Genomic DNA, 56,995 nt, shown 5'->3' with positions numbered 1-56,995 from the left:
CAGTTCCCCGAAGTCGTGCACCCGGACCAGGCGCTCCGAGTCGGCCCGGCGCAGCACCTGCGCCTCCTGCTCGAAGCGGGCCCGGACATCCGGGTGATGCGCCCAGTTGTCGGCCAGCACCTTGATCGCCACCCGGGACTCCAGGACGTCGTCCTCGGCGAGCCACACCGTGGCGAAAGCGCCGGAGCCCAGCCGTTCGACGACCTGGTACCGACCAATCTTGGGAAGCGTTGACACGCCCGTATTATGAGCCCGGATTCATGGGGGTGATCATGCGGGATGAGCAGCAGGAAGAGCTTGCCCGACGGGCTGCCGGCGGTGATCGGCACGCGCTGGAGGACCTGCTGGCGGCGATCCGTCCGCAAGTGCTCCGTCGGTGCGCCCGCTTCCTACCGTGCTATCAGGACGCTGAAGAGGCCTGTCAGGACGTCCTGATGCAGGTGGCCCGGAACATCGGCGGCTTCGAGGGCCGTGCGAAATTCAGCACCTGGCTGCACGTCGTGATCGCCAACAGCGCGCGGCAGACGTACCGAACTCTCAAGCGGCGTGCGGCGGAGCAGGCGCACGAGACGCCGCCGGTCGACGTGGCCGACCCGCGAACCACCAGCGTGATCGCCGGATCCCGGCTCGACCTGCTCGACGCTCTGGAACGGCTCGAGGCCCGCAAGGCGGAACTGGTCGCGCCGATGGTGCTGCGTGACATCTGCCAGCTGGACTATCGGGAGATCGCCGAGCAACTCGGCATCCCGGAGGGAACCGTGAAGTCACGGATCCATCAGGCGCGCGGTCAGGTGCGCGAATATCTGCTGGCGGGGATGAGTTAGAAGGTTTTCGCGGTCGCGGGCTCCTCGTGCCAGTGCACTCCGGCCGGGCATGCGCCGCAGGTGAGCTGCTCACCGCAGGTGGGGCACCAGTCGTTGGTGCGCCGCAAATACCACCCCAGGGCCACGCCGGAGAAGAGGCTCAGGAGGCCCACCACTGCTGAGATCGTGACTGCCCCGGTCATACCAGCGGACTCCGTCGGACCAGATGGAGGCCGCGCTGGTCGAGCGCGGGGTCGCTGTCGGCGCGAGAAGTCACATATGGCGCAGTGAAGGTGTCGACGCCGGTGCCGGGGTGGCTGCCCGGGCGATAGGTCACCGTGACCGCTCGTGGGGAGGCCGCCTCGATGATCCCGGCACGCCAGCCGTCCCGGTAGACCCACACCGGATCGGCCGGGCGGTAGCTCTCGGCCGGCGCCACGTCCGCAGGATCACGCTGCGGCGGGGTGACGGTCGGCGTGGATGCCTTCCAGTGCGACATGTGGTGCCTCCTAGATCTGGCGAGGCGGGGTGTCGGGGGGCGACAGGTGACGGCAACCAAGCACATCGGCCGAGCAGCCTTACATTTCGGCACGCTGTGTTAGCAGTCGGTACGTGTCTGTCAGCTATCATGCTCGTCATCAAGTGCGTTCGCAAGGCCGGATGCACGTGCATCCGGCGCGCGCAAACGCGCGAAGCCACACTCGAGCTGGTTTCGCACGGGACGATCTCGGCTCTAGGATGCGTAGGACTGCATCGTGCAGTCACAGACCAGCGACGAGGAGTCAGGTGAGCGCGGGTTCGCAGGAGGAGGCGCCGGGCGGCGGCCCAACCGTGCTGCGTATCCTGCTCGGCTCCCAGCTTCGCAAGCTGCGGGAGACGCGAGGGATCACCCGTGAGGCAGCCGGGTATGAGATCCGTGCCTCCGGATCCAAGATCAGCCGGATGGAACTGGGTCGCGTCAGCTTCAAGGAACGCGACGTCGCCGACCTGTTGACCATGTATGGCGTGGCCGACAGCGAGGAGCGCGACGCGCTGATCGGGCTGGCCCGTCAGGCCAACAACCCGGGCTGGTGGCACCACTTCAGCGATGTCCTTCCCGGTTGGTTCCAGTCCTATCTGGGGCTGGAAGCGGCCGCCTCGCTGATCCGGACCTACGAGATCCAGTTCGTGCCGGGCCTCCTGCAGACGCCGGAGTACGCGCGGGCTGTCATCATGCTGGGCCACGCCGGCGCGAGCGCCGAGGAGATCGACCGGCGGGTCGAGGTCCGCCGGCACCGGCAGCAGATTCTCACCCGTCCGGGCGCCCCGCAGCTCTGGGCAGTCATCGACGAGGCCGTGCTGCGCCGCCCGATCGGTGGTGTCGAGGTGATGCGCCAGCAGATCGAGTCGCTGATCGAGGCGTCGAAACTGCCGAGCGTGCGGCTTCAGATCATCCCGTTCCACGCGGGTGGGCACGCCGCGGCCGGTGGACCGTTCGCGATCCTGCGGTTCCCCGAGCCGGAGCTGCCCGACGTGGTCTATGTGGAGCAGCTGACCAGCGCGATCTACCTGGACAAGCGTGAGGACGTCGACCATTACGCGATGGCGATGGAGCGGGTGTGCATCGACGCCGAGCCGCCGAACCACACGCCGGAGATCCTCGGAAAGCTGCTGCACGAGGTCGGCCGACCAGCCTGACCTCTGACCTGGAAGCGGCCGGGTCTTGGCTAGACCCGGCCGGAAGACAGGCTCACATGGCGGTCCGGCCGTGGGCGCAGCTGCCCCACGCCTGAAATTGCCCGGCGGCCGGATCGCAGACGACTGGTGTCAGGCGACGAGGTTGTCGAAGTCCCCGTCGCGGACGCCGCCCAAGAACGCTTCGATCTCGGCCCGGGTGTAGATCAGGGCCGCACCCTCGGGGTCCCGGGAGTTGCGCACGGCGACGTCGCCGCTGGGCAGGACGGCGCACTCGACGCAGTTGCCACTTGGGTTGCTGCGACCGCTCTTCTGCCAGGTCACTCCGTCCAACTGGCCGGCGGGCATGCCGTTGACCACGTAGGTCATTCCAAGCTCCCTTGGTATGCCCCGGATCGCCGATCGATCCGGGATCTGTGTCCACACGTGCCTAATTGGGCTGCGATGCAAATGCACGTGCATCTGGCCTTGCGTAGTCACGTGATTCTGAGCATGATAACGCACGTGAGCTCCCAAGGAAGGTCACTTAGGGTGACATCTTTGGGTGATGGGTCGGTCGCGGAGCGACGTCTGCGGCCTCGGCGCGAGGCTCCCTGGCGGGGGCGTCTGAGCGAGAGGTGACGAGTATGTCGGTACCCAACATCGGCCCCGAACATCCCGATCCGGGCGACCCCGGCGCGGCCGAGAGCGCGCGCCGGGGCAACCCGCCGGCGGTCTATCGGGACGAGCCGATCACCGATGAGGTGGTCGCAGCCTCGGCTCGGGCCAGTGCGGTGACGCACCGGTTCGGCGGGGTGAGGTATGCACTGAGCCGGCCTGAGGGGACCGTCCCGAAGCCGCCTGCCAAGGAGGGTGAGTCCGACGCGCGCGAGTGAGCTCGTTCGCTGCCGTGCGCAGCGACCTGCCGGGCAGCCATCGGGCCGAGCCCGGTGGACAACTGTTGCGCCACGGATCCGTAACCATGTGTTACGGCCGAGCGGGCCACGCTGGCCGGTGTACGAGTTCGCCGAGTCCGACTACTGCTACGGCGTCGGCCCGATCCGGCTCCGCCTGGTGCGGGTCGACATGCACAGACTGATCCCCCACGACGGCGACACCTGGGTCGGTGTCCGCGGCGTCGTCGTCGACCGTGCGGGACGTGAGGGCGCGGTGCGCGAAATGCTGATCCGGGCGGGCCGCGTGCCCGTCCCGCCGGCCAGCAAGCGCCCCCGTCTACGGGCGTTGCGGAGCACGCCCGTCTGACGCCGGGTGGGCGGTTCGGTTCCCCGTGCCAAGCCGCCCACTCGGTCCAAACGAGAGGGACCCACCGGTCGAACCGGTGGGTCCCTCTCGTTGTCTGGTTCAGGCGGGAACTGCTCGCTGCAGCATCTTGCGCTTGCTGTGCCGGCTTAGATAGATCACTTGAAGAGAGCCAGCAAGCCGGCGATGTTCGACGCGGCCTATGATGCGCCGGCGCCGGCTCCGAGGAATGCGGCGGCCGCAAGCATCAGATGCCGGACTTCCCTCAGATAGCGAAGCGTGACGATGTGGCGACGTTCAGGCTTGCTTCTGTCAGGCGCTTCGGTTGGCGGACGGAATGGTTGACGTACGCTCACTGCGAGTCTCCCTGCGCATTCGGAGAACTCGGAAGGGCGGCACCCGTGGCAGCGGGTGCCGCCGCGCTAGTTACTTTCCGTGAACTAGGCGCTTTCCGAGATCAGGTGGCGCACGCACACTGCCTGCACGTGCGTTGAACTGTGCATTGTCCCGGGATTCTGAGCATGATAACGCACGTAAGATCCCCACGGGGGTCACTTAGGGTGACATCTTTAGGTGATGGATCGGTCGCGAAGCGACGTCCTGCAGGCCTCGGCGAAGGCTTCCTGGCGGGTGTGCGAACAGACGTGAGGAGTGGTCGATACCCAACATCGGCGGTCGGCCCGGATCGGGACAAGCCGGTAATCAATAGGGCATACGGCGTGCTTCGCTGCGCAGCGCAGCTAGTACCGCGGCCTATAGCGGAGGTGTCATCACTCTCAGGTCGCGGCGAGGGGGCGCCGGCGCACTACGGCTTGCGGGCTACGCCGGACCAGTAGTAGGCGGCCTTGGGGTCTACGTCCGGGTCGTCGGGGCGCCAACTGGAGACCGGGACCAGGCCTGGCTCCAGGAGCTCCCAGTCGCCGAAGAAGCGGCCCACGGCCTCCTGGGACCGCGCTACCAAGGTCATTCCGGCGCCGGTTGCGGCGGCGACTGCGGCGTCCACCTCGGCCGGGTTGAAGTCGGCTGTGGGGTGGGTGATCGCGAGGCAGCTGCCGGACGGCAAGGCGTCGCGGATGGCGGCGACCTTCGTCCACGGATCGTCCTCGTCGGCGAGCAGCATGAGGATGGCGATCAGGGTCAGGCCGACCGGCTTGTTCAGGTCGAGGGTGTCCTGCAGCGCGCGGTCGCCCATGATCGAGGCGGGGTCGCGCAGGTCGGCGGAGATGTACTCGCTGCGGCCCTCGGGGCTGCTCAGCATCAGGGCCCGGGCGTGGACCAGCACGATCGGGTCGTTGTCCACATAGACCACGCGGGCCGTCGGCTCGATGGTCTGCGCCACCTCGTGCAGGTTCGGCCGGGTGGGGATGCCGGTGCCGATGTCGAGGAACTGGGTGATGCCTTCCTTCTGCACCAGGTCGCGGGCCACGCGGTGGACGAACTTCCGGTTCTCGCCGGCCATGTAGCGCAGGTTGGGGATGGCTTGAAGCATGGCCTCGCCGACACCGCGGTCGACGGCGAAGTTGTCCTTCCCGCCGAGCCAGTAGTCGTAGATGCGGGCTGAGTGCGGCACGTTGATGTTGACGCCCGGAGGCGCAACTTCACCGGGTCCGGAGATGCCACTGCCCTTGTCCACGACGGCCTCCTTGCGCCTCGACCCCGTTGCCGATCATCGCCGGCCCGTCCAGCCTAACCGCAAACGATTGACCGACTTAAGCCCCGGCGACCGAATATGGCTACTGAGAGTCAGGCAGCGTAGGCGTGCAGATCGCCATGCTGATCCGCGGCCGACACGACGCGATCACGTCCGGCGTGCTTGGCAGCGTACAGGCGACTGTCCGCTGTGGACAGTAGGGATGGCTGGGTGGTGGCGGGCGCCTCGGCCGCGGCGGCCACACCGATACTCACGGTCACCGGGAGGCCACGTGTGATCGGCTTCCAATCGTGTCCGCGAATCACCCGGCGGATGCTGTCCAGCAGGCCGGCGGCCCGGGGAATCGTGGTGTCCGGCAGCACGATCAGGAACTCCTCACCACCCATCCGGGCGACGAAGCCGTCCGGGCAGGCCATCGCGATCTCGCGGGCCAGCAGGTCGGCGACGAGCACCAGGACCTGGTCGCCGACGTTGTGCGAGAGCTGGTCGTTGACCTGCTTGAAGTGGTCGAGGTCGACCAGGGCGACGGTGAGGGCGGGGTCGGACTCGATCAGGCCGGGCAGCCGCTCGTCCACGTACCGGCGGTTGTGCAGGCCGGTCAGCGGATCGCGGCGGGCCTGCTCGCGGAAGCGCTCGGCCTCCTGCCGGGCCTCGGCGGTCTCGAACATGGCCTGCCGGGTCCGGGTACGCGCCTCGCGCTGAACCGAGTGCCGAGCCTGGTACGCGCTGAAGAACACCTTGTGCGCAGCGAACGCCTCGGCGAACTCGCCCCGCGCCGCGTGCAGTTCGGCCTGCTCCTCATGTACGCGTACCAGCAGATCCCCGAGATCACGCTCATGGCACAGTGCCCGCGACTCGTCGAGTGTCGCCTGCGCCCGCTCGTACGCCGCCAGCCCTCGCTGCGCCCTGGCCAGCGTGAGCAGATACATCGCCAGCCCATCGGCGGCGTCGTACCGGCCCTCGGCATGCCGCTCGATGCACTCCTGCATGGTCGTCTCGGCGGCCTCGAACCGCTCGTTGCCGATCTGGATCCAGCCGATGGTGTCGAGGTACGCCGGTTCGAGCAGTTCGCCGCGTTCGGCCGCGAGCCGCTGCAACCGGTCCGCCACCTCCTCGGCGCGTTCCTGGTGGCCGGTGTCGAACTCGGTGAACGCGTAGTTGTTGAGCAGGCAGAGCAGGGCCGGCGACCCGGACTCGACGGCCAGTTGCTCGGCCTGCCGGTACCGGATGCGGGCCGCGTCCATCGAGCCGGCTGCCCAGAGCGCGTCGGCGAGCTTGGTGCGGTGCCAGATGTGCATGTGCGTCGTCGAGTCCTCGTCGAGCAGCTCGACCGCGAGCACGGCGTGTTCCAGGGCCTGTTCGGCGTCGCTCAGGTGCTGGTGGATGTTCGACCAGACCAGATGGGTACGCGCCAGCAGCAGCCGGGCGTCATGGCTGACCGCCCACTGGTGCACCCGCCAGATCTGCGCCGCCGCACCGGACACGTCGCCGGAGCGCAGTCGCATGTTGGCCTGGCAGAGCTGAGCGCGGGCGACCAGCAGCCCGTCGCCGAGGGCCAGCGCAGCCTGCTCGATCTCGATCGAACGGGCCAGCTCGGCCTCCGCGTCCCAGGACCGCTCGTCCTCGATCGCGAGAAGGGCGGCCGAGAGCATCTCGGCATCGGTCGCGAGCGCATCCAACGCGGTACTCCTCTCCCATGCCCGGCCGGAGCCGAGCAGTGCGGGCCGTGGCCCGGCAGCGCTGTGCCGGGGGAAGCCGGGCCGGCCGGAACCGGGCGACGCGGCCGTAGCCGTGCTCGGCCGAAGCATCGACCCTGCCTGCCGCGGGATGAGGGAAACCTCTCCGCTACCCGAGAGTAGCTCTGAGTAAAGGGGCGAATCAGACACGCAGCGGGTGATCCCGGACATGGTGCGGCGCCCGGATCCTCAGGGATCCGGGCGCCGCGTGGAGGAGGGCAAAGCAGTGGAGGCGGGTAGAGCAATGAAGGCGAGGAGAGCCTCAGTCCGCGAAAGCCGGTTCCTTATCGGCCGGCAGGTCGACCGTGGTCCGCAACTTGCTCGGCTTCATCGCGATCGCCGCGATCACGCCGATCACCGCGACACCCATGGAGATCAGGAAGATGTGGCCGGTGGCGTCGCCGTACGCGGCCCGGACGACGTGCTGGATGGCCTCCGGCATGCCGTTCAGGTCCAGCGTGCTGCCGCCGCTGCTGCCGGCCGGTACGCCCATCGCGGTCAACTGCGTGGTGATCGAGTCGGACACCCGGCGGGCGAGGACCGCGCCGAGGATCGAGACGCCGATGGTGCCACCGAGCGACCGGAAGAAGGCGACCGTCGAGCTGGCGGCGCCGATGTCCTTGAGCGACACGGTGTTCTGGACGGCGAGCACCAGGTTCTGCATGGAGAGGCCGACGCCGATACCGACCACGGCCATCGCGGTGCCGATGTACCAGAGCGGGGTGTCGTGGTCCAGGACCGAGAGCCCGGCGAAACCGGCGACCAGGACGATCGTGCCGGTCACTACGTACGGCTTGATCCGGCCGCTCTTGGTGATCATCTTGCCGGCGACGGTGGAGGAGACCAGGATGCCGAACATCATCGGGATCATCAGCAGGCCGGCCTCGGTCGGGCTGTAGCCGCGGCCGATCTGGAAGTACTGCCCCAGGAAGACCGCGCCGCCGAACATCGCCATGCCGACCGCGAGGCTACCGATGATGGCCAGGGCGGTGGTCCGCTCACGGACGATCGGCAGCGGCACCACCGGCTCGGCGACCCGCGACTCGACCCAGGTGGCGAGCGCCAGCAGCAGCACACCGCCGCCGACCATGGCGAAGGTCTGCCAGGAGAGCCAGGCGAACGAGCCGTCGACGAAGGAGATCCAGATCAGGATGACGCTGACGCCGGCGGCGATCAGGGTGGCGCCGAGGTAGTCGATCTTCACATCGTCGCGGCGCATCACCGGCAGGTGCAGGGTCTTCTGCAGGACGGCCAGCGCGATCACCGCGAACGGCGCGCCGATGAAGAAGCACCAGCGCCAGCCCAGCCACGAGGTGTCCACGATCAGGCCGCCGAGCAGCGGGCCGGCGACCGTGGAGAGGGCGAGGACGCCACCGAGGTAACCGTTGTACCGGCCGCGCTCCCGCGGCGGGATCATCGCGGCGATCGCGACCTGGACCAGCGCCTGCACGCCGCCCATGCCGATGCCCTGGAACGCGCGGGCAGCGATCAGCTGCTCGGTGTTCTGCGTGAAGCCGGCCGCCAGTGAACCGATCACGAAGAGCACGATCGAGAGCTGGACCAGCAGTTTCTTGCTGTAGAGGTCGGAGAGCTTGCCCCAGATCGGGGTGGTGGCGGTGGCGGTGAGCAGGGTCGCCGTGACCACCCAGGTGTACTGGGTCTGGCTGCCGTGCAGATCACCGATGATCTTCGGCAGCGCGGTGGAGACGATGGTGGAGCTGGCCATGGCGACGAAGAGCACGAGCAGGAGGCCGGAGAGGGCCTCCATGATCTCGCGGTGCGTCATCTGGCCGTGCTCGGCGCGTGTTTCGGTTGCTGCGCTCATTGCGCGGCCTCCAGACTGGACGAACGGCTGGGCGTGAGACTGGGTGAATCGCTGGGCGTTTCGTTGGGCGCGAGGCCGAACGGATCGCCGGGCGAATGACCGGGTGACGAGACGATCAGGTCGTGGGCGAAGCGGCGCAGAGCCGAGGTGAAGTCGGCGATCTCCTCGGCGCTCCAGTCCTGGAGCGCGGTGGTCAGCCGTGTCTCGTACTGCTTCTGCGCGCTGTCGAGCACCGTCCGGCCCTGGTCGGTGAGGTGCAGGGTGCTGGCCCGCCCGTCGGCCGGGTCCGCGACGCGGGTGACCAGGCCGGCCCGGACCAGTGCGGCGACGGCCCGGCTGATCGTGGACGGGTCGAGGGCGTGCTCGGCGGCCAGGTCCTTCATGTGGCAGGGGCCGGCCCGCTCGTAGTTGCGGATCGCGGCGAGGACGCCGAGGGCCCCGACCGGGACGGCGGTGTTGTGCCGCTGCTTGAGCATCCGGACCGCCTTGAGGACCTCGTGCATCGCGAGCACCAGGGTGTCGTTCCGCATGACCGCCTCCTCGAAATGCTTGATGCATACAACTATCCGCCTAAGGTTGCCCAGTGCGCAAGTTTTCTCATTGGGAACTGAGTCACACGCCGGTAGGCTCAGGTCATGAGTGCGCCGACCAGCGAGCCGGGCCTTCGCGAGCGGAAGAAGGCAGCCACCCGCCAGGCCCTGCACGAGGCGGCGCTCCGGCTCGCGCTCGAGCACGGACCCGACCGGATCACGGTCGAGGCCATCGCGGACGATGCGGGCGTCTCCCGGCGTACCTTTTCGAACTATTTCGCCAACAAAGAGGAAGCGCTCTTCCACGGCCATCGGATGCGCACCGGGCAGTTGCTCGACAAGCTCCGCGCCCGGCCGGCGGCCGAGCCGGCCTGGGCCGCACTCAGCGCGGCCGCCGCGGATTTCTACGGCGAGTTCGGCGATCTAGATCCGGAATGGGCGGCCCAGAGCCGGCTGGTGCGCCGCCATCCATCGCTGGCGGCCGCGCAGGCGCAGGCCTTCGCCGCGATGGAGCGCGAGCTGGCAGAGGCGGTCGCGGTCCGCGTCGGTCAGGAAGACCCCTCGGGCGTACGCGTAGAGCTGATCGCCGCCGTCTTCCTGGCAACCCTGCGCGTCTCACTGAACGTCTGGCTCCAGCACCCGGCCGAGCGGCCCTACCGCGACCTGGTCCGCGAGGCGCTCGCCGAAGCCGGCCGCGGTTTCGCCTGACCCGGGCCACTGAAAGCAGGGCCGCTGATGCAGCCGGGCCGGGCCGCTGGAAGGCAGGCCGCTGAAGCAGGCGGGCCGGCCCGCTGGAAGGCAGGCCGCTGATGCAGCCGTGCCGGGGGAGCGAGAAGGTATGAAGCGCGGCTCCGAGAGGGGGCTTCCCGGAACCGCGCTTGCCGACCACTCTCATACCCGCTGACGTTTGCGAATATTCCTGTTCGTCAACGACTGGCCAGACCGCCCAGTAACAGGGCCAACTGTCGGCGCCAGGCCTGCGGGTCGGCCGAGTGCTGGGCCACCCCGGCGTTGGCCATCATCAGCAGGGCCAGGTCGTGCCGGGTGAAGTCGGCGCGCAGCCGGCCGGCCCGCTGCGCCCGGAGCAGCACGTCCACGGCGCGCTGAGTCGCGGTCATCCGTAACGCGGCCAGCCGTTCGTCGTCGTCGAAGGCGGTGGTGACCAGCAACTCCGCCAAGCCGCGGTCGGTGGCCTGCAGTTCGCAGACCCGGGTGAGGTAGCCGACGAACGCGGCCCACGGGTCCGGGTGTTCGAGGGCCTGTTCGGCGAGGCGCACCGCGGCGGTCATGTGACTCGCGAAGACCTCGGCGATCAGATGCCGGCGGCTGGGGAAACGACGGTAGAGGGTGGCGTTGCCGACGCCGGCCCGGCGGGCGATCTCGTCCAGCGACGCGTCCAGACCCTGCTCGGCGAAGACCTCGCGAGCGGCGTCGAGCAGGGCGGCACGGTTTCGTCGGGCATCCGCGCGTAGCCGGGTGGCCATGCGCCACAGGATACGACTTTCCGGCGAAGATCCAATGCCCGCGATGCTACGGTCCGACGGATCTTCCCGGATGGCACAGGAGGTGCGGTAATGCAGCGAACCGAGATCGACGTCCCGGCGGCGGACGGCACCGCGGATGCGTACTTCGTCCGGCCGGACGGGAGCGGGCCGTTCCCGGGCCTGGTCATGTTCATGGATGTCTTCGGGTTGCGGCCGCGGATCCGGGAGATGGCCGACCGGGTCGCCGAACGCGGGTACGCGGTGCTCGTACCCAATCTGTTCTATCGCGGCGCCCGGAGCCCGCTGGTGGAACCGGCCGAACTGACTGATGGCGCGCGGCGCGGCGCGGCTTTTCAGCGGCTGGCGCCGCTGATGCCGGCGCTGGCCGCCGGGGTGGCCGCCGACACCGCTGCCTACCTGGACTTCCTTGCCGCGCAGGAGGGTGTCGCGCCGGGACCGGCCGGCCTGTTCGGTTACTGCATGGGTGGCCGAAATGCCCTGGTCGCCGCGATCGCCCAGCCCGAGCGGGTCGCCCTGGTCGCCAGCTTCCATGCCGGTGGGGTGGTGACCGACCAGCCGGACAGCCCGCATCTGGGGGTCGCCGCGCTCACCGGAGAGGTCTATTTCGGACATGCCGACAACGACGGCTCGATGACGCCGGACCAGATCAAGGCCCTCGAGTCGGCTCTCGACGCGGCCGGCGTCACCTACACCTCGGAGCTGTACGAAGGGGCGCCGCACGGCTTCACGATGGCGGACACCGCGATGTACCACCCGGCGGGCGAGGAGCGGCACTGGCAGGCGCTCTTCGCCCTGCTGGACCGGGCGCTCCCGGTCAGCTGATGCAGAACTCGTTGCCCTCGGGGTCGGCCATCGTCAGCCACTTCTGCGGACCCTGACTGCCGTCCCAGAGATAGGTGGCGCCGCGGGCGATCAGGCGGTCCCGCACGGCCTCCTGGTCCTCGCCGCCGAGCCGCAGGTCGAGGTGCATCCGGTTCTTCACCGTCTTCTCCTCGGGCACCCACTGGAACAGGATGCGTGGCGCGCCGGGCAGATCATCCGGGTGCCGGATGGCCTGCCCGGCGCGCCACACCAGAGCGCCGTTGTGCCGCAGGGTGTCCGCCTCGGTGGCGAACCCCTTGGCGATCATCTCCTTGATGAAGTTCTCGTCCTGCGGCTCGAGCCGCCAGCCGAGGGTCTCCGCCCACCAGTCGGCGAGCTTGTGCGGTTCCGGGGAATCGATCGCGATCTGGAACTCGTAGGCCATGTCCGCACGCTACCGAGGAAAGCGGACAGAAATCGGCCTAGTTCGCGTAGAGGTCGGGGAAATAGCGGTCGATCGCGGTCACGTCGTACACATGCCGGACCTCGGTGATCTTCTGATCCGCGACCGCGAGGAACTCGACCATCCGGGCCGTTCCGAATGGCGCGACGAGGTCGTAGATCAGCGCGGCGCCGTCGACCGCATCGGTACGCGCGACCACGCTGACCCCGTCCGCGAAGGCGGCGACCCGGTGCAGCACCTGCAGCAGTTCCTCGTCGTCGACCGGGGCGTCGAGGTTCCACTCCGTCTCGACGTCCGGGGTGAGCAGCTGCCGGGCCGCGGGCAGGTCGTCCGCCGTCCACGATTTGACCCAGAAATCCACTACGTCCATGACTCAGCCGTTGAGCATGGTGTCGGCGCTGACGAACGTGTAGCCGGCGCCCTTGATGCCGCTGACCAGGTCCTTCAGGTGGTCGGTGCCGAGGTACGGGTGGTAGAAGCAGCTGGCCACGCCGTCCCGGACGACCAGGTTCCGCTTCGCCGAGGCGACCAGGTCGGCGGGCAGCCGGACCGGGTGGTTGTTGAACGCCTCCGGCTCGACGTTGCCGATGTTCTCCGGGATCACGACCGAGCCATACACGTCCCGCACGGTGTACGGGAAGAACTGTCCGAACTGGCGCTTGTAGTCGTACTTCGCGCCGGTCAGCACGCCGGGGAAGTAGAGGCCGCGCTCGTACCGCTTGCCGAACAGATTGTGCGCTGCCTGGTAGTCCGCCGGGCTGGCCGCGTAGTGCGGGAACTCGAAGATCTTCGGCGCGCCCAGGCCGGCCGCGACGAAGAGCGCGCCGGACGTGACCATGCGGCTCGTCGCCCAGGCGACCGAGTCACCGGGCACCGGACCGTCGTAGATCACGTAGTCCTTGTCGTCGACGTGCGCCGAGTAGAACTCGAAGTCGTTGCCGCTCGTGCCGTCATACGGGTTCGCCACCGAGTTGAACTGGTGGGTGTATCCGTGCATGAGCAGCGTGCCGCCCTTGGCCTTCATGTACTTCAGGGCGGACACCACCGCCGGCTTCTTGAGCAGGGTGTAGTCCTCGCCGCCCTTCGGGTCCCGGTAACGCGGGTAGACGGCGACGCTGAACGGGACCTTCTCCGCGTACAGGTAGTCGGCGATCGCCCTGAGCTGCTCCGGGTCGGCGTCCGGGCCGACGTCCTCGAGACGGATCAGGGCGCGGTGCCGCTCGGCGGCCTTGCTGCCCAGCACGTCGAAGAGCAGGTCGGCGAGGATCAGGTAGCGGTCGTCGTGGCCGACGTAGGAGAACGGGATCTCGCCGATGTAGGTGAGGTTGCCCGACTTCACCGCCCACGGGAAGGTGGTGCCGTCCGGGCGTACCGCGCTGGCCAGCGTGGTCACCTTGGCGGTGTCGCTGATCGGCAGGTTCATGATGCCGGCTTTGTTGTCCGCGCTGCGCGTCAGCCGACGGCCCTTGTACTCCACCTCGGCGACGTCGGCCAGGTCGAACGTGCCGCTGGTGAACCCGTACTTCGCCGCGAAACCCGACGAAGCGGCGAGCTGCCAGATGTTGTCGTAGATCCAGAGCACCGGCTTGGTGGTGGCCAGCACGTCGGTCAGGAACGCGTCCGGCAGCGGCTCGTCGTAGGTCGAACCGACGTAGATCACCGCGGTGTACGCCTTCAGGTCACCGGCCTTGTACTTGGCCACCGGCGCCGCGGTCCACGTGCCGAAGTGCGAGGCGAGGTTCGCGGTCTGGGTGGCGTAGACCTCGCCGAGCCAGCCGTACTCGCTCGTGGTGTCGTACAGGACCAGGGTCTTCGCGGTGCCGCCGCCGGGCGCGGCTTTGCCGGTCTTCGTCGTGCTGGGCGTGGTGTTGCTCGCGGCGTCCGCCTCGACGGTGGTCAGCGCCACGGCCGTGACCGCGGCGGCCGAGACGCCGGCGGCGAGCAGGGTACGGCGGGAGATCTTCGCGGTACGCATCAGGCAACGGCTCCAGACGTGAGGGCGGTGTTCTGGGTGACGGGCATGGCGTCGGGGAACGAGGCGAGACCGAGCAGCGCGGCGGTGGCCTGGGCGGTGCGCCGGGCGGCGAGACCGTCGCCGTACGGGTTGCCGCCGGCGGTCATCCCGTCCCGGCGCACCCGGCTGTCCAGCAGCGCGGACGCCTCCCGGACGATCGTCTCGGTGTCCGAGCCGACCAGCTTGGCGCAGCCGGCGTGCAGCGACTCGACCCGCTCGGTGACGTCCCGCAGGACCAGGGCCGGCACCCGGAACGACGGCGCCTCCTCCTGGATCCCGCCCGAGTCGGTGAGCACCAGGTAGGCCTCGGAGAGAAGACGGGACAGATCCGGGTACGGCAGCGGGTCGGTGACCGTCACCCGTTCCACACCGGACAGCGCTGTGTCGACCTGGTCGCGGACCGCCGGGTTCGGGTGGCTCGGCAGAACCACCTCGATGTCCGGATATTTCTGGATCAGCTCCTTGACCGCGGCGAGGATCCGGTCGAGCGGCTCACCCCACGACTCCCGCCGGTGAGCGGTGACCAGGACCAGCCGGTTGGTGCTCGTGCTCTCGTTCCGGCCGGCCAGCGCAGGATTCTCGAACGGCAGCTTCTGGCCGGCCACCGCCAGGGTCGCGTCGACGACGGTGTTGCCGGTGATCAGCACATCGGCGGGGTTGATCTTCTCGTCCAGCAGGTTCATCGCGGCCAGCGGCGTGGGCGCCAGATGCAGCGAGGCGACCTGGGCGACCAGCCGGCGGTTGCCCTCCTCCGGGAACGGCGACTCCAGGTCACCGGAGCGCAGACCGGCCTCCAGGTGGACGACCGGGATGCGGCGCCAGAACGCGGCCAGCGCGCCGGCCAGGCTCGTCGTGGTGTCACCCTGCACGATCACGGCGGCGGGGGTGCGTACCGACCAGAGCTCGTCCAGCTCCCGGACCATCGCGGTGAGCAGCTCGGCCTGGCTGCCGGTGTTCCGGTCGACCTGCAGCGTGATGTCCGGCGCGAGGCCGAAGGCGGCGAGCGCCTGGGTGACCATCGTCGGGTGCTGCCCGCTGGCCAGCAGGATCGGCTCGAGTAGTCCGGCCTCCCGCATCGCGAGGGCGACCGGAGCGAGCTTGACGGCCTCGGGGCGGGTGCCGCCGATGAGGTGAACTTCGCGCAGAGACATGGGGGAGCCTTCTGTTCCGGGGGGAGGGGTGGGGAGTTGCGCCTGCGGGATCAGGCGGCGAGCGGTTCTTCGACGAGCCGCTCGGTCTTGGCCCAGGACTGCCGGCCGCTGGCCTGCCGGCCGAGCGCGCGGTAGGTGGCGGCCAGACCGAGGATCAAGAATGCGGGGTACGCGAGAGCCGCGATCAACATGCGCGGCATGCCCTCGTCGCCGCGCTTGTGCTTGTGCACCAGCGCCCAGAGCAGGCCGGGGAACGTCGTCACCGCGATCCACACGGCGACGCTCTCGGCGAGGGCGACCCAGGTCGGCAGGAACGGGACCGGCTGCCCGATCAGCAGGCCGATCGCTCCGGTCAGGGTCATCGTGGCCAGGCCGACGGTGACCATCGCGTTCGCCCACGGGGAGAGCAGGTAGTGCAGCATCTCGACCAGTGCGGTCCGGGCGATCCGCGGCGACGAGAAGAGCCGGCCGAGGTAGCGGGCGCACTGCATGTTGCCCTGCGCCCAGCGGGTCCGCTGCCGGGTCAGCCGGCGGACGTCGACGACCGCCTGCTGGGTGACCGAGGCGCGCGAGGTGTACCGGATCGAGACGCCGCCGAGGTGCATCCGCAGGCCGAGCTCGAGGTCCTCGACCAGGCAACTGGACCACGGCGCCGGGCCGAGCGCCAGCAGCGTGGAGAGCCGGCTGAACTGGCCGTTGCCGCCGAGCCCGACGGTGTCCAGGGCGTCCCGCATGTTCTGGCAGGCGTCCACGATCGCGCCGAACTCCAGGTCCTGCACCGCGCCGAGCAGCTTGTTGCGGTTGCGGATCCGGACCTGCACCTGGACCGCGCCGACCTTGGTGTCGCGCATCAGCCGGTTGACCTCGACCAGGATGTTCTCGCTGCCCTGGCCGTCGCCGTCGATGATGCCGAGCACCACCCGGTCCGGGCGGACACCGGCCTCCGCGGTCTGCTGGGCGATGTAGCGGTACGCGGCGTTCAGCGCCTCGCCCTTGCCCTGCCGCGCCTCGGGCAGCTCGCGGCGCATCACGTGCAGGCGCGGGTGGTCGATCGCGGCGAGCACCTCGGGGGTGCGGTCGTCGGATCCGTCGTCGACCACGAGGACCCGGGCCAGCGTGCCGGACGGCCCGCGCAGGCCGAGCGCCGCGTTGACCGTGTTGGCGACGACGGCCTCCTCGTTGAGGGCCGGGACGATGATCCAGAAGTGCTCGGGCCGGCCGTCGCCGCCGGCCACTGCCCGGTTGACGACCTTGGCGCGGTGGGTGCCGACGTAGCGGACCGCGAACCACACCAGGATCACCGTGGAGATCGGCCAGGCCAGCAGGACCGCGTAGCCGGCGACTGCTATGAGCCAGCTTTCCGATGCGCTCATCGGTGCCCTCCCCCGGCCTGGTCACTGTTCGTGATGTCCGTCGAGCTTGTTGAGCTGCTCTCTTGGACGTAATAGGACATTAGGGAACTACCGAGCGTGACTCAAGGGGTGCCATCGGAACGGGGCCGGATGTTGACCAAAAGGGCTAACCCAGACATCTCAGACTGCGCTGAGCTGGCGAAACCGGACGCGATACGCCCGATTCGCGGGATTCGAGACTGATCTCGCGCCGCATTCTCGTGATTGCGCTGAGTAATTTCCGCTCTGGCGGGCGAGGGGTGAACAAAGCGCACGCTGAGTAGTCGAGCGGTGACGCGCATGCAACAGCCGCCCGCGTTGGCGGGCGGCTGGAGGGAGGTGCCGGGTCAGGCCGGTGGGTTGTCGAGCAGCGTCGGGTCGTCGCGCAGCATCGCGGCCAGGCGGCGGGCCGCCATCTCGGTCTCCTCGGGTCGCTCGACCTGTAGAGGGATCGGCTGCGCCAGTGGCTCGGGGAAGCCGGGCTGCGGCTCCGGGAAGTCGGGCTGCGGCTCGGCGTGCTGTGCCGGGAACGGCATGGGCTCCGGCGCCTGATGAGCAGCGGTCGACGGCGCGGCCGGTTCCGGGTGCTGGTGGGCGTTGAACGACGGCGCGGCCGGCTCCGGGTGCTGGTGGGCGTTGAACGACGGTGCGGCCGGCTCGGGGTACTGCGGAGTGAAGGGCGGTGCCGAGTGCTGGCGGGGTGGCTCGGCGTAGGGCGGTGGGGGTGGGGGCGGCGTCTGCGCGTACGGATGAGGGATCGGGGGTGGCGGGGTAGCCGCGAAGGGATGCGCAGCATGCCGCGCGGGATCGACACCGGCCTGCTCCGCGGTCGCGCCGTTGGCCGAACGCATGCGGGCCGCGAGATCGTCGCGGCTGGTCTCGCCCGGGTGATGACCGTAGGCCGGCTCCGGAGCGGGATAGCCGTAACCGTGCGCGGGCGAGACGGGTGGCTCCGGCGCCGACGGATAGGCGGGCGACACGAACGGGCGCTCGGCGGTCGGCGGCTCCGCGTACTCGAAGTCGGTGGGACCGAAACGGTCCTGATCGTCGTGGCTGCCCCGGGGCGGCTCGGCCACCACCGGCTCGTCTTCCTCGACCTCGATCTCGAAGTCGGCGTGCTTCGGCGCCGCCTCGGTGGCCCGGGCCGCGACCGCGTGATCGGCGCTGACCTGCACGACACCGTCGAGCTGGGCGAAATGCAGCAACGTCGGATCGCCGGCGCCCTCGACGCCGACCGTGACGTTCAACTCCGGATAGCGGGAGACCACTGCCGCGATGGCCTCGACCAGCTCGGTCACCGCCGGCGGTGTGCCGGGGGACTCTCCGGCGGCGCGGCGCCTCAGCTCGTCCCGCCGGGCGAGCTTGTCGAGCGCGTCGTCCAATCCGCCTCGCACGTCACCGTCCTCTTTCTCACGCGGTCGCCCGGTACCCCTACTCTGCCCTCAGCGAGGCAGGTTTGGAAACTTTCACCGGGCGACCGGCACGACACCCTACGACGACTTCATCCGGATCGCCTTGTCGAGTGCCTGGTCCAGCACCACCAGCAACGCGTCCCGGACGGATCCACGGAACCGGGCGTCGAAGGAGATGACCGGGACATCCTCACGGACGGCGAGCGCCCAGCGCACCTCGTCGATGCTGTAGCTCAGCTGCCCGTTGAAGGTGTTGATACCGACCACGAACGGCAGGCCGGCCCGCTCGAAGTAGTCGACCGCCGGATAGCAGTCGTCGATCCGGTTGGTGTCGACCACGACGAGCGCTCCGAGGGCACCCTTGACCAGGTCGTCCCACATGAAGGCGAACCGGGTCTGGCCCGGCGTGCCGAAGATGTAGAGCTTCAGCGTCTGGTCGATGGTCAGCACGCCGAAGTCCATCGCGACGGTCGTACCGGTCTTCATGGTCGCCTGACCGGGGTCGTCGATACCCACCGACTCCGAGGTCATCTCGGCCTCGGTGGTCAGCGGCGCGATCTCGGAGATGGCGCCGACCGTCGTGGTCTTACCCACGCCGAAGCCACCGGCCACGATGATCTTTACCGGGACCGGCGCCTTCTTGGGCGCGGGGGCACCGGGTATGCGCGCGGTACCGACGACGCGGTTAGCTGATGGATCGAAGTCCACGGATCACTCGCATGATGGTCTCGGGGTCAGGTGTGTCGTTGTCCAGCACGTGGACGTCCAGTTGGCCGGCGGCCCGAAGGTCACCGACGAGGATTCGGCAGACCCCCAGATGGAGGCGCAACCGAGCGGAGATCTCAGCCACCGAGATCGGGCTCTCCTCGCAGAGAGCCACGATCGCCCTGGTTTCCGGAGACAACCGCGACGGGGGTGCACCGGGCACCACCGTCACCTGAGTTTCCATACCGATGTCGGGGTCTCCTCCATCGGTCCGCCCGGACGTGATGACGAACGGGCGCAGACTGTTGGTCGACTGCTCGACCGGCGGGTGTTCCCCGGTGGGGGTGTAGCCGCCGGTCGAGTGCTGCGGACCGGACTGCAGGAAGGGCCGGACTCCGGGGCGCGCCGGAGGTACCGGGTCGTCGGGGTCCGGGTAGGTCATTGCTGGACGGCGTTCTTCAGCTCGGCGATCAGGCGCGGGCTCAGGGCACCGCCGGCACGGGTCGCGAAGAGCGTCATCTCGTACGCCAGGGTGCCGAGGTTCGCGGACCGGTCGGCGATGACGCCGAGCACCGAGCCGGCGCTGATCGCCGTGACCAGCAGGTATCCGTCAGCCATGTCGATGATGACCCGGTTGAGGGCGCCCAGCCGGTACCAGCTGGCGGCACCGCCGGCGAGGCTGGTCAGACCGGAGACGACCGCCGCGAGACGCTCGGCGTTCGGCCGGTCCTTGATCGCCGACATGGCCATCAGGAGACCGTCGGAGGACACCGCAATGGCTTCGATCACGCCCGCGGTACCGGAGGTGAACGAGTCCAGCAGCCAGTTGAAGGTTTTGGCTTCGGCGCTGAGCTGACTTTGCGCGGTGGAGTAAGGGGAAGTCATCGCGGTTGTCCCTCGTGTTGTGGCTGACTTTCATTCAGTGCGAGTGCGACTCCGTACTCGAACTGATCCATCAGGGCTCGTGCGGCTTCCGGGTCCAGCTGGGCCGGGGCCGGCGGTGGAGTCGGGCGGTGCGGTTCGTCGCGCGGGAGGGTGGCTCCGGGTACGCGACGGGTCAGCGGGGAGCCGCCGGCCGGCGCGGGAGGAGCGGGCGGGGCCGCCTCCGGGGCCGGGGTGCTCCACTGCGGGGTGTTCCATTCGGCCTGTGCCGGTGCCGGGGTGTTCCATTCGGCCTGAGCCGGTGCCGGGGTGTTCCACTCGGGCTGGGCCGGTGCATTCCATTCGGCCTGTACCGGTGCCGGGGTGTTCCACTCGGCCTGGGCCGGGGCGGGGGTGCTCCAGTCGGGCGGGCTGACCGGGGCCGGCATCGACACGCTGGTGTCCGAGGCGTCCCACTGGGCCCGGCTGACACCGGCCTCGAAGGCGTCGAACGCGGCCCGTGCAGCGAGCGCGTCGTCCTGCGAGGGCGCGGCGGCGTGCTTCTGCGGTGCGGCCTCGGTCGGCAGCTGGCTGCCGGGCACCCGGCGGCGCAGCGGAGCAGCAGCGTTCCCACCGCGCTGCGGCGGGGCCTCCGGGGTGCGCTGCTGCGGGATGTGCGCCTCCGGCGGAGTTGCTGACGCCATCGGGGCCTCCACAGCGGGGACCGGAGCGTTCCACGAGGCCTGGACCGGCTCGTTGTTCCAGGTCGGGCCGGCCGACGGCGCGGACGGCAGCTCCGGCAGCGCGGCCGGGACCCGGCCCGCGACCGGCGTACCCATGTCGTAGCTGACCACCGGCTCCTGCGACGCACCCGCGTGCGGGTAGATCGGCGCGGCCGGCTCCTGGTACGCCGGACCCGGCGAGTAGACCGGCTCGGCGTCGTAGACCGGCTGACCCGCGTACGGGTCCTGGACCGGCTCGGCGACCGGAGCGGCCGACCCGAACGCGTTCCAGGAGTGGGTGGACTCCAGCGTCTGGGTGGCCCGGCTCAGCTTGTTCGGGTCGAACGGCTGCTGGCTGCCCGGCACCGAACGGACCCCGGCACTGGTGATCGCGACCTCGGTGGTGTTGCCGCGCAGGGCACCGGAGTAGGGAGCGCCGGAGTAGGGCGCACCGGAGTATGCGGGCGCCTGCTCCGGCGCCTGGATCTGCGGCACGGCCGGCGGAGCCGGGACGGCGGCCGGCGGAGCCGAGGGGTAACTCGGCGCCGGGGCCATCGCCAGGTTCTCCACCCGGTTGATCAGGTGCGACGGGTTGAGGTCGATCCAGGCGGTCAGACCACCGTCGGGGGTGTCGGTCAGCGTCACCTCGATGCCGTGCCGGCGGGCGAGCCGGCCGACCACGAAGAGACCGAGCACCTCGGTGGGGGCCAGGTCGAGACGCTCACGGCGGGTGAGCCGGGCGTTCTCCTCGGCCAGACGCTCGGGCGCGAGGCCCAGGCCGTGGTCGATGATCGCCAGGCGGGCGCCGCCACGAAGCTCGTCGGCGGTGACCGTGACGGTGGTGTGCGGCGGGGAGAACGAGGTGGAGTTCTCCAGCAGCTCGGCGAGGAGCAGCGTCAGGTCGGCCAGGATGGCCGGCACCACGACGATGTCCTCCGGCACGTCGACCTCGACACGCGTGTAGTCCTCGATCTCACCGAGGGCGAGACGTACGACGTCGGAGAGCGGCAGCGGCGCCATGTGCTCGTTCGCACCGGCGGCACCGGAGAGCACGACGAGCGCGGACGCGTTCCGGCGCAGACGGCTGGACATGTGGTCCAGTCGGTAGAGCTCGCGGAGGCGGTCGCTGTCGGTCTCGCGGCGCTCCAGGGAGTCGATCAGCGACAGCTGACGGCCGACCAGGTTCTGGGTACGCCGGCCGACGTGCCCGAACATCTGGGCGACGTTACGACGGCCGAGCACCTGCCGTTCCACCAGCCGGGCGGCGGTGGTCTGCACGCGGTCGAACGCGCGGGCCAGGTCACCGATCTCGTCCTGGGCCTCGACGTCGACCGGGTCGAGTCGAATCGGGCGGACCGCCGCCTCCTGCTCGTCGTCGGCCACGCGCTCCAGCTCGGCCTCGGCGGCACGGGCGATGCGGTCGGCCGAGACGGTCAGACGGCGCAGCGGCCGGGCGACCGCGCGGGCCATGAAGATGCTGAGCGTGATCACCAGGATGAGCAGCAGGAACGAGCCACCACCGATGAGGAACGCCTGGCGCAGCGCGCTCTCCCGGTTGTCGGTGACGGTGTTGTCCACGTCCTTGGCGACGCGCTTCTCGACGAAGCTACCGAGGATGGTCACCGACTCCAGGGACGGGAACAGCGTCCGGATCTCGAGGCCCTCCAGCGCCTTGGTCGGGTCCTTGGCGAGGGCGGTCTGGAAGTTCGTACCGACGCGGAAGACGAAGGCGTCCTGCGTGTTGATGTACAGCCGGTACTGCTGCTCGGTGAAGTACACCTCGGACGTCGTGATGATCGACTGGATCTGGCTGAACGTCGCGTTGAACTGGCTCAGCAGCAGAGCCGCGGCCTGCGGGTCCGCCGCGGACACGACGGCGGTGGCCAGGTAACAGGTCGCCTGGCTGATCAGGTCGTCGGAACGCATGGCGCGGTCGAGCGCGTACACCTGGCGGCCGACGCCGGTGGTCAGGTCGGCGCCCGTGGAGAGGCCGAGACCGTCGATGAGCGGCGTGATGGCATTGGTGAACTCGGTGACCAGCGTGACCGGATCGATCGCCTTGTTCAGCACGTTCTGCCGGGTGTTGTTCAGGGTGGCGGCCCGGCTGATCGCCCGGCTCAGCTCGTCGGGCAGGTTCTCGAGGTCGGCCAGCTCGGCGACCGCGTTGGCGGCCTCGGCGCTCTGCACCACGAGCCGGGGCCGGTCCACGAGGCTGAGGAGGTAACCGACCGAGAGCAGCCGCTCCTCCTGGAGCTCGATCAGTGCCGAGCTCACCTCGGTAGCCATCTGGACAGTGTCGGACGTGTTCTGGGCGTCACGGGCCGCGTCGATGCGCTCGAAGATGACCGGGATGCTCAGGCCCACGACGCCGAGCAGCGGTACGAGCACCAACAGGGCGAGTTTGCCCAGGATGCGGAACTTACCGAAGAGCACCGGAACGCTCCTGCCGACTAGCGCTGTCGCCGTAGCGGGGCATCTCCCCGTAGTTCGGCACGGGGTCGTACGGGCTGCCGCCGTAGGCGCCGCCGGCCGGGCCGGAACCGGTGTTGTCGCCCTGGACCGACACCTCGCGGCTGTCGTTCGCCGCAGCCGGCGCGCTGGTCTGGCGGCCCCGCGAGCGGGTCCAGAAGGTGGCGACCAGGATCAGCGCGACCGCGACACCGAGCAGCGCCCAGGCCTCGATCGTCCGGTAGGTCTGCTCGTCCGAACGGTCCTCGAGCAGGGTGTTCATCTCGGTCAGCACGGCGTTGGAGAGTGCGGCCAGCGCGGTGGTCAGGGTGCTCTGGGCGGTCACCATGGCCGAGACGTCCGGGACACCGCCGGCGAAGTTGGCGCCACGGTTGGCGGCTTCGACACCACGGCGGAACCGGTCCAGGTTCTGCACCAGGTTTCCGCTCAGCGTGGCGCTGTCGGTGTCGTTGGCGGCTTCCTGGAGGTTGTCGGTGAGCTCGGCGGCCGCCTCCTGCACGGCGAGAACCTCGTAGCCGAAGCGGGCGAACGTGGCGGGCTTCTGGCTCCGCTTCGCGGCGGCGTACATGTTCGCCAGGTCGCCCATGCGGCTCACCCGGGTCACCGTCTCCGGCATGTCGACCGCGACGGCCTGCTGGAGGAACCAGACGTCGCTCTCCGGGTCACGGTTGAGCGTGGAGTTCTCCCGGACCGTGGCGTAGAGCGCCAGGGCCAGGTCGGAGACCTCGACGTGTGCCTGGAAGATCTCCTCCGAGGTGCCGGTGACGCCGGGGAGACGGCCGATCTTCTCCTTCAGGCCGGCCCAGCGCTGCGAGGTGTCGAGGTCCTCACCGAGGCGCTCGTCGACTCCCTGCACGCGGGCGACGGCGGCGGTCAGCGAGGCCGGCTCCGCCGAGACGTTCTGCAGGGCCGATGACTGCGACTCGGCCAGCGAGGTGATCAGGCCACCGAGCGCGCCGAGGTACTCGACGCCCTGCTTCGCCAGATCTGTGTTGCTCCGCTGTTCCGAGGTCTCATTCAGGACACGCAGGAACAGGGCTGCGGTCGGCAGCACGACGAGGACCGTCAGCACCACCGCGAGAGCGGAGCGTAAACGGTTTCGCCGGCTGTTCACCGAGACTGACATTGCTTTCGTCCTCCGCCATGCACACGCGATGGGCCAATGGGGGGCTACGGAGAGTAGCCATGCGGGCGCACCGATCCGGGTCAATCTATCCGAGAAATCCTCAGAAAACCCCTTTCCAAGGGTCAGAGTTGTCTCGGCTGATCGGGGGATACGCGGCACTGCCGACTCGGCTGTACGAGTGCGGGGAGCCGGGGCTGAAGAGGGGAAGACCCAGTCCACGCGGGTATCGGAACTAAGTGACGAGCGCCGCGTGGATCGTATCCACACCCCGGGCGGGACGTGAATATGAGTTCTACTTCGGATTTGTTACATCTGGCCGGGCTCACATTAACGGAAAGTATTGGTGCGACTCCATTCCGAAACTTCATAGCGCTCAGTAACCGGATGAGCACAAAAAGAAAGGCCCCTCCGTCCCGGTTTGGGAGCGGAGGGGCCCGAATGACTTAAATCCTGGCCAGTGCCTTTCGGAGCGGATCGAGCCCCAGAGCGCCCAGGTTGAGGGCGTCCCGGTGGAACGTCTTGAGGTCGAAATCACTGCCTTTACGCTGCTTTGCCTCGTCCCGGGCCTGCAGCCAGATCCGCTCGCCGACCTTGTACGACGGCGCCTGCCCCGGCCAGCCCAGGTACCGCTTCCACTCGAAGCGCAGCACCTCCTCGGCCATCCGGGTGTGCGCCCGCAGGAACTCCCAGCCCAGCTCCGGTGTCCACCGGGCGCCCGGGTGGAAGCCGAACGGGTTGTCCCGCGGGATCTCCAGCTCCAGGTGCATGCCGATGTCGACGATCACCCGGGCCGCGCGGAGCGCCTGCCCGTCCAGCATGCCGAGCCGGTCGCCGGGGTCGGTGAGGTAGCCGAGGTCGTCCATCAGGCGTTCGGCGTACAGGGCCCAGCCCTCGCCGTGCCCGGAGCACCAGCAGAGCAGCCGCTGCCAGCGGTTCAGCGAGTCGGCGCGCAGCAGGGTCTGGCTGACCTGAAGGTGATGGCCGGGCACACCCTCGTGGTAGACGGTGGTGACCTCACGCCAGGTGGAGAAGGTGTCCTGGCCCTCCGGCACCGCCCACCACATCCGCCCGGGCCGGGAGAAGTCCTCGCTCGGGCCGGTGTAGTAGATGCCGCCGTCGCTGGTCGGGGTGAGGCAGCACTCCAGCTTCTGGGCCGGCGGCTCGATGTCGAAGTGGGTGCCGTTGAGCTCGGCGACGGCCCGGTCCGAGAGCGCCTGCATCCAGTCCCGGAACTGCTCCTTGCTGCCGATGTTGCGGGCCGGGTCGGCGTCGAGGGCGGCGACGGCCTGGTCGATCGAGGCGCCCGGGCCGGCGATCACGGCGGAGACCGCGCGCATCTCGCGCTCCAGCCGGTCCAGCTCCTCGAAACCCCAGAGGTACGTCTCCGTCTGATCGACCTTCGCGCCCAGGAAGTACTGAGAGGCGAGGGCGTACCGTTCCTCGCCGGCCGCCTCCTTCTCCCGGCCGCGGGGTGCCAGCTCGTCCCGCAGGAAGATGCCGAAGGCACTGGTGGCGGCGGTCGCCGCGGCCGCGCCCTGCCCGAGCTCGGCGGCGAGCGCGCCGGAGGCCTCGAGCCGGCCGGCCAGGGAACGGAAGAAGTCGTCGCGGCCCGGGTCGGTCCACGCGTCGCACTGCTCCGCCACGGCGAGCAGCTGGGCGCGGGCGCTGATCAGGCCGGAGTCCGCACCCTCCAGGAGGGTCCGGCGATACTGCTCCAGCGCGTCCGGGAAGGCGTTCAGCCGGGCCGCGATGTTGGCGACCGCTTCCTCGCCCTCGGTGGGCATCACGTCGAAGGCCATCCGCAGCCCGTGCAGGCCGCTGGAGATCACGCTGACGTCGGTGGCCGCGTAGCCGGCGTCGAACCGGGCCAGCTCCAGGCCGAGCCGCTCCAGCATGGCGTCCTTGGCCACCTGTTCGGACTCGTGCTCGGGATCGACCACGTCGAGGTCGTTGATGGTGCGGCGAAGCAGCTCCGCCTGGGCGGCGAAGCCTTCCGGGGAAAGGTCGTCGATCTTGTCGTCGTAGCCGGAGATGCCGACCGCGGTCGCGCCGGTCGGGTTGAGCTCGGCCCACTCGTCGACGTAGCGGTTGGCGAGTTCGTCAATTCGTCCCACCTCGCCGACCCTACGGGACAGCCGCGTGCGAACGGGTCCACTCCACCAGGCGTTCAGCCGGCCAGGTATTGACGATCTGTTCCTCCGGAACCCCGCAGAGCGCTGCCCGCTCGCATCCGAAGTCGAGCCAGTCCAGCTGACCCGGCGCGTGCGCGTCGGTGTCGATGCTGAACCGGCACCCGGCCTCCACCGCGACGGTGAGCATCCGCTTCGGCGGGTCCAGCCGGTCCGGCCGCGAGTTGATCTCGATGGCCTTGTCGTGTTCCAGGCATGCCTTGATCACCTGATCCAGGTCGAACGTGCTGGGCGGCCGGGTGCGGGCCCGGGAATGCGCCGCGTCGCCCTCGCCCTTCGCCGAGACCTTGCGGCCGGTCATGTGCCCGAGGATGTCCAGGTGCGGGTTGGCGATCGCGGTCACCATCCGCCGGGTCATCCGCGCCGACTCGTCGCGCAGCTTGCTGTGCACCGAGCCGACCACCACGTCGAGCCGCTCCAGCAGTTCGTCGCTCTGGTCCAGCGAACCGTCGTCGAGGATGTCCACCTCGATCCCGGTGAGGATGCGGAAGCCGTCCGGCAGGGCCGCGTTCAGCTTGTCGACGTGGTCGAGCTGGCGGCGCAGCCGGTCCGCGGTCAGACCGCGGGCCACGGTCAACCGGGGCGAGTGATCGGTCAGCACGAAGTACTCATGGCCGAGGTCGGCCGCGGCGAGGGCCATCTCCTCGATCGGCGAGCCGCCGTCGGACCAGTCGGAGTGCACGTGACAGTCGCCACGCAGGGCCGCGCGCAGGGTGGCGGCCGCGGCCGGCAGATCGGTGCCCTCGGTCGAGGCCAGCCGGCGCAGGTAGACCGGTTCCTCACCGGCCAGCGACTCGGTGACACAGCGCGCGGTCACCTCACCGACCCCGGCGAGCTTGGCCAGCGTGCCGGCCTCGGCCCGGGCGAGAAGCTCGTCGTGCGGGGTCCTGGCCACGGCCGCGGCCGCCGACCGGAACGCCTTCACCCGGTACGTCGCCTCGTTGGCCCGTTCCAGGAGGAACGCGATGCGCCGCAGATCGGCCACCGGATCACGGGAACTCATGGGTTCACCCTAAGCGCCTAGGCTGCATGGAATGCGAACGATCGACTGGGTGAACGACGCCATCGAGATCATCGATCAGACGGCATTGCCGGGCGAGCTGCGGGTGTCGCGGCTGCACACGGTGGGTGAGCTGATCGCGGCGATCCAGTCGCTGGCGGTGCGCGGCGCACCGGCACTGGGCGTGGCGGGCGCCTTCGGCGTGGCCTTGGCCGCCCGCGTACACATCGACGATCCGGCGGCGCTCGCGGTGGCCGTACGCAAGATTGAAAGTGCTCGCCCGACCGCGGTGAACCTGGCCCGTGGCACGCAGCGTGCCGCGGCGCGACTGCCGCACGGGCCGGAAGCGGTGCTGGCCGAGGCGTTCGCGATCCGGGACGAGGAGATCGCGGCGTCGGAGACGATGGCCTCCCGGGGCGCCTATCTGATCACCGAGCTGTGCGGGGCCGAGCCGCGGTTGCTCACCCACTGCAACACCGGCGGACTGGCCGCGGTGACGATCGGCACCGCGCTGGGCGTGGTCGGCGAGTTGCACCGCCGGCGGATGCTGGCCGGCGTGATCGCCAGCGAGACCCGGCCGCTGCTGCAGGGCGCCCGGCTCACCTCGTGGGAGCTGACGCGCTGGGGCATCGAGCACCGGGTCGCGGTCGACTCGGCCGGCCCGTTCCTGATGGCGCAGGGCGAGGTGGACGCGGTGATCCTGGGCGCCGACCGGATCTGCGCGAACGGCGACGTGATCAACAAGGTCGGGACCTACTCGCATGCCCTCGGCGCGCACCGGGCCGGGATTCCGTTCGTGGTCGTCGCGCCCGAATCCACGGTGGACCTGGACACGCCGTCCGGCGCGCAGGTGGAGATCGAGGACCGGGGTGCGGCCGAGGTCACCGCGTTCAGCGACGCGGTGAACCCGGCCTTCGACATCACCCCGCACGACCTGGTCACCGCGATCGTCACGGAACGCCGGGTGATCCGGGTGGATCAGGGCGAGCGGCCCTAACTCTCCTTCTTCCACGGCTTGAGCCAGGCGGTCTCCGGCCAGCCCTCGGCGGCGGCCATCAACGGGTACGCCGTGGCGCCGTCCACCGACTCGCGGACGATGTCGGCGTGCCCCGCGTGCCGGGCGGTCTCCTGGATCAGGTGCAGCAGCACCCAGCGCAGCGACCAGAAGTCCCGGTCGGTCGGGTTCCACGGCACCGAGTGGTCGATCGGCACCGGGTGGTCGAGGTCCGCGAGCTCCAGGACGGTCCGCTCGGTCGCCTCGGCGATCCGGTCGTACCGCTTGAAGACGTCGTCGATGCTCTCCCCGTCGACCAGGCCGAAGTTCGTCTCGTAGGCCTCGTAGTCCATCGGCTGCGGCTCGCCTCGCACGACGGTCATCCAGCTCTCCTCGGTGGTGGCGACGTGCTTGATCAGGCCGCCCACGCTCAGCGAGCTGGCGCTGGGCGTGGCCCGCAGCTGCTCGTCGGTGAGCCCGTAGGCGGTCAGTCTGAGCACGTAGCGCATCTGGGCGAGGTACGCGAGCAGGCCCTCCTGCTCGTTGGCGATCGGACCGACCTGACCGGGCATCGTGGGCTCCTTCGGTGGGCTTTCTCCGTCACCGTCCACGTTAGGCCGATTAGCGGTCACCTTCTGGCCGCAATGTTTCTACTTCTGGCCGCACTGCGACAACTTCGCTGTCGTCCACCGACGTCACCCAGCCACCGGCCCGGCCGAGCTCGAGCAGCCCCGGCAGCGACGCGGGCAGCTTCTCCGGCGTACCGGGCCGGGCCGGCCAGGCCCGCCGCAGCTCACCGGCGGTGTGCAGGGGCGGGATCAGCGCCGCCACCGGATCGTCCGCGGCCAGCAGCCCGTCCCACTCGGTCAGAGTCTCGATCAGCGACCGGAGCTCCCGCCGGACCGCGCCGGCGTTGCCGCCGCACATCGCGGCGATCAGTTCGGCGCGGGTGGCGGCCACCCGGGTGCCGTCCCGGAACGAGCCCGCCGCCAAGGCTCCGGCCAGCGGATTCGCGGCCAGTCGAGCCGACAGCGCGGCCGCGAACAGGTGCGGAACGTGGCTGATCTGCGCGACCGCGGTGTCATGTTCAGCAGCGGTCACCGGCACGACCCGGGCGCCGATGGCCGTGCACAGCCGGGCCAGCCGCAGCCAGTCGCCGAGGTCGGTCTCGTCCGGCTCCGGGCACAGCACCCACGCGCAGCCGGTGAACAGATCCGCTTCGGACGCCGCGAAACCCGAGGTCTCCTTGCCGGCCATCGGGTGGCCGCCGACGAAGCGGCGGACTCCGTGCCGGCTCATCAGGTCCCTGACGGGACCCTTCACCGAGGTCACATCGGTCACCAGGCCGGCATGTCCGTCCAGCTCAGCGAGCACTCGGGGGAGGACCGGGAGGGGTACGGCCAAAGCCGTCAACTCAGCGTCCCGGACCGCTTCGGTCACCGAGCCGGCGACCCGGTACCCGGCTTTCCGGGCCAGCTCCCGGGTGCTCGGGTCGGCGTCGAAACCGGTCACCTCGTACCCGGCCGCGGTCAGCGCTCGCAGCAGGGAGCCGCCGATGAGTCCCAGTCCGAGCACCGCGGTCCTCGCGGGGGAAGTCAGCACCGTTGGACTCTCCCATACCGGCGCGGATCGGCCGTTCGGACAATGCCGGGTCGGCCGTACCTTCTGCGCATTTAGTCCGTTTCGCGCCATCGGTCTGAGCGGGTTCGCGGCCTACGTTGATCACGTGACTCACCGGGGGAAAATCCGCAAGCTGGCCCTGCTCACCGTCGCCCTGCCCGGCGCCGCGGTCGCACTCTGCGCCGCCCTGCTCACCACAGGGCTGCTGCTCAGCGTCGCGATCGTGCTCGGAGTCGCGGGGATGCCGGCGCAGGTCTGAGGAGAACCGGGCGAGGCGGCATCCTATTCGGACGGGGATGCCGCCTTCAGCCCCCTCAGGCCTTGCAGTTCTTCGCCGCGGCCCACGCGGTCACCTCGGCGACCGGGCTCTTCTGACCGCCGTCCCGCCACGACTTCAGGTACTTCGCCGGCCAGATCACGCCGCGCCGCACCTTCCAGTCGCCGGTCTCCGCGCACGGCGGGGAGATGCCGTAGTGCACGTGGCAGACGTTGTTCGCGTTGCCGGTCTTGCCGACCTTGCCGAGCAGCTGCCCGGCGTCGACCCGGGTGCCGGCCTCGATGCCGTCCTGCACCTTGCTCAGGTGCGAGCCGTAATACCGCACACCGTCGTCGCCGAGGATCGACACCGACAGGCCGCCGTTCAGCGGACCGTCCGGCCGCCCCTTCACGTACGCGTCGGTGCGGCTCACCTCCAGCACCACGCCGCCGGTGGTCGCGACGAACCGCTCGCCACAGTCGGCGAACAGGTCGGTCGCCGGGTACTTGGAGTGGGTTGTGTGGAAGTCCACGTTCGAGGCGTCGACCGGGAAGACGTACTTCACCGTGACCGCCTTTGGCGCGGACTTCGAGGAAGCCGCCGGGGCGGGCGACGGCGCCTTCGCCGCGGGGGGCGGTGCGGCCGGCGCCGACTCGATGGCCTCGGGCGCGGCCGTCTCGGACGCCGGCTGCACGAACTGCGGCGTCGCGGCCGGGGAGCCCGCCGGGCCGGCCGCCCCGCAGCCGGCCAGGCAGGCCGCCGCGATGGTCAACCCCGAGACGGAACGTAGAAGGCGCACCGGGCCATCCTGACAGACGGGCGTAATGGTCGCAGGCCCGCAGTAAGCGCCGTGGTGTGGATACGCTGCAGGGAGAGGCGACGCGGAGAGGGGATCCGAGATGGCTGACCGGCAGGCTTCCTGGCCCGCGGCCGCCCCGCCGCCGCCCGGATACCTCCCGTCGAACCGGGCCGGCCAGCCGCAGCCCTCGTCCTTCCCCGGCCTTCCGCCCCGGCCCGTCTACCGCGAACCGCATCCGGTCTCGGCGCTTCCCGTGGTCAGCGGGCTCGCCGCCACGACCCTCTGGTTCGCGCTCTTCGGTGCGCTCGGGCACGACCTGGTGTCGTACGCGTGGTGGACCATCGTGGCCGCGATCAGCGCCTGGCTGATGGCCCTGGTGCTGACCCTGGTCGGCGACCGCGGAGTAGCCGTCGGCATCGCCGTCGCGAGTGGTGTCGGACTGTCCCTGGCATTGGGTTTCGTGACCCTTCGCTGGGTCGGAACTCTCGACTGGCCGCTGTGGTAGATCTCCGGTTCGCAGTGGAAACTGTCCGAGTTTGACCAGCACCTGGTGTGCCGGTTTCGTCGCCCTGGGCAGTGGGTCTGCCGAAGTGGCCATCGACCCTTGACGAACGTCGTACGGCTGGGCACTCTCGGCACCATGGCCCCCTCGCCACAACGGCTCGACCCGGATCGCTGCCGTCGTCGTCTGGAGTTGCTGGCGGCTCTCGCCCATGCCAAATCGGCGCGAGAGTCCGATCCGTCACAGCGTCTTCGCGGCATACGGCTGCGTGAGCTGATCGCCACCCGGCGTCGTCCGGTCAACTGAGATCCGCCGGGCCGGTCCGCGGCGGAAAACCTTGTTAGGCGTGGCGCAGTGCGCCCGCCCCCATACCCGCTACCGTCAGGCGCTGAGAGATAAGAGTCGCGTTGGGGGAATCGTGTCGATTTTCGCTGCCGCTGTCGCCCGGGGGAAGAACGGATGGACGGCGTCGGAGCTTGACCTTTCGGGACTGGCCGACATCGACGAGGTGGTGGATGCCCTTCGTGATGCCGAGCCGGACACCGACCTAGCGCTGTTGTTCGTCGAGAGTGACGACGAATACCTGGCCATCCTGCGCCTGGACGAGGGCGAGGACCTGCGGGTCTTCGGTTCGGACTCGGCCTTCGCGGAGGAGTCGCGGATCGGATCGGTGCTGCTCGGCGAGGTGGAGACACCGGCGCTGGGTATCGATGATCTGGCTGCCACGGACGACGAGGACAAACCGGCTGCCGAGCCGGACGCGGACCCGGTCGGCGACGCGGAACTGCTGGGCGACCTGGGCGTCAACGCCCAGCGGCTGCTCACCCTCTGTGGCATGGAGGGGATGCTGCCGTCCGACGTCACCGCGGAGATCTGCCAGCGGATCGGGTGCGGCGACGAGATGGAGGAGTTGCGCGAGGCGTGAACCGGCGGGACCGGCACGAGGAGTGGATGCGGCGGGCGATCGCCGTCGCATCCGCCTCGCCAGAGGACGTACCGGTCGGGGCGGTGCTGCTCGGCCCGGACGGCGCCGAGCTGGCCGCGGCCGGCAACGAGCGGGAGCTCAGCGGCGACCCGACGGCGCATGCCGAGGTGCTGGTGCTGCGCCGGGCCGCGGCGAAGCTCGGCACCTGGCGTCTCGACGGGTGCACGCTGGTCGTGACACTGGAACCGTGCACGATGTGCGCCGGCGCGCTGGTGCTCGCCCGGCTCTCCAGCGTGGTCTTCGGCGCATGGGAGCCGAAGACCGGGGCGGTCGGCTCACTCTGGGACGTGGTCCGCGACCGGCGACTCAACCACCGGCCGGAGGTCTACTCAGGTGTCCTGGAAAGCGAGTGCGCCGTGTTGCTCAGGGACTTTTTTGGTCGGTAGAACCTTCGAACCACGTAGTTTCCGGTGAGGGCGTAGTCACAGAGCACGCGCAAAACGCCGCCGGTGCGGAGGCAAGTGATTTCGCGACGCCCGCGGGGTTTGCGGGTGGCGGGAAATCACCTGCCTCCGCACCGGGTATCAGGCGTTTTGCCCGCGGAGCGAAGCGGAGCCGGCAGGCTCAGCGATCGCCGTGTCCAGGCCGATCCGCACCATGTTGCTGAAGCCCTGCTCACGCTGCGCCGAATCCATCGCCTCGCCGCGCTTGATGTGGTCGCTGACCGTGAGGATGGTCAGCGCCTTGGCGCCGTAGCGGGCGGCGATCGTGTAGATCGCGGCGGACTCCATCTCGACCGCGAGGACGCCGTAGTCGGCGAGCGAGTCGTAGAGGTCCGGGCGGTCGGTGTAGAAGGCGTCGGCGGCCAGGATCGGCCCGACCCGCATCGGTACGCCCTGCGCCTCGGCGGTCTCCACCGCGGTGCGCAGCAGCCCGAAGTCGGCGACGGGCGCGTAGTCGACCAGACCGTCGAAACGGGTCCGGTTCATGTTGGAGTCGGTCGCCGAACCGATCGCGGCGATCACGTCGCCCAGATTGAGGTCCATCGCGAGGGCGCCGCAGGAGCCGATCCGGATCAGCGACTTCACGCCGTACTCGTTGATCAGCTCGTGGGTGTAGATCGAGGCCGACGGCATGCCCATGCCGGAGCCCTGCACCGAGACCCGCTCGCCCTTCCAGGTGCCCGTGAAACCGAGCATCCCGCGGACCTGGGTGTAGCAGACCGCGTCCTCCAGGAACGTCTCGGCGATCCACTTCGCCCGCATCGGGTCGCCGGGCAGCAGCACCCGCTCGGCGATGTCGCCCGGCTTGCCACCGATGTGCACGCTCATGCCAGCTCTCCGTCTCGCTCGTTCATGCCGCCGATCTTGCCAGGTCAGGAGCATGGTGCGGGGTTATGGGTAACCCGGCGACAGGGAGCGCCGGGCGTCCGGTAACGTACTTCCCGGTGGTGTGTCCGAGTGGCCTAAGGAGCACGCCTCGAAAGCGTGTGAGGGTGCAAGCCCTCCGCGGGTTCAAATCCCGCCGCCACCGCCAGCAGAGAGCCCGGTCCGACGGACCGGGCTTTCTCGTTTTCCCTCTTGCTTTCTCCTGCCCCACCCGTCACGCTGTGTGCCTTCTGCTGCGGGGGGCCGCGCGTCGGAGCGGCGGCTAGTCCGTTCGGACGTTCTCCTTGATCAGCGCGCTTTGTGTAACGGTGGCGTTTCGTCGCAGGTCAGAGTGGGTGGCTACGGAATGTAGTGAATCTTGGACCGCCCAGCGACATAGGGTGTTGCGCAAGTCACGCAGCCGAAATACACCGGATCAGACAATGCGGTTCCGACCGGGCGGCGAGAAACTTTCACAGAATCACCCCACCCAGAAACGTCGATGTCTGTCCTAGATTTGACACGTGAGAGTTGAGCGACACTGGTGGAATGGGGACGTCCGACTTCAGCGCCGTGACGTCTACGTCCGCACGGACGGCGAAACCTGGGAGGTCGAAGCCCAGATGGGCGGCCCCGAGGGGAAGTCGAAAGTGCAGCAGTGCCCCGGCCGGGCGTCAGCAATGATCCTGGCCGACGCGTGGCGAGGTCCACGCTGGCGGTGGCGCGAGCTGTAGATCGCGCCAGGAGCCTCCCCCCAGGCTGCGCCGCAAATGCTTGGCTGTCTCGGCCAGCCTTTCTTGTGAACGGGTCGGATCCGCAGGGATCCGGCCCGTTCCGTGTCCGCACCCGCCGGACTTCGTTCTCCGGGTTATCCGTTTCGCGTGTGTGCCATCCGAAAAGCGACGCACGCACTGTCCGATGTGCGCGAAAGCTAGTGATCTAGCCTGGAATGCCCATCGACCGGATAGGAGGCGATCGCCCATGCGGGCCACAATCACCGATCACCGATCGGACGTCTCGGTGCTCCACCTGTGTGGGGAACTCGACGCCGACACCGCGAGCCAGCTGCATGCCACCCTGGCTGACCTGCTGGATCGTCCGGTTCCGCGGATCGTCGTGGACCTCACCGAGCTCAAGTTCTGCGATTCGGTGGGGCTGAGCGCCTTCATCACGAGCAAACAGGTGATCGCGGCGCGGGGCGGCTGGCTGAGCTTCGCCGGCGCCAACCCGTTCCTCGCCCAGTTGATGGAGACGGTTGGGCTGGGTCGCTACTTCGCGATCTTCCCCGAAGTGGACGATGCGATAGCGGCTGCCCAAATGTGACACCGAAACGGGACCGTCGCCGCCTCCGAACTCGTACTTCCTAGATAGTGGGAGGCTCGACGGCTCGGCGGCGGATCCTGGCAAGATCGACCGGCGTGAGGCGATGGGGCGCCGTTCTGCTGAGCGGCTTGATGATCCTGGTCGGTTTCTGGGCGGCCGGATCAGCCGCCTCGGCCGAGTCGTTCGACCCGGCGAACTGCGTCGCAGTGTCCGACCAGGGGCTGACCGCGGGGGCACACCGGGGGACGATCCCGGCCGCCGGTGTGACGGACTGCCTGGTCCTGCCCACGCCGGCCGGTGCACGGCTGGACATCTGGCTTCCGGCCTACTCCACGCTGGACGACGTGCTCGACGTCGACGTGGTCGACGCCGACGGCACTGTCCTCTGCCACGACTGGTGTGACCGGCTGACCGGTCCGACGCCCTACCGGATCCTGGTCTCGGCTTCGAAGGCCAGCGACTATCAGCTCACCGTGCAGCGGACCGACCAGATCGCCGGCTGCGCGGAACTGCCGCAGGGCGCCATCGGCACCACCGTCGGCGCGACCGCGACGTTCTCCGCGGCGCGGTTCGGCACCTGCTACGCCATCCCGCCGGACCGGCACGCCACCTCGGAGATCATCACGGCGGCGCCGGCCGGGCGGTCCGCGAGCAGCGTCTGGACCGCCGTGTACGACAGCACGGGCGAAGGCATCTGCGGCGGCTATCTGGAGTCCTTCGACGTGGCGGTCGCGCACTGCCGTCTCGCGGCGGGACAGGCGTACACGGTCGCGGTGGTCGGGCGGCCTCTGGACACGTCGTTCCGGATCAGCCGCAAGGACTCGAGCGCGGCGGGAGCCGACTGTCGTACCCCGGCATCGACCGTGGTGGGCGGCGCGCCGTCGGCCGACGACGTCACCGCTGTCGACGACGTCCACTGCTACCGGCTCACCGGCGGCGAGTCGGACTCCTTCTGGACGAGCGTGCGGGACGGCACCGTGGAATACGCGGTCTTCGACGCGGCAGGCCAGCAGGTGGCGGACTGCTCCCTCATGCACCCCTGCCGCCTGACCGGGTCGACCGAATACCGGGTGTTCGTCTGGCCGGCCAGTTCCACGCTGCCGAAGAGCTATCTGCTGGACACCTGGAAGCTCGGCCGGCCGGGACAGACACCGGCCGAGTGCCCGACCGTGGCGGATCCGGCCCGGCAGGCACCGATCACCGGAACCCTCGGCGGTACGAGCAACGCGGTCTGCCGCACCGTGCCGGTCGACGGCGGGACCAAGTTCCAGGTGCGGGTCACCGGTACGCCGTACGTCTACCTCTTCAACCACACCGGCCCGAGCAGCCAGACGGCCGGGTACTGCCGGCAGGACGGGGTGTGGAGCTGCGCGCTCACCGGTGTCCGGGGCGACGCGCTCCTGGTCATCTCGCCGCGGCGGACCAGCGCCGACGTGCCGTTCCGGGCCGAGTTCGACTGCGACCCCGCGCCGTGCGGTACCACGCCGTCGCCGGTCACCCTGACCGCGGTCGCACCGGCGTCCGCACCCAACAGCGGGCCGGTCACCCTGACTCTGACCGGCACCGGGTTCACGGCCGGGGACACGGTGCGCCTGACCCGGACCGGGTCGGCGGCGATCCCGGCGACCGTGACCGGCGTGTCCGACGACGGCACCCGGCTGACCGCGCAGGCGAACCTCACGTCGGTGGCGAGCGGCGTCTGGGGTGTCACGGCGGGGTCGGCCGGGCTGGCCAACGGGCTGACCGTGACGGCTGCGCCACTCAAGCTGGTCAAGGCGCCGGCGATCAGTGGCACGGTGCGGGTCGGCGCGACGGTTCGCGCGGTGGGCGCGGCCTGGAGCCCGGCGGCGGGCGCACTCGCCTACCGGTGGCGGGCCGACGGGGTGGCGATCAGAGGGGCTACCGGTTCGACGTACGCCATCCCTGCTGCTCTGCGCGGCAAGCGCCTATCCGTGACCGTTACCGCCAAGCTTGCCAACCGCGCTGACACCGCCGCGGCCTCGGCCGCGGTGGCGGTGGGCTACGGCGCGGCGCCGGCGGCGACCAAGAAGCCGAAGATCACCGGGACGGTAAAGGCCGGCAGGACAGTGAAGGTCTCGGTGGGCGCGTGGTCGCCCCGGGCGGACACCTATCGGTACGAGTGGCGCCTTAACGGCAAGGTCATCAAGGGCGCGACCGCCGCCTCGCTGAAACTCAAGAAGTCCTGGGCCGGCAAGAAGCTCACCGTGGTCGTGATCGCCAAGCGGGCCGGCCACTACGACGGGCGGGCTGTCGCGGCGGCTGTGAAGATCAAGCGCTAGACAGACGACGAGGGCCGGCTGCCGATCGGGCGCCGACCCTCGTCTGCACTGTTTTCGATCGCGAGAATACGAGACCGCGCAGCACGTCCCCACAGCGGGGCGGCAGCCGCTCCACGCCGTGGGCTGCCGCCCGCAGCTAGAAGATCAACAAGTGAGGTAGGGGACGCGGTGAAACGATGGCTGACTGCTCGGGCAGTCAAGTTTTCTCTGGTAGCAGGCCTGCTGCTCGCGGTCGCTGTGCCCGGTGCCCTGCTGAGCGAATCGGCCGATGCCGGCACCGCCCCGCCCGCGAAGATCCCGGTCGACCCGGCGACCTGCACGGCGATCCCGGTCACCGGGTTCGGCGCGGCGGCCGGCCCACTGGCGAACGGCAGCGGCTGCCGCAAATTCACCGTGACCGAATTCGGCAGCCACCTGATTCGCGCCGCTGACGCGAACAACGGCACCCTGCCGACTGCGGTCTACTCCGGTGGCGCCCTGATCTGCGTGATCAACTGGTGCAGCCTGGCGACCGGCACCTACGACGTGGTCGTCGATGCGGGCGCAGACGAGCCCTACAGCGCGCCGTTCCGCACCACCGTGACCAACCTCGGCGGCGCCGGCTGCAAGACCGTCGACGCTCAGGGCTTCAGCGCCGTCCGCCTGGGCACGTTCACCAGCCCAGGCCAGGTCGACTGCCTCGCGCTGCCCGCCCCGCCGGGCCGGTACCAGGTCACGCTGCCGCCGGGTGACCCGGCGACCCGGCCGATGGTCCGGCTCGTGCAGGGGCAGGACACGATGATCTGCGCCGACGTCACGTCCACCAGTGGCTGCGTCGTCGACGTGCCGGTGGCGCTGCGGCTCATCGTGGTCAGTCAGGACCCGCGACCCACCGGCGAATACCGGCTCGCCGTCCAGCGCACCAGCACGGCCAACGAGTGCGCTGCCATGCCCACGGGAACGCCCGGTAAGCCCGGCCAGGTGACCTTCCCGCTCTCCGACGACGCCTTCATCTCCTGTCACACCGTCTCGGAGGGCGTACTCACCCTGGACCGGCTCGGCGGGGACGGCACCGCCGACCTCGTCGTCTACGACCGCGCCGGCCTCCCGATCTGCGACAGCGCGCCGGCCGCGGCCTATCAGGTCTACGGCTGCAAGGTTGCCAAGGGCCAGACCGCCGTCGTCCGGTCCGCGGGCGGCTCCGGCACGTTCCGGCTCAGCCAGGTCGGCCCGCTCGGCGCGAACTGCCGGGCGGTGACGTCCACCGCGTTCGGCGGGCCGGCCACCGCGGGGGCGACCACCGGCGGTGGCGACGTCCAGTGCTATCGGACGGCGGACCACTCCTGGATCGACGCGCACGGCGCGGTGCCGGCGATCCGCTACCTGCTCGACGGAAAGCTCTACAAGTGCGCGGCACTGCCCTGCCTCGTTCCGGGCACCGAGGTACTGGTGACCAGCGAGCAGCCGGCGAGCTACCAGCTCGACACCTGGGCGGTCGGCAGCGTTCGGTCGACGCCGACGGACTGCGCGGTCGTCACCGACTCCGCCGCCTACGGGTTCGGCCCGGTCGGCGGAACCCTCAGCCCGGGTGACCGGGCCTGGTGCGTGGCCGTGCCGGTCGGCGTCATCGACGAGTACCGGCTGAAGATCACTGCCAGCGGTGCGAAACCCGCGTCGTACGTGATCCGCCGTGACGGCGCCATCGTCGCCTGCGAGGACCTCTGCTGGACCGAGTCGCTCCCCGCGGGCAGCCACGTGCTGTTCGCCTTCGTGGGCGACGGCGGCGCTTTCCAGGTCGAGGGCGAATGCCTGACGCTGCTCTGCGACCACCAGCACTGGAACGCCGGCGGCTCGGAGTCCCCGAAGATTCCGGTGATCGCCGGAACCCGTACGACCGTCACCATCGGCGGCGTCGCCCTGCACCAGCAGGACAACCTCTGGGTCAGCCGGGACGGCGCGAAAGTGGCGCCGATCGTGATCAAGTCGGTCGACGGGAGCCGCACCCGCTACACCGCCGAGATCGACGCGACCGCCCTCACCGCCGGTGTATACGACCTGTCGGCGACCAACACCGTGAACCCCTCGCAGGTCTTCACCACGCCCGGACGGGTCGTGGTCTCCGCGACGTCGATCGTCGCCACCCGAAAGCCGGCGATCGTCGGCACGGCCGCCGTCGGTGCCGTCGTCCGGGTCAACCCGGGCGCTTGGAGCCCGGCCCCGAGGTCGTACACCTACCGGTGGGCGGCGAACGGGGCGCCGATCTCCGGGGCGACCGGGTCGTCGTACACCATCCCCGCCTCGCTCCGCGGAAAACGACTCACCGTGAGCGTGACCGCCGCAAGTGCTGACAGCGTGTCCGCACCGGTCTCCTCGGCGGCGCTGACCGTGGGTTATGGCGTGGCGCCGAAGGCCACCCGGAAGCCGAAGATCACCGGCACCGCGAAGGTTGCGAAGACCGTCAAGGCCTCGGTCGGCTCCTGGTCACCCAGGGCCACCGCCTATCGGTACGAGTGGCGCGTCAACGGCAAGCTCGTGGCCACCACGGCCGCGCTGAAACTGAAGAAGACGTGGGCTACCAAGAAGCTCACCCTGACCGTGATCGCCAAGCGGACCGGCCACCACGACGGCCGCGCCGTCTCGGTCACTGTCAAAATCAAGAAGTAGCGGGACAGCAAGAAGGCCGGACCCGATGGGTCCGGCCTTCGATGTCTGGCGGAGGATACGAGATTCGAACTCGTGAGGGTGTTAACCCAACACGCTTTCCAAGCGTGCGCCCTAGGCCTCTAGGCGAATCCTCCGTGCGCCAGGATACAGAGCCTCGCCCGGAGTTTTGCGCAGGGGGCTGCGCATGCCGCGACCATGGACCGGGTAGGCTTCCGGGCAGCCCCTCGTGCGGCGTGTATCTCGTGAACCTCCCCAGGGCCGGAAGGCAGCAAGGATAAGCGGGCTCTGACGGGTGCACGGGGGGTCCTTTCATTCCCTGGGGCACGTTGTTTTGTTCTTGTCAGACCCTCGACGGACAATGGCGCGGTCTTCAGGAGGTGGCAGGAGTGGCGCTCGCCCTCTATCGGAAGTACCGGCCTCGCACCTTCGCCGAGGTCATCGGCCAGGAGCATGTGACCGAGCCGCTGTCGCAGGCGTTGCGCAGTGGCCGGCTCAACCATGCGTACCTGTTCTCCGGCCCACGCGGCTGCGGCAAGACCTCCAGCGCCCGCATCCTGGCCCGCTCGCTCAACTGCGAGCAGGGCCCCACACCCGACCCGTGTGGCGTCTGCGCCTCATGCCGGTCGCTGGCCAACGACGGCGCCGGCTCGATCGACGTCATCGAGATCGACGCGGCCAGCCACGGTGGTGTCGACGACGCCCGTGAGCTGCGGGAGAAGGCGTTCTTCGCGCCGGCCAACAGCCGTTACAAGATCTATGTGATCGACGAGGCGCACATGGTCTCGTCGGCCGGCTTCAACGCGCTGCTCAAGCTCGTCGAGGAGCCACCGGATTACGTCAAGTTCATCTTCGCCACCACCGAGCCGGACAAGGTGCTCGGCACCATCCGCTCCCGCACCCACCACTACCCGTTCCGGCTCATCCCGCCGGCGACCCTCCGGCCGTACCTTCAGCAGCTCACCGAAACCGAAGGCGTCAAGGTCGACCCGGCGGTGTTCCCGCTGGTGGTGCGGGCCGGCGGCGGCAGCGCCCGGGACACGCTCTCGGTCCTCGACCAGCTGATCGCCGGCGCCGGTCCGGAGGGCGTCAGCTACTCCCGGGCGGTGGCCCTGCTCGGCGTCACCGACTCGGCGCTGATCGACCAGATGTGTGACGCCCTGGCGGCCGGGGACGGCGCCGCGGCGTACGGGACGATCGACAACGTGGCCGAGGCCGGCCACGACCCCCGCCGCTTCGCCTCCGATCTGCTGGAACGCCTGCGCGATCTGATCGTCCTCCAGCAGGTTCCGGACGCGGTGGCGAAAGGCCTGATCGACGGCCCGGCCGACCAGCTGGAGGCGATGGCCGGCCAGGCCGCCCGGCTCGGCCCGGCGACCCTGTCGCGCGCCGCCGACATCGTGCACAACGGCCTGGTCGAGATGCGCGGCACGACCGCGCCGAGGCTGCTGCTCGAGCTCATCACGGCCCGCATGCTGCTGCCCGGCGCCGAAGATTCCACCGGGTCGCTGTTGCAGCGCCTGGAGCGCTTGGAGCGTGGCATCCCATCGGGGGTACGGGTTGAGCACGCGTCCCCTGCCGCCCCCGAAGATGACGGCTCCTACGCTGCGCCGCAGGTCGGGGAGGGTGAGCCGTCTTCCGCGGTCGCCGTCGGCGGCTCGGCTGCCGCTGTCGGCGGCTCGGCTGCCGCTGAGGGCGGCCCGGCTGCCGCTGGGGGCGGCGGGAAGGCCGCTGCGATGGCCGCGGCCGCCGCAGCAGCGCGCCGGGCTTCTGGCCCGCCGGCGCGGTCGGGTTCTTCCGCTACGGCCCCCGCGGCCGCTGATCTGGCGGGTCCGGGCACAGCGGCGCCGGTCTCTCCTGCGGCGGCTCCGACTGTCGCCCCCGTTTCGGCCGCTCCGGTCTCGCCTGCTGCGGCTCCTGCTGTCGCCCCGGTCTCGCCGGCTCCTGCGCCGGTTTCGACCGCTCGGACCTCGCCTGCTTCGGCCTCGCCTGGTTCGGACCCATCCGGTTCGGTTCCTGGGGCTGCGTCCGTTTCGTCTGCTCCCACCGCTCCTGTCTCGGCCGCGCCGGTTGCTCCCGTTTCGGCCGAGCCTGACTGGAATGCGGTCGCCGACGGCGGATATGACGAGGAGCCGCCCCCGTGGGACGACGAGCCGGCCGAGCCGCCGGCGCCGGATCCCGCGGAGCAGGTCGCTGAGCTGGAGCGAAAGGTTCGGGCTGCCTGGCTCGACCTGGGCCGGCGTGACAAGACGGTCGGCCTGATGCAGGGAAGCGGCATCGACCTGAGGACGGTCGAGAGCGGCACCACGGTTGTCTTCGGTGCGCCCAACCCGAGGTACGCGGAGCGTTTCCTAACCTACCGCGACTTGATCACGGAGGCTTTCGGCCAGGCACTCGGCGGCCAGTGGCAGATCCGCTGCGACGTGGGCGAGCCACCTGCGGCACCGGCTCAGTCCCGCGAGGGCCGACCCCAGCCAGCAGCTCAGCGCCCACCGTCAGGCGGCTCCAACCGCCCAGCGGCAGCCGCCCCGGCAGTCTCTCCGGCCGCGGCGGCCCCGGAGCGAAACACCGGCCGGACCGAACCGCGCCCGTCACGCCCGCAGCCCTCTTCCTCCGCCGACTCCGACGACGACTGGCCGGAACCGGCCCAGCCGGCACCTAGCGACCCCCAAGGCAGCCCGGAAGCTGCCCGCCGAGAGAACCGTCCAGGCCGCCCCGAAACTGCCCACGAGGAGAGCCGGCAGGGCCGTCCTGAAGCTGCACGCCAGGAAAGCGGTGACGGCCACCTGGTTCCGGAGCGCTCAGCCCGGTCTGCCAGTGAAGATCGTCGCGGCTCCAGCGCCGGGCCTGACGACGACACAGGTTGGCCCGAGCCCGCCCGGCCCGGTAGCGCGGCTCACACTCCAGTCGCGGTCCAAGCTGCACCCTCGGTCTCGGCGGATGACGACTGGCCTGAGCCGGTCAGGCCCGGCGGCCGGGCGGCCGGATCAGTAGCCGAGAGCTTGACGAACAACCAGCCCGGGGTGAGTGCTGCGGGCTCGCATCAGGATTCGTCCGGTCCGAGGCAGGACGCCTCGGTTTCGTCGGCGGATCCGGCATCGCGTTTCGAGCAGGCAAACGGCGCGGCTGCTGGCTCTGGGCACGGGCTGGGCGGTTCGGCCCCTGGGGCTGGGCACGGGCCAGGCGGTCCGGCTGCAGGCTCGGGGCACCGGCTGGGCGGATCGGCTTCCGGTTCTGGGGCCGGGTTAGGCGGCTCGCCCGCGCAGCCGAGCGCTGTAACGGGCGCACCGGCGTCGCCGCCGGGTGCGGGTTCGGCCGGCGCGGCTTCGCGGCCGGCGTTCGGCGGTGCCGCGGTGCCGGTCCGGCCTGGGTCGGATGCGCCTTCAGCGGCCGCGTCGGCCGGGGCGGCGGGGTCCGCGTCGGCGTCGGCGTCGGCTTCGGCGGCGCCGGCACGGCCCGGCGTGCCCGTTCGCTCGGCTGCGATGGAGGCGGCGCGGGCTGCTGCCCGGGGCGGGGGCATTGCCGCCACCGGAGCCGGGCCGGCCGCGGCGCGTGCTGCCGTGGCGAACGCGCGCAATGCAACGCCGTCGCGGTCCGGGCCCGACCAGGGCAATGCCGGCGGATCGAGCTACTCGGACGTGCCGCCGATTCAGGAGGCGCCCTACGACCCCGAGTACGACGGTCCGCCGCCGGGTGGTGCGGCCGCCTACGAGGGGTTCGATCCGGGCGACGAGCCGCTCGACGAGGTGATCGACGAGAAGACCGCGCGGCAGAGCAGCGAGGAGCAGGCAATGCAACTGCTCCGCGACGCTTTCGGCGCGGAGAAAATCGCTGAGATCTGATCACTACCGGTCCGCAGCGCATTTCACCGTGCGCTGCGGCCAGTGGTCGACGACGAAGGCCGGTTGCTCGCCGTGGTCACCACCGCGGGTGCCCGGCCCGGACACCCTTTCGCGGCCAAGGCCCTGCCACGAGCCGGCCGGCGCGCGTGGTGAGGCCCGGCTGTCACTCGGTGTCGTTTGGCGCGGGCCGATGCAGCGATGGGCTGTCGTTCAGCGCTGTCTGCGGGCGGTTGAGGCAGCGCTGGTGGTCAGCCAGCTTGCCAGGCTGTCGTTCAGCGCTGTCTGTGGGTGGTTGAGGCAGCGCTGGTGGTCAGCCAGCTTGCCAGGCTGTCGTTCAGCGCTGTCTGCGGGCGGTTGAGGCAGCGCTGGTGGTCAGCCGGGGTTGTCGGGCTGTCGTTCAGCGCTGTCTGCCGGCGCTTGAAGGAGCGCTGGTGGTCAGCCGGGGTTGTCGGGCTGTCGCTGAGTGCTGTCTGCGGGCGGTTGAGGCAGCGGTGGTGGTCAGCCGGGGGTGGCGGGGCCGGCGGGAGAGTGGCGGCGTGGGGTGTCCGGCGGCGTGTCGGGGGGCAAAGAGAGGCCGGCGGCTACGCTGGCGGCGGTAACTTTCCGACCGCCGCGTGCCATCGATGGTGGTTACGAGAACGATGAGTTGAGGAGCGGTGCCATGCGCCCCGGTGCACAGCCGAACATGCAGCAGATCATGAAGCAGGCGCAGAAGATGCAGCAGCAGGTCGCCCAGGCGCAGGCCGAGCTGGCTGAGGCCGAGCTGACCGGCACTGCCGGCGGCGGGCTGGTGACTGTGGTGATCACCGGGCTGGGTGAGTTCAAGTCGGTGAAGATCGATCCGAAGGCGGTCGACGCCGACGATGTCGAGACGCTCGAGGACCTGGTGCTCGCGGCGATCCACAATGCCGCTGAGGCGCAGCGTGAGCTGGCCGAGTCGAAGATGGGCCCGGCCACCGGCGGCTTCAACCTGCCGGGGTTCTGATCCCGTGTACGAAGGTGCCATCCAGGACCTGATCGATGAGCTGGGCCGGCTGCCGGGTGTCGGCCCGAAGTCGGCTCAGCGCATCGCTTTTCACGTCCTGTCCGCCGATCCGGCGGATGTGAACCGGCTCGCCACCGCGCTGCGCAAGGTGAAGGAGCTGGTGCGTTTCTGCACGACCTGTTTCAACGTGGCCGAGTCGGAGCAGTGCCGGGTCTGCCGGGACACCCGCCGCACCAATGAGGTGCTCTGTGTGGTGGAGGAGCCGAAGGACGTCGTCGCGATCGAGCGGACCGGCGAGTTCCGGGGCCGCTATCACGTGCTCGGCGGGGCGATCAACCCGCTGGAGGGCATCGGCCCGGACAACCTGCGGATCCGGGAGCTGCTGATCCGGCTTGGGACCGGTGAGGTGAAGGAGCTGATTCTCGCCACCGATCCGAACACCGAGGGCGAGGCGACCGCCACCTACCTGGGCCTGCTGGTGAAGCCGATGGGTATCGCGGTGACCCGGCTGGCGAGTGGTCTCCCGGTCGGTGGTGACCTTGAGTATGCGGATGAGATCACGCTGGGTAGGGCGTTCGAGGGCCGCCGAGCGATCTGATTTAACAAGCCGTAATTCTGCCGTAACGCCACGCACGCTGTTTGGGCCGTAAAGGCTAATTGTGGACCTTGTACGCGGTAGTTTTCCGTTTGTTCGGCGTCTAGGTCACGGTGACATCACGAGGGAGACACGGAACCGCTCGTGTGCGGTCGGTGAGCTTGACCCGAGGCACCGCGCTAGGTGAATGTTCCTCTCGATGGCGGCCACAACCGCCGTCGAGTCCCTCGTGCGTCGGCCCTATCTCGGCCGGGAGCCCGGGGGTCGGCACTCGAGGCATGCGACAACCGATCGGTTGCCGTTCGCTGCGTGGGCCATCGTCGCCGGCTGGGGATTCCGTGTTCCTCCGCCCGGTGGCCTTGACTCCCGCTGCGCGGCGGCCGGGAGAGGACCGGACACTTCATGGTCGTTGGACCAGGCACGGTCTCGGACCAGGTTCCGGTAGCTCCGGACCCGGCTGCGGGCCCCGTCCCCGGCAAGACGATCGAGGGTCGTTCCCTCGGCCGTATCGCGTGGACCCGGCTCAAGCGTGACCGGGTTGCGATGGCCGGTGGCGCCGTCGTCATCTTCCTCATCCTCGTCGCGATCTTCGCGCCGTTGATCGTCAAGGCGTTCGGCCATCCGCCGAACCAGTTCCACCAGAACCTGATCGACACGAGCACGCTGCAGCCCAAGGGTGGCACCGGCATCAGCGGTGAGCACCTGTTCGGTGTCGAGCCGACGAACGGCCGGGACATCTTCAGCCGGGTCGTCTACGGCGCGCGGATCTCGCTGCTGATCGCCTTCCTGGCGACCCTGCTCTCGGTCTCGATCGGTGCCACGCTCGGCGTCGTCGCCGGATACTTCGGTGGCTGGGTGGACTCGCTGATCAGCCGGCTGATGGACGTCTTCCTGGCATTCCCGCTGCTGGTCTTCTCGATCGCGCTGGCCGGCGTGATCCCGGACACGGCGTTCGGCCTGTCCGGTGACACCTTGCGGATCTCGATGCTGATCTTCATCATCGGTTTCTTCAGCTGGCCGTACATCGGGCGTATCGTCCGTGGCCAGACGCTGTCGCTGCGGGAGCGGGAGTTCATCGACGCCGCACGCAGCCTGGGCGCCCGCGGGCCGTACGTGATCTTCAAAGAGCTGCTGCCGAACCTGGTGGCGCCGATCCTGATCTACGCGACGCTGCTGATCCCGACGAACATCATCTTCGAGGCGTCGCTGTCGTTCCTCGGTGTCGGTATCCGGGCGCCAACGGCGAGCTGGGGCGGGATGCTCTCGGAGGCCGCGCGCTTCTACACGATCTGGCACTTCATGTTCTTCCCGGGCATGGCGATCTTCATTACCGTGCTCGCGTTCAACCTCTTCGGCGACGGTCTGCGTGACGCGCTCGATCCCAAGGGGCGGCGCTGACATGGCGCCGGATGCTTTCCCACCAGCCGTGCGGTTCGGACCCGGACCGTTCCACCAGGGAGGTTGCTACAAGTGATTCGCAAGTCCAGAGCGCTGGTGGCCGGTACGGCCGCGCTCGCGCTGATGCTCTCCGCCGCCGCGTGCGGTGGGAGCGACGATTCCGACAGCAGCAGCAACTCCGGCTCCAAGCCGGAGTTCAACGCCGCGCTGACCAAGGTGTTCAACGCCTCGGACAAGAAGGGCGGCACCATCCGGCTCGCCAACGAGGGTGACTGGGACTCCCTCGACCCGGGCGAGACGTACTACGGATACTCGTGGAACTTCCTCCGCCTGTACGGCCGTGGCCTGCTCATGTTCAAGCCGGTCCCGGGCGCCGAGGGCAACACCCTCACCCCCGACCTGGCCGAGGGCATGGGTACGCCGAGCGACGGCGGCAAGACCTGGACGTACAAGATCCGTTCGGGCATCAAGTTCGAGGACGGCACCCCGGTCACGTCGAAGGACGTGAAGTACGCGGTGCTGCGGTCCACCGACAAGCAGACGTTCCCGAACGGTCCGGCGTACTTCGAGGGCTTCCTCAACCTGCCGGAGGGCTACAAGGGCCCGTACAAGTCGAAGGGCGTCAACACCGACTCGGCGATCACCACGCCGGACGACCAGACGATCGTCTTCCACCTGAAGACGGCGTTCGGTGGTTTCGACTACCTGGCGGCGCTGCCGCAGACGGTGCCGGTTCCGGAGGCCAAGGACACCGGTGCGAAGTACAAGGAGAAGGTGATCGCCACCGGTCCCTACAAGTTCGAGACCAACAACCTGGGCAAGAACTTCAAGCTGGTCCGTAACGACCAGTGGGACCCGGCCACCGACCCGAACCGCAAGGCGCTGCCGGACGCGTACGACGTGCAGCTCAACGTCAACGCGGACGACATCGACAACCGGCTGCTCTCGGGTGACCTCGACGTGCACGTGACCGGCACCGGTGTGCAGCCGGCCGCTCTCGGCCGCGTCGTCGGCGACCCGACCCTGAAGGCGCAGACGGACAACCCGACGCTGGCCCGTCTCTGGTACACGTCGATCAACCCGACCGTGGCGCCGCTCGACAACATCGACTGCCGCAAGGCCGTCGAGTACGCCGCGGACAAGGTCGGCTACCAGACCGCGTACGGCGGCCCGCTCGCCGGTGGTGACATCGCCACCACGATCCTGCCTCCGATGATCCCGGGCTACCAGAAGTTCGACCTGTACCCGTCCGCGGACGGCACCGGTGACGTGAACAAGGCCAAGGAGCACCTGACCGCCTGTGGTCAGCCGAACGGCTTCGAGACCAACATCTCCTACCGGGCCGAGCGTCCGAAGGAGAAGGCGACCGCCGAGGCGTTGCAGCAGTCACTCGCCCGGGTCGGCATCAAGCTGACGCTGAAGCCGTTCCCGCAGGGTGACTACTTCTCGCAGTACGCCGGCAACCCGCCGTACGTGAAGAACAACAAGCTCGGCCTGGTCCTCAACGGCTGGGGTGCGGACTGGAACGACGGCTTCGGCTTCCTCTCGCAGATCGTCGACAGCCGGGTCATCCGGGAGACCGGTGGCTCGTCGAACACCAGTGTCCGGATCCCCGAGGTCGACCAGATGCTGGACGCCGCGGTCGCCGAGACCGACAACGCCAAGCGTGAGGCGCAGTGGGGCCCGATCGACAAGCGGGTCATGGAGGAGGCTGTCATCCTCCCCGGCATCGTCGCGAAGAGCCTGATCATCCGCCCGAAGACGCTCAGCAACGTCTTCGTCAGCGACGCGTACAACATGTACGACTACCTGTCGCTGGGCGTTGCGTAACCCGTCCACACACCCGCACGACACCTTCGATAGGTAGGTGAAGGCAGCAGGCGGCCGGTCCGGGGCAACCCGGGCCGGCCGCCCCAGCCGGACTCTGTGATCACATACATCATCAGGCGTCTCTTCGCGGCAGTCGGGCTGCTCTTCATCATCAGCGCCGCCACTTTCTCGATCTTCTATCTGGTTCCGCGCCTCGCCGGGTCCACCCCGGAGACGCTGGCCACCCGCTACGTGGGCCGCGCTGCCACCCCCGAGACGGTCCATCTCATCGCGGAGAAGCTGGGCTTCTACGACCCGGTCTGGCTCCAGTACGGCCGCTGGGTGAAGGGCATCTTCGTCGGTGCCGACTATGACCTCGGCGCGACCATCGAGCACTGCCCGGCGCCCTGCTTCGGGTACTCGTTCGTCACGAAGACGCCGGTCTGGCCGGACCTGATCGACCGCCTCCCGGTGACGCTGTCGCTGGCGATCGGTGCGGCGATTCTCTGGCTGATCTTCGGTCTCTCCATCGGCACGCTCTCCGCGCTGCGCCGCGGGTCCTTCCTGGACCGGTCCGCGATGACCTTCTCGCTGGCCGGCGTCTCGATGCCGATCTTCTTCACCGGCATGATCGGTCTGCTGGTGTTCAGCTACACGCTGGGCTGGACCGCGCCCGGTGGCAGCTATACCGACTTCACCGAGAGTCCGAGCGAGTGGGCCTACGCCCTGTTGCTGCCGTGGATCGTGCTCGCCCTCCAGTTCTCCGCCCAGTACGCGAGGCTCACCCGCGCCGGCATGCTGGAGACGATGGGTGAGGACTACATCCGTACGGCGCGGGCGAAGGGTCTCCCCGAACGGGACGTGACCGTCAAGCACGGCCTGCGTGCCGCACTGACTCCGATTCTGACCATCTTCGGCCTGGACTTCGGCCTGCTGCTCGGCGGCGCGGTCATCACCGAGCAGGTGTTCTCGCTGCCCGGCCTCGGCAAGTACGCGGTCGACGCGATCACCAACAACGACCTGCCGAAGGTGCTGGGCGTGACCATGATGGCAGCGTTCTTCGTGGTCATCGCCAGCCTGATCGTGGACCTGTTCTACGCGGTCGTGGACCCGAGAGTGAGGCTGGGCTGATGCCGGACGGGCAGGCTTTCCTCGAGGTCAAGGACCTCAAGATTCATTTCCCCACCGACGACGGCCTGGTCCGTAGCGTCGACGGCCTCAGCTTCAAGCTGGAGCGCGGCCGCACCCTCGGCATCGTCGGCGAGTCCGGCTCCGGCAAGTCGGTGACCAGCCTCGGCATCCTGGGCATCTACAACAAGCGGAACGCCAAGGTCTCCGGCGAGATCTGGCTGGACGGCGACGAGATCGTCTCGTCCGGCCAGGAGACCGTGCGCAAGCTGCGCGGCAACAAGCTGGCGATGATCTTCCAGGACCCGCTGTCGGCGATGCACCCCTACTACACGGTCGGTCATCAGATCATCGAGGCGTACCGGGTGCACCACAACGTCTCCAAGAAGGTGGCCCGTAAGCACGCGGTCGACATGCTCGGCCGGGTCGGCATCCCACAGCCGGACCGCCGGGTCGACGACTACCCGCACCAGTTCTCCGGGGGTATGCGGCAGCGCGCGATGATCGCGATGGCGCTGGTCAACGACCCGCAGCTGCTGATTGCGGACGAGCCGACCACGGCTCTGGACGTGACCGTCCAGGCGCAGATCATGGACCTGATGCACGACCTGCAGGCGGAGTTCAACTCGGCGCTGATCGTGATCACCCATGACTTGGGCGTGGTGGCCGAGCTCGCCGACGACGTCCTGGTCATGTACGGCGGCAAGTGCATCGAGTACGCGTCGGCCGCCGACGTCTTCGAGCGGCCGGAACACCCGTACACCTGGGGTCTGCTCGGCTCCATGCCCCGTATGGACCGGCCGAACCAGGATCGGCTCGTGCCGATCCCCGGCTCGCCGCCGTCGCTGATCAACCTGCCGTCGGGCTGCTCGTTCAGCCCACGTTGTGCCTACGAGCCGCGGACCGGCGGGCTGGGCACCACCGTGTCGCCCGAGCTCGTCCGGGCCGGCGGGAGCAATCACCTGGTCCGATGCCATCTGCCCACCGAGGAGCGGCAGCGCATCTGGGCGGAAGAGGTCAAGCCGAAGTTGGAGGCTCCATGAGTAAGGAAGCTCTGCTCTCCGTCAAGGGTCTGGAGAAGCACTTCCCGATCAACAAGGGCCTGCTGCGCCGCCAGGTCGGCGCGGTCCGCGCGGTCGACGGTGTCGACTTCGACGTCTTCCGTGGTGAGACGCTCGGCCTGGTGGGCGAGTCCGGCTGCGGCAAGTCGACCACCGGCCGGCTGCTGACCCGACTGCTCGAACCGACCGGTGGGTCGATCGACTTCGAGGGCAAGGACATCGCGCACCTCAGCCAGGGCAGGCTCCGCCCGCTGCGGCGCGACATGCAGATGATCTTCCAGGACCCGTTCTCGTCGCTGAACCCGCGGCACACGGTCGGAACGATCGTCGGCGCGCCGCTGCGGATCCAGAACGTCAAGACCGAGCACGGCATCAAGCGCGCCGTGCAGGACCTGCTCAAGCTGGTCGGCCTGAACCCGGAGCACTACAACCGGTACCCGCACGAGTTCTCCGGCGGGCAGCGGCAGCGCATCGGCATCGCGCGTACGCTCGCCCTGCGCCCGAAGTTGATCGTGGCGGACGAGCCGGTCTCCGCGCTGGACGTGTCGATCCAGGCGCAGGTGGTGAACCTGCTCGAGGACCTGCAGAACGAGTTCGACCTGACCTACGTCTTCATCGCGCACGACCTGTCGGTGGTGCGGCACATCTCCGACCGGGTCGCGGTGATGTACCTCGGCAAGATCGTGGAGATCGCCGAACGGGACGAGCTGTACGCCAACCCGCGTCACCCGTACACCGTCGCTCTGATGTCTGCCGTGCCCGTGCCGGACCCGATCCGGCGTGATCGCGCGCAGCGCGAGCGTGTGCTGCTCACCGGTGACGTGCCCAGCCCGATCAACCCGCCGTCGGGTTGCCGTTTCCGGACCCGGTGCTGGAAGGCGCAGGACATCTGCGCCACCGAGGAGCCGCCGCTGGTGCAGCGCCTCGACGACCCGGGTTCGCACCTGACCGCCTGCCACTTCCCGGTGGCCAGCGATGAGCAGGTGACCGGCCGCCGGCCGGCCGTCACCAAAGCCTGATGGTTGTGGAAAGGCCCGGCAGGGCCTTTCCACACCTCTAGGAAGTCTCGCAGTTGACCTTGCGGTCGTTGGCGGGGACGACCCGGCAGATGTCGGTCTGGGTGCCGCCGTCCAACCGGTCCACGTCGCTGTCCCAGAGCGTCCCGTTCACCGCGTCGATCGAACCGTCCAGCTGGTCGTTGCCGGCGTCACCGTAGAGCCTGTCGACGCCGTAGCCACCGAACAGCCGGTCGTTGCCGGTGTTTCCGTAGATCAGGTCGTTGTGGGCGTCGCCCTGGATCAGGTCGTTGCCGCTGCCGCCGTAGAGCTTGTCGTCGCCGATCCGGCCGTTGATGGAGTCGTTGCCGGTGTTGCCGTAGGCGATGTCGTTGCCGCGCCCACCGGAGACGGCGTCGTTGCCGGGGCCGCCACGCAGCTTGTCGTTGCCGCTGCCGCCGACCACCTCGTCGTTGCCCGGACCACCACGGATGTCGTCGTTCTCCGTCGTGCCGTTCAGATGATCGTTGCCGGCGCCGCCGTGGATGTAGTCGTTGCCCGCGCCGCCGAGCAGCGCCTCCGCAGCCGGACCGCCGATCAGGGTGTCCGTGCCGCGCCCACCGTTCGCGGTGATCGCCAGGCTGCTCTTGTTGGTCAGATGATCGTTGCCGTCGGTGAGGGCGAGGACCACCCGCGCACCGGCGAGGGACGGGACGGTGCAGCGCACCTTGGTCCGGTCGCCCTTGACCGCCTTGCAGCCTGTGCCGGCCTTGATCCGGTTGCGGTCGTCGATCGTGATGGTCCGGCCGGAGTTGGTGATCACCACTCGGTTGGCCTGGCCCGCGCCGGCGTCGAACTTGACGTGGTTGCCGTTGAAGATCTTGGCAGTGCCGGTGCTCGCCGCGAAGGCGGGTCCGGCCACGGCGGTGACCGCCGCGGTCGCGGTCAGCACAGCGATGCTGAACCGCACGATACGAGACATCCCCAACCCCCAGTAATCAGAAAGATCAGATATTCACCCAGCGAATCTGCGGGGAACGATAGAACCGCACCCCCTGCCGGGTCCATCGTGGACCGTAAGCGCCGAGCCGCGCCCGGAACGATTCCCAGTCGTGGGTCGCTCGCGGGGACCAGCCCAGCTCAGCGTGCGCTACCAGGCGGGGAAAAGCCAGAAACTCGAGGTCGGCAAGATCGCGCAAGGTCTCCGACCACAGCGGCGCCTCCACCCCCAGGATCAAATCTTCCGGTACGCCGGAAAGCACCCGCCCGGGATCCCAGCCATAGGCGTCGTCCACCTCAGTCGTGCCCGCCCAATGCAGGCCACCCGGAGTGAGCAGGTCGTACTGCATGTCGAGATAAGCCCGGTCGGCCGGCGAGACGAGCACCTTCGCGCCGGACGCCACGATCGGGGCCGGGTCGCCCTCGTGGTTCCAGTACTGCACGATCGCGTCCCGGGCGGCCGGCGCCGCGGCGATCTCCTGCCAGCCGACCGCGATCTTTCCGTACTTGCGGACCAGCGGCAGCACCCGCGCCTGAAAGGCCAGGTAGTCGGCGTGCGGCGTGGAATGCGCTTCGTCACCGCCGATGTGCAGGTACTTCCCCGGCGTCAGTTCGGCGACCTCGCGGATCACGTCCTCGGCGAACCGGTAGGTGATCTCCTTGCCGGCGCAGAGCGAGCTGTACCCGACCCGGATGTCGATCCGCGGCTTCGGAGCGAGCCCGTCGCACGTCAGTTCCGGGTACGCCACCTGGGCCGCGTTCACGTGTCCCGGCATGTCGATCTCGGGGACGATCGTGACGAAACGGTCGGCGGCGTACCGGACCAGAGCGCGGTAGTCGTCCTTGGTCAGGTAACCGCCGCCGATGCCGCGTACCCCGGTGCCCTTGCCGCCGCCCACCGTGGCCAGCCGTGGCCAACTGTCGATCTGGATCCGCCAGCCCTGGTCGTCGGCGAGATGCAGATGCAGGTGATTGATCTTGAAGCGGCTGATCTGATCGATGTACCGCCGCACCTCGTCCGGAGTGTGGAAGTGCCGGGCCAGGTCGAGCATCGCGCCCCGATACGCGAACCGCGGCCGGTCCACGATCCGCCCACCCGGAATCGCCCAGTCCCGGTGCTGCGCCTTCGGCGCGTCGATCTCCGGCGGCAGCAGTTGGCGCAGGGTCTGCACGCCGGCGAACAACCCAGCCGGCTGCGCCGCCCGCAAAGACACCGCATCGGTACGCACATCGAGCCGATAACCCTCGTCACCCGCGGCTCCGTCGTCCGCCAGGGTCAACGCGATCGCATTCGTTGCGGCGGCCGGAACGACCTTGAGCGGGAATCCGGTCGCCGGCCGGAACGCGTCGGCGAGCTGCTCGGCCACCGGCACGGCCGCCCCGGAGGCGACGATCACCGTGTCCCGGGTCAGCGGGAAGGCGGCCTCCGGATCGGGCACCGCCTCGGCCGGCGCCGGCAGCACGTCGGCGACCGAGATCGGCGGTGCCTCCGGGAGCCGGCTCGCCGAAGCGGTGACGACCGCCAGCGGCAGGACGAACACCGCGGTCACGGCCAGGTGGATGAGGCGCACCGGCCGACCGTAACGACGCGGATCAACCCTCCGGGCGGTTCAGCAGCGCCACGGCGATCGCGTGCACGCTGTCCAGGTCGGACGAATCGGTCAGTTTGCTGCGGCCGCCGGTCACCGCGTACCACTCCTCGGCGTCCTTGTACTGCACGCTCAGCGCGACCTCGCCGTCGGAGAAGGTGCTGCGCAGCGTCAGCTCGCCGGTCACGACGCCCACCTCGTCGGTCATCACCCCGCCCGGTCCGGGGGTGATGTCAGTGGTTCTGCTCTGTTCCGCCGCGGCCATCAGCAGGTCTCCAGCATGTCGGTGAGCGCGTCCTTCTCCGCACTGGTCACGGTCAGCTTCCAGTAGCTCTTGACCTCGATCCAGTCCCGGGCGTACGCGCACCAGCTCTCCTCGGCGCTCGGCTTCCAGGTCGACGGGTCCTGGTCGCCCTTTGCCCGGTTCGACGTCTGCGAAACCGCGATCAGCTGCGGCCGGTCCAGGTCGTTGGCGAACTCGGAACGCTCGTCGGTGCTCCACTTGGCGGCGCCGGACCGCCAGGCGTTGGCCAGCGGGACCATGTGGTCGATGTCCACCTTGGTCGGCGAGTTGAGCACCTTGCCGTCGTAGAGGCTGTCCCAGGTCCCGGCGACGACGTTGCAGCCGGAGTACTTGACCTTGCTGCCGTCCCGCTTCAGGACCTCGTCGCGGACGTCGCAGTTCTCGCCGGTGTCGCGCCAGTGCGGGAACTTGTCCCGGTTGTAGCCACGCATCGAGCCGGCCTTGGCCACGGTCAGGGTGTCGAGGGTGGCCACCGCGTCGGCGGCGTCGCTGGAGTCCGGAGCGGGACTGGCGCCGACCACGTCACAGCCGGCGGCGAGAACGGCTACGAGGAGGACAGGAAGGAAACGACGGGGCACATTCCCTAGCGTAGGCATGCGTTGCTCGTACCCAAGATCACGGTCGTGTGCCGCCCGCCGTGACGGGCGGCACACGACCGGGTGAAACTCAGCGTGCGCGGTTGATGGCGCTGGTCACCGCTTTGATGGACGCGCTCACGATGTTGGCGTCGATGCCGACGCCCCAGACCGCGACGTCACCGACCTCGACCTCGACGTAGGCCGCGGCCTGCGCGTCGCCACCCGAGGTCAGCGCGTGCTCCTGGTAGTCCAGCACCCGGGCGCTGATCCCCAGCGGCTCCACGGCCTGCACGAACGCGGCGATCGGGCCGTTGCCGACCCCGACCAGCGGCCGCCGAACACCCCGGTGGAACACCTGGACGTCGATCTCGACCTTGCCGTCCACTGTGGCCGTGCTGTAGCTCTCCACCTTGAAGGCGGTGGCCGCCTGGTGCTCGACCAGGTACTCCGAGGCGAAGTACTCCCACATCTGCTGCGGGTTGACCTCGCCGCCGTCCTCGTCGGTGTGCTGCTGCACCACGCCGGAGAACTCGATCTGCAGCCGCCGCGGCAGGTCGAGCTTGTGCTCCTCCTTCATGATGTACGCCACGCCGCCCTTGCCGGACTGCGAGTTGACCCGGATGACCGCCTCGTAGGTGCGGCCCACGTCCTTCGGGTCGATCGGCAGGTACGGCACGCCCCAGGTGAAGGCGTCGATGTCCGTCCCGGCCTCGTCGGCGTCGGCCTGCAGCGCCGTGAAACCCTTCTTGATCGCGTCCTGGTGCGAGCCGGAGAAGGCGGTGTAGACCAGGTCACCCGCGTACGGGTGGCGCTCGTGCACCGGCAGCTGGTTGCAGTACTCGACGGTGCGCTTGATCTCGTCGATCTTGGAGAAGTCGATCTGCGGGTCGATGCCCTGGGAGAACAGGTTCAGCCCCAGCGTGACCAGGTCGACGTTGCCGGTCCGCTCGCCGTTGCCGAACAGGCAGCCCTCGATCCGGTCGGCGCCGGCCAGCAGGCCCAGCTCGGCGGCGGCCACCCCGGTGCCCCGGTCGTTGTGCGGGTGCAGGCTCAGCACGATGCTGTCCCGCCGCGGCAGGTGCCGGTGCATCCACTCGATCGAGTCGGCGTACACGTTCGGCGTGGCCATCTCGACGGTGGCCGGCAGGTTGATGATCAGCGGGCGGTCCGGCGTCGGGTCGATCACGTCGATGACGGCGGAGCAGATCTCCAGCGCGTACTCCAGCTCGGTGCCGGTGTACGACTCCGGCGAGTACTCGTAGAAGATCTCGGTGTCCGGGGTGTGGATCTCCGCGTACTTCTGGCAGAGCCGCGCGCCGGTCGTCGCGATGTCGGTGATGCCGTCCTTGTCCAGGCCGAACACCACGCGCCGCTGCAGCGTCGAGGTCGAGTTGTAGAAGTGCACGATGGCGCGCTTGGCGCCGCGGATCGACTCGAAGGTCCGGTCGATCAGGTGCTCGCGGCACTGCACCAGGACCTGGATCGTGACGTCGTCCGGGATGAGGTCCTGCTCGATCAGCTGGCGTACGAAGTCGTAGTCGGTCTGGCTGGCGGCCGGGAAGCCGACCTCGATCTCCTTGTAGCCCATCTTCACCAGCAGCATGAACATGCGCTTCTTGCGTTCCGGGGACATCGGGTCGATCAGGGCCTGGTTGCCGTCCCGCAGGTCGACCGCGCACCAGCGGGGGGCCTTCTCAGTGACGCGACCGGGCCATTGCC

54 protein-coding genes, 2 tRNA genes and 1 other RNA gene (2 of these 57 only partly in view) are annotated in these 56,995 nt (G+C 69.3%); 25 read left to right on the top strand and 32 right to left on the bottom strand.

Annotation, left to right across the window (positions count from 1 at the left end):
- Window positions 1-237, bottom strand: partial view of a serine/threonine-protein kinase gene (locus OHA21_RS37385; protein ID WP_328463231.1) — the 5' portion only. The gene continues 1,110 nt to the left of window position 1, outside the view; only the first 237 of its 1,347 coding nucleotides appear in the window; its start codon is at window positions 235-237; the stop codon falls past the left edge of the window.
- A gap of 35 nt (window positions 238-272) precedes the next feature.
- Between OHA21_RS37385 and OHA21_RS37380 the strand changes: the two genes are divergently transcribed.
- On the top strand, window positions 273-824 hold the full coding sequence (locus tag OHA21_RS37380; protein WP_328463229.1) for an RNA polymerase sigma factor: 552 nt from the start codon (window positions 273-275) through the stop codon (window positions 822-824).
- On the opposite strand, the gene OHA21_RS37375 is transcribed toward OHA21_RS37380, so the two are convergent.
- Window positions 821-1,006 (bottom strand): hypothetical protein, encoded by a 186-nt coding sequence (locus OHA21_RS37375; protein WP_328463227.1) that lies wholly within the window; start codon window positions 1,004-1,006, stop codon window positions 821-823. The two genes, OHA21_RS37380 and OHA21_RS37375, sit on opposite strands and share 4 nt — an antisense overlap.
- Complete coding sequence (locus OHA21_RS37370; RefSeq protein ID WP_328463225.1) at window positions 1,003-1,302, bottom strand: hypothetical protein; 300 nt, start codon at window positions 1,300-1,302, stop codon at window positions 1,003-1,005. The genes OHA21_RS37375 and OHA21_RS37370 overlap by 4 nt, the downstream gene beginning before the upstream one ends.
- 287 nt (window positions 1,303-1,589) lie before the next feature.
- On the opposite strand from OHA21_RS37370, the gene OHA21_RS37365 reads away from it, so the two are divergent.
- Window positions 1,590-2,480, top strand: coding sequence for a helix-turn-helix domain-containing protein (locus OHA21_RS37365; protein WP_328463224.1), 891 nt, complete (start codon window positions 1,590-1,592; stop codon window positions 2,478-2,480).
- 129 nt (window positions 2,481-2,609) lie between these two features.
- On the opposite strand, the gene OHA21_RS37360 is transcribed toward OHA21_RS37365, so the two are convergent.
- On the bottom strand, window positions 2,610-2,846 hold the full coding sequence (locus tag OHA21_RS37360; RefSeq protein WP_328463222.1) for a DUF397 domain-containing protein: 237 nt from the start codon (window positions 2,844-2,846) through the stop codon (window positions 2,610-2,612).
- 257 nt (window positions 2,847-3,103) lie between these two features.
- On the opposite strand from OHA21_RS37360, the gene OHA21_RS37355 reads away from it, so the two are divergent.
- Window positions 3,104-3,352: a hypothetical protein gene (locus OHA21_RS37355; protein WP_328463220.1), complete on the top strand. Its 249-nt coding sequence runs from the start codon at window positions 3,104-3,106 to the stop codon at window positions 3,350-3,352.
- Between the two features lie 88 nt (window positions 3,353-3,440).
- Complete coding sequence (locus OHA21_RS37350) at window positions 3,441-3,719, top strand: hypothetical protein (protein WP_328463218.1); 279 nt, start codon at window positions 3,441-3,443, stop codon at window positions 3,717-3,719.
- Between the two features lie 802 nt (window positions 3,720-4,521).
- Here the strand turns inward: OHA21_RS37350 and OHA21_RS37345 are convergent.
- From OHA21_RS37345 to OHA21_RS37330, 4 genes are all read right to left on the bottom strand, one after another.
- A complete protein-coding gene (locus OHA21_RS37345) occupies window positions 4,522-5,331 on the bottom strand; it encodes an SAM-dependent methyltransferase (RefSeq protein WP_328478787.1) in 810 nt (269 codons plus the stop codon).
- Window positions 5,332-5,459: 128 nt separating this feature from the next.
- On the bottom strand, window positions 5,460-7,046 hold the full coding sequence (locus tag OHA21_RS37340; protein ID WP_328463216.1) for a diguanylate cyclase: 1,587 nt from the start codon (window positions 7,044-7,046) through the stop codon (window positions 5,460-5,462).
- A 319-nt stretch (window positions 7,047-7,365) separates the two neighbouring features.
- On the bottom strand, window positions 7,366-8,928 hold the full coding sequence (locus OHA21_RS37335; protein ID WP_328463214.1) for an MDR family MFS transporter: 1,563 nt from the start codon (window positions 8,926-8,928) through the stop codon (window positions 7,366-7,368).
- On the bottom strand, window positions 8,925-9,458 hold the full coding sequence (locus tag OHA21_RS37330; protein ID WP_328463212.1) for a MarR family winged helix-turn-helix transcriptional regulator: 534 nt from the start codon (window positions 9,456-9,458) through the stop codon (window positions 8,925-8,927). Before OHA21_RS37330 ends, OHA21_RS37335 begins: the two co-directional genes overlap by 4 nt.
- 105 nt (window positions 9,459-9,563) lie before the next feature.
- Here OHA21_RS37330 and OHA21_RS37325 point away from each other — a divergent pair, with 105 nt between their 5' ends.
- Window positions 9,564-10,166 carry a TetR/AcrR family transcriptional regulator gene (locus OHA21_RS37325; protein ID WP_328463210.1) on the top strand — a complete coding sequence of 201 codons (603 nt, stop codon included), beginning with the start codon at window positions 9,564-9,566 and terminating at the stop codon, window positions 10,164-10,166.
- 218 nt (window positions 10,167-10,384) lie between these two features.
- Here OHA21_RS37325 and OHA21_RS37320 read toward each other — a convergent pair whose 3' ends face one another.
- Window positions 10,385-10,942 carry a TetR/AcrR family transcriptional regulator gene (locus OHA21_RS37320; protein WP_328463208.1) on the bottom strand — a complete coding sequence of 186 codons (558 nt, stop codon included), beginning with the start codon at window positions 10,940-10,942 and terminating at the stop codon, window positions 10,385-10,387.
- 90 nt (window positions 10,943-11,032) lie between these two features.
- On the opposite strand from OHA21_RS37320, the gene OHA21_RS37315 reads away from it, so the two are divergent.
- On the top strand, window positions 11,033-11,785 hold the full coding sequence (locus tag OHA21_RS37315; RefSeq protein WP_328463206.1) for a dienelactone hydrolase family protein: 753 nt from the start codon (window positions 11,033-11,035) through the stop codon (window positions 11,783-11,785).
- Here OHA21_RS37315 and OHA21_RS37310 read toward each other — a convergent pair.
- The 13 genes from OHA21_RS37310 to OHA21_RS37250 form a co-directional block, all read right to left on the bottom strand.
- Window positions 11,778-12,209, bottom strand: coding sequence for a VOC family protein (locus tag OHA21_RS37310; protein WP_328463204.1), 432 nt, complete (start codon window positions 12,207-12,209; stop codon window positions 11,778-11,780). The genes OHA21_RS37315 and OHA21_RS37310 overlap by 8 nt on opposite strands.
- A 37-nt stretch (window positions 12,210-12,246) precedes the next feature.
- Window positions 12,247-12,597 (bottom strand): hypothetical protein, encoded by a 351-nt coding sequence (locus OHA21_RS37305; protein WP_328463202.1) that lies wholly within the window; start codon window positions 12,595-12,597, stop codon window positions 12,247-12,249.
- 3 nt (window positions 12,598-12,600) lie between these two features.
- Complete coding sequence (locus tag OHA21_RS37300) at window positions 12,601-14,202, bottom strand: polysaccharide deacetylase family protein (protein ID WP_328463200.1); 1,602 nt, start codon at window positions 14,200-14,202, stop codon at window positions 12,601-12,603.
- Entirely contained in the window at window positions 14,202-15,392 is a 1,191-nt protein-coding gene (gene wecB, locus OHA21_RS37295; RefSeq protein ID WP_328463199.1) for a non-hydrolyzing UDP-N-acetylglucosamine 2-epimerase, read from the bottom strand. The genes OHA21_RS37300 and wecB overlap by 1 nt, the downstream gene beginning before the upstream one ends.
- Before the next feature lie 50 nt (window positions 15,393-15,442).
- On the bottom strand, window positions 15,443-16,765 hold the full coding sequence (locus tag OHA21_RS37290; protein WP_328463197.1) for a glycosyltransferase family 2 protein: 1,323 nt from the start codon (window positions 16,763-16,765) through the stop codon (window positions 15,443-15,445).
- A 365-nt stretch (window positions 16,766-17,130) separates the two neighbouring features.
- Window positions 17,131-18,177, bottom strand: coding sequence for a hypothetical protein (locus OHA21_RS37285; RefSeq protein ID WP_328463195.1), 1,047 nt, complete (start codon window positions 18,175-18,177; stop codon window positions 17,131-17,133).
- 96 nt (window positions 18,178-18,273) lie between these two features.
- The gene (locus OHA21_RS37280; RefSeq protein WP_328463193.1) at window positions 18,274-18,903 is read right to left on the bottom strand and encodes a GTP-binding protein; all 630 of its coding nucleotides are present in this window, start codon (window positions 18,901-18,903) and stop codon (window positions 18,274-18,276) included.
- Window positions 18,881-19,342 carry a DUF742 domain-containing protein gene (locus tag OHA21_RS37275; RefSeq protein WP_328463191.1) on the bottom strand — a complete coding sequence of 154 codons (462 nt, stop codon included), beginning with the start codon at window positions 19,340-19,342 and terminating at the stop codon, window positions 18,881-18,883. The genes OHA21_RS37280 and OHA21_RS37275 overlap by 23 nt, the downstream gene beginning before the upstream one ends.
- On the bottom strand, window positions 19,339-19,785 hold the full coding sequence (locus tag OHA21_RS37270) for a roadblock/LC7 domain-containing protein (protein ID WP_188120236.1): 447 nt from the start codon (window positions 19,783-19,785) through the stop codon (window positions 19,339-19,341). Before OHA21_RS37270 ends, OHA21_RS37275 begins: the two co-directional genes overlap by 4 nt.
- On the bottom strand, window positions 19,782-22,916 hold the full coding sequence (locus OHA21_RS37265; protein WP_328463184.1) for a sensor histidine kinase: 3,135 nt from the start codon (window positions 22,914-22,916) through the stop codon (window positions 19,782-19,784). Before OHA21_RS37265 ends, OHA21_RS37270 begins: the two co-directional genes overlap by 4 nt.
- Entirely contained in the window at window positions 22,903-24,027 is a 1,125-nt protein-coding gene (locus OHA21_RS37260) for a hypothetical protein (RefSeq protein ID WP_328463182.1), read from the bottom strand. The genes OHA21_RS37265 and OHA21_RS37260 overlap by 14 nt, the downstream gene beginning before the upstream one ends.
- A 494-nt stretch (window positions 24,028-24,521) precedes the next feature.
- Complete coding sequence (locus tag OHA21_RS37255; protein WP_328463180.1) at window positions 24,522-26,192, bottom strand: DUF885 domain-containing protein; 1,671 nt, start codon at window positions 26,190-26,192, stop codon at window positions 24,522-24,524.
- A 10-nt stretch (window positions 26,193-26,202) separates the two neighbouring features.
- Window positions 26,203-27,270 carry a PHP domain-containing protein gene (locus OHA21_RS37250; protein ID WP_328463178.1) on the bottom strand — a complete coding sequence of 356 codons (1,068 nt, stop codon included), beginning with the start codon at window positions 27,268-27,270 and terminating at the stop codon, window positions 26,203-26,205.
- A 31-nt stretch (window positions 27,271-27,301) separates the two neighbouring features.
- Between OHA21_RS37250 and mtnA the strand changes: the two genes are divergently transcribed.
- Window positions 27,302-28,264 (top strand): S-methyl-5-thioribose-1-phosphate isomerase, encoded by a 963-nt coding sequence (gene mtnA / locus OHA21_RS37245; protein WP_328463176.1) that lies wholly within the window; start codon window positions 27,302-27,304, stop codon window positions 28,262-28,264.
- Here the strand turns inward: mtnA and OHA21_RS37240 are convergent.
- Window positions 28,261-28,833 (bottom strand): DinB family protein, encoded by a 573-nt coding sequence (locus tag OHA21_RS37240; protein WP_328463174.1) that lies wholly within the window; start codon window positions 28,831-28,833, stop codon window positions 28,261-28,263. The genes mtnA and OHA21_RS37240 overlap by 4 nt on opposite strands.
- Before the next feature lie 49 nt (window positions 28,834-28,882).
- Window positions 28,883-29,863, bottom strand: a complete 981-nt coding sequence (locus tag OHA21_RS37235; RefSeq protein WP_328463172.1) for a prephenate dehydrogenase — start codon at window positions 29,861-29,863, stop codon at window positions 28,883-28,885.
- A gap of 124 nt (window positions 29,864-29,987) precedes the next feature.
- Here OHA21_RS37235 and OHA21_RS37230 point away from each other — a divergent pair, with 124 nt between their 5' ends.
- The gene (locus tag OHA21_RS37230) at window positions 29,988-30,140 is read left to right on the top strand and encodes a hypothetical protein (protein WP_328463170.1); all 153 of its coding nucleotides are present in this window, start codon (window positions 29,988-29,990) and stop codon (window positions 30,138-30,140) included.
- A 55-nt stretch (window positions 30,141-30,195) separates the two neighbouring features.
- On the opposite strand, the gene OHA21_RS37225 is transcribed toward OHA21_RS37230, so the two are convergent.
- Entirely contained in the window at window positions 30,196-30,936 is a 741-nt protein-coding gene (locus tag OHA21_RS37225; RefSeq protein ID WP_328463168.1) for a M23 family metallopeptidase, read from the bottom strand.
- 100 nt (window positions 30,937-31,036) lie between these two features.
- On the opposite strand from OHA21_RS37225, the gene OHA21_RS37220 reads away from it, so the two are divergent.
- From OHA21_RS37220 to OHA21_RS37210, 3 genes are all read left to right on the top strand, one after another.
- Window positions 31,037-31,441 (top strand): hypothetical protein, encoded by a 405-nt coding sequence (locus OHA21_RS37220; protein WP_328463166.1) that lies wholly within the window; start codon window positions 31,037-31,039, stop codon window positions 31,439-31,441.
- Window positions 31,442-31,856: 415 nt separating this feature from the next.
- Window positions 31,857-32,363: a tRNA adenosine deaminase-associated protein gene (locus OHA21_RS37215; protein WP_328463164.1), complete on the top strand. Its 507-nt coding sequence runs from the start codon at window positions 31,857-31,859 to the stop codon at window positions 32,361-32,363.
- Window positions 32,360-32,809 (top strand): nucleoside deaminase, encoded by a 450-nt coding sequence (locus tag OHA21_RS37210; RefSeq protein WP_442874952.1) that lies wholly within the window; start codon window positions 32,360-32,362, stop codon window positions 32,807-32,809. Before OHA21_RS37215 ends, OHA21_RS37210 begins: the two co-directional genes overlap by 4 nt.
- A gap of 138 nt (window positions 32,810-32,947) precedes the next feature.
- On the opposite strand, the gene deoD is transcribed toward OHA21_RS37210, so the two are convergent.
- A complete protein-coding gene (gene deoD / locus OHA21_RS37205; protein ID WP_328463162.1) occupies window positions 32,948-33,694 on the bottom strand; it encodes a purine-nucleoside phosphorylase in 747 nt (248 codons plus the stop codon).
- 115 nt (window positions 33,695-33,809) lie between these two features.
- On the opposite strand from deoD, the gene OHA21_RS37200 reads away from it, so the two are divergent.
- The 5 genes from OHA21_RS37200 to OHA21_RS37180 all read left to right on the top strand — a co-directional run bounded on the left by OHA21_RS37200 (window position 33,810) and on the right by OHA21_RS37180 (window position 39,996).
- Window positions 33,810-33,899 (top strand) — tRNA-Ser (locus tag OHA21_RS37200).
- Between the two features lie 355 nt (window positions 33,900-34,254).
- Window positions 34,255-34,464 carry a hypothetical protein gene (locus OHA21_RS37195; protein ID WP_328463160.1) on the top strand — a complete coding sequence of 70 codons (210 nt, stop codon included), beginning with the start codon at window positions 34,255-34,257 and terminating at the stop codon, window positions 34,462-34,464.
- A gap of 247 nt (window positions 34,465-34,711) precedes the next feature.
- Window positions 34,712-35,053 carry an STAS domain-containing protein gene (locus tag OHA21_RS37190; protein ID WP_328463158.1) on the top strand — a complete coding sequence of 114 codons (342 nt, stop codon included), beginning with the start codon at window positions 34,712-34,714 and terminating at the stop codon, window positions 35,051-35,053.
- 95 nt (window positions 35,054-35,148) lie between these two features.
- Entirely contained in the window at window positions 35,149-37,353 is a 2,205-nt protein-coding gene (locus tag OHA21_RS37185; protein ID WP_328463156.1) for a hypothetical protein, read from the top strand.
- A 168-nt stretch (window positions 37,354-37,521) separates the two neighbouring features.
- Window positions 37,522-39,996 (top strand): hypothetical protein, encoded by a 2,475-nt coding sequence (locus OHA21_RS37180; protein WP_328463154.1) that lies wholly within the window; start codon window positions 37,522-37,524, stop codon window positions 39,994-39,996.
- Window positions 39,997-40,042: 46 nt separating this feature from the next.
- On the opposite strand, the gene OHA21_RS37175 is transcribed toward OHA21_RS37180, so the two are convergent.
- Window positions 40,043-40,130, bottom strand: a tRNA-Ser gene (locus OHA21_RS37175).
- Window positions 40,131-40,211: 81 nt separating this feature from the next.
- Here OHA21_RS37175 and ffs point away from each other — a divergent pair.
- The 9 genes from ffs (at window position 40,212) to OHA21_RS37130 (ending at window position 51,830) form a co-directional block, all read left to right on the top strand.
- Window positions 40,212-40,308: signal recognition particle sRNA small type (gene ffs, locus OHA21_RS37170), an RNA gene on the top strand.
- Window positions 40,309-40,382: 74 nt separating this feature from the next.
- The gene (locus tag OHA21_RS37165) at window positions 40,383-43,835 is read left to right on the top strand and encodes a DNA polymerase III subunit gamma and tau (RefSeq protein WP_328463152.1); all 3,453 of its coding nucleotides are present in this window, start codon (window positions 40,383-40,385) and stop codon (window positions 43,833-43,835) included.
- A 661-nt stretch (window positions 43,836-44,496) separates the two neighbouring features.
- A complete protein-coding gene (locus tag OHA21_RS37160; RefSeq protein ID WP_328478783.1) occupies window positions 44,497-44,820 on the top strand; it encodes a YbaB/EbfC family nucleoid-associated protein in 324 nt (107 codons plus the stop codon).
- Between the two features lie 4 nt (window positions 44,821-44,824).
- Entirely contained in the window at window positions 44,825-45,418 is a 594-nt protein-coding gene (gene recR / locus OHA21_RS37155; RefSeq protein WP_196412684.1) for a recombination mediator RecR, read from the top strand.
- 399 nt (window positions 45,419-45,817) lie between these two features.
- A complete protein-coding gene (locus tag OHA21_RS37150; RefSeq protein WP_328463146.1) occupies window positions 45,818-46,813 on the top strand; it encodes an ABC transporter permease in 996 nt (331 codons plus the stop codon).
- Window positions 46,814-46,885: 72 nt separating this feature from the next.
- Window positions 46,886-48,643, top strand: coding sequence for an ABC transporter substrate-binding protein (locus OHA21_RS37145; RefSeq protein WP_328463144.1), 1,758 nt, complete (start codon window positions 46,886-46,888; stop codon window positions 48,641-48,643).
- 96 nt (window positions 48,644-48,739) lie between these two features.
- Window positions 48,740-49,753, top strand: coding sequence for an ABC transporter permease (locus OHA21_RS37140; protein WP_328463142.1), 1,014 nt, complete (start codon window positions 48,740-48,742; stop codon window positions 49,751-49,753).
- The gene (locus OHA21_RS37135; RefSeq protein ID WP_328463140.1) at window positions 49,753-50,793 is read left to right on the top strand and encodes an ABC transporter ATP-binding protein; all 1,041 of its coding nucleotides are present in this window, start codon (window positions 49,753-49,755) and stop codon (window positions 50,791-50,793) included. Before OHA21_RS37140 ends, OHA21_RS37135 begins: the two co-directional genes overlap by 1 nt.
- On the top strand, window positions 50,790-51,830 hold the full coding sequence (locus OHA21_RS37130) for an ABC transporter ATP-binding protein (RefSeq protein WP_328463138.1): 1,041 nt from the start codon (window positions 50,790-50,792) through the stop codon (window positions 51,828-51,830). Before OHA21_RS37135 ends, OHA21_RS37130 begins: the two co-directional genes overlap by 4 nt.
- A gap of 37 nt (window positions 51,831-51,867) precedes the next feature.
- Here OHA21_RS37130 and OHA21_RS37125 read toward each other — a convergent pair whose 3' ends face one another.
- The 5 genes from OHA21_RS37125 to leuA form a co-directional block, all read right to left on the bottom strand.
- Complete coding sequence (locus OHA21_RS37125) at window positions 51,868-52,788, bottom strand: calcium-binding protein (RefSeq protein WP_328463136.1); 921 nt, start codon at window positions 52,786-52,788, stop codon at window positions 51,868-51,870.
- A gap of 25 nt (window positions 52,789-52,813) precedes the next feature.
- Window positions 52,814-54,376, bottom strand: a complete 1,563-nt coding sequence (locus OHA21_RS37120; protein ID WP_328463134.1) for a beta-N-acetylhexosaminidase — start codon at window positions 54,374-54,376, stop codon at window positions 52,814-52,816.
- A 22-nt stretch (window positions 54,377-54,398) separates the two neighbouring features.
- Window positions 54,399-54,764, bottom strand: a complete 366-nt coding sequence (locus tag OHA21_RS37115; RefSeq protein WP_442875199.1) for a hypothetical protein — start codon at window positions 54,762-54,764, stop codon at window positions 54,399-54,401.
- On the bottom strand, window positions 54,659-55,294 hold the full coding sequence (locus OHA21_RS37110; protein ID WP_442874951.1) for an HNH endonuclease family protein: 636 nt from the start codon (window positions 55,292-55,294) through the stop codon (window positions 54,659-54,661). Before OHA21_RS37110 ends, OHA21_RS37115 begins: the two co-directional genes overlap by 106 nt.
- A 70-nt stretch (window positions 55,295-55,364) precedes the next feature.
- Window positions 55,365-56,995: the 3' portion of a 2-isopropylmalate synthase gene (leuA, locus tag OHA21_RS37105; RefSeq protein ID WP_328463128.1), read on the bottom strand. 91 nt of this gene lie beyond the right edge of the window; 1,631 of the gene's 1,722 nt are visible here — the last part of the coding sequence; its start codon lies off the right edge, out of view — the gene reads right to left on this strand; the stop codon is at window positions 55,365-55,367.

This window comes from Actinoplanes sp. NBC_00393 (genome assembly GCF_036053395.1).
GTDB lineage: Bacteria > Actinomycetota > Actinomycetes > Mycobacteriales > Micromonosporaceae > Actinoplanes.
Note: the sequence above shows the minus strand (reverse complement) of the source record. Positions and strands in the feature narration are given on the sequence as shown.

Bases quoted from the DNA above. Each gene is read 5' to 3' on its own strand.
- OHA21_RS37275 (WP_328463191.1), bottom strand. From the start codon at position 19,342: ATGACCTACCCGGACCCCGACGACCCGGTACCTCCGGCGCGCCCCGGA.
- OHA21_RS37220 (WP_328463166.1), top strand. From the start codon at position 31,037: ATGGCTGACCGGCAGGCTTCCTGGCCCGCGGCCGCCCCGCCGCCGCCC.
- OHA21_RS37305 (WP_328463202.1), bottom strand. From the start codon at position 12,597: ATGGACGTAGTGGATTTCTGGGTCAAATCGTGGACGGCGGACGACCTG.
- deoD (WP_328463162.1), bottom strand. From the start codon at position 33,694: ATGAGCGTGCACATCGGTGGCAAGCCGGGCGACATCGCCGAGCGGGTG.
- OHA21_RS37270 (WP_188120236.1), bottom strand. From the start codon at position 19,785: ATGACTTCCCCTTACTCCACCGCGCAAAGTCAGCTCAGCGCCGAAGCC.
- mtnA (WP_328463176.1), top strand. From the start codon at position 27,302: ATGCGAACGATCGACTGGGTGAACGACGCCATCGAGATCATCGATCAG.
- OHA21_RS37160 (WP_328478783.1), top strand. From the start codon at position 44,497: ATGCGCCCCGGTGCACAGCCGAACATGCAGCAGATCATGAAGCAGGCG.
- OHA21_RS37315 (WP_328463206.1), top strand. From the start codon at position 11,033: ATGCAGCGAACCGAGATCGACGTCCCGGCGGCGGACGGCACCGCGGAT.
- OHA21_RS37310 (WP_328463204.1), bottom strand. From the start codon at position 12,209: ATGGCCTACGAGTTCCAGATCGCGATCGATTCCCCGGAACCGCACAAG.
- wecB (WP_328463199.1), bottom strand. From the start codon at position 15,392: ATGTCTCTGCGCGAAGTTCACCTCATCGGCGGCACCCGCCCCGAGGCC.
- OHA21_RS37375 (WP_328463227.1), bottom strand. From the start codon at position 1,006: ATGACCGGGGCAGTCACGATCTCAGCAGTGGTGGGCCTCCTGAGCCTC.
- OHA21_RS37125 (WP_328463136.1), bottom strand. From the start codon at position 52,788: ATGTCTCGTATCGTGCGGTTCAGCATCGCTGTGCTGACCGCGACCGCG.
- OHA21_RS37355 (WP_328463220.1), top strand. From the start codon at position 3,104: ATGTCGGTACCCAACATCGGCCCCGAACATCCCGATCCGGGCGACCCC.
- OHA21_RS37325 (WP_328463210.1), top strand. From the start codon at position 9,564: ATGAGTGCGCCGACCAGCGAGCCGGGCCTTCGCGAGCGGAAGAAGGCA.
- OHA21_RS37330 (WP_328463212.1), bottom strand. From the start codon at position 9,458: ATGCGGAACGACACCCTGGTGCTCGCGATGCACGAGGTCCTCAAGGCG.
- OHA21_RS37130 (WP_328463138.1), top strand. From the start codon at position 50,790: ATGAGTAAGGAAGCTCTGCTCTCCGTCAAGGGTCTGGAGAAGCACTTC.
- OHA21_RS37135 (WP_328463140.1), top strand. From the start codon at position 49,753: ATGCCGGACGGGCAGGCTTTCCTCGAGGTCAAGGACCTCAAGATTCAT.
- OHA21_RS37290 (WP_328463197.1), bottom strand. From the start codon at position 16,765: ATGAGCGCATCGGAAAGCTGGCTCATAGCAGTCGCCGGCTACGCGGTC.
- OHA21_RS37250 (WP_328463178.1), bottom strand. From the start codon at position 27,270: ATGAGTTCCCGTGATCCGGTGGCCGATCTGCGGCGCATCGCGTTCCTC.
- OHA21_RS37110 (WP_442874951.1), bottom strand. From the start codon at position 55,294: ATGCCTACGCTAGGGAATGTGCCCCGTCGTTTCCTTCCTGTCCTCCTC.
- OHA21_RS37370 (WP_328463225.1), bottom strand. From the start codon at position 1,302: ATGTCGCACTGGAAGGCATCCACGCCGACCGTCACCCCGCCGCAGCGT.
- OHA21_RS37150 (WP_328463146.1), top strand. From the start codon at position 45,818: ATGGTCGTTGGACCAGGCACGGTCTCGGACCAGGTTCCGGTAGCTCCG.
- OHA21_RS37240 (WP_328463174.1), bottom strand. From the start codon at position 28,833: ATGCCCGGTCAGGTCGGTCCGATCGCCAACGAGCAGGAGGGCCTGCTC.
- OHA21_RS37190 (WP_328463158.1), top strand. From the start codon at position 34,712: ATGCGGGCCACAATCACCGATCACCGATCGGACGTCTCGGTGCTCCAC.
- OHA21_RS37360 (WP_328463222.1), bottom strand. From the start codon at position 2,846: ATGACCTACGTGGTCAACGGCATGCCCGCCGGCCAGTTGGACGGAGTG.
- OHA21_RS37380 (WP_328463229.1), top strand. From the start codon at position 273: ATGCGGGATGAGCAGCAGGAAGAGCTTGCCCGACGGGCTGCCGGCGGT.
- OHA21_RS37335 (WP_328463214.1), bottom strand. From the start codon at position 8,928: ATGAGCGCAGCAACCGAAACACGCGCCGAGCACGGCCAGATGACGCAC.
- OHA21_RS37320 (WP_328463208.1), bottom strand. From the start codon at position 10,942: ATGGCCACCCGGCTACGCGCGGATGCCCGACGAAACCGTGCCGCCCTG.
- OHA21_RS37300 (WP_328463200.1), bottom strand. From the start codon at position 14,202: ATGCGTACCGCGAAGATCTCCCGCCGTACCCTGCTCGCCGCCGGCGTC.